The 57,272-nt window shown below is 74.8% G+C and carries 50 protein-coding genes and 2 tRNA genes (1 of these 52 running past the window's edge); 32 read left to right on the top strand and 20 right to left on the bottom strand.

Annotated features, from left to right (window positions below; genetic code table 11):
• The 5 genes from HL054_RS19775 to HL054_RS19755 all read left to right on the top strand — a co-directional run.
• Positions 1 to 432, top strand: the 3' portion of a protein-coding gene (locus HL054_RS19775) for a hypothetical protein (protein WP_369140800.1). It extends 225 nt beyond the left edge of the window; only the last 432 of its 657 coding nucleotides appear in the window; its start codon lies beyond the left edge, outside the window; its stop codon occupies positions 430 to 432.
• Between the two features lie 192 nt (positions 433 to 624).
• Positions 625 to 1,995, top strand: a complete 1,371-nt coding sequence (locus HL054_RS19770) for an O-antigen ligase family protein (protein ID WP_369140799.1) — start codon at positions 625 to 627, stop codon at positions 1,993 to 1,995.
• Positions 1,996 to 2,028: 33 nt separating this feature from the next.
• Entirely contained in the window at positions 2,029 to 4,179 is a 2,151-nt protein-coding gene (locus HL054_RS19765) for a glycosyltransferase (protein WP_369140798.1), read from the top strand.
• Positions 4,176 to 5,324, top strand: a complete 1,149-nt coding sequence (locus tag HL054_RS19760) for a glycosyltransferase (RefSeq protein ID WP_369140797.1) — start codon at positions 4,176 to 4,178, stop codon at positions 5,322 to 5,324. Before HL054_RS19765 ends, HL054_RS19760 begins: the two co-directional genes overlap by 4 nt.
• A gap of 34 nt (positions 5,325 to 5,358) precedes the next feature.
• Positions 5,359 to 6,549 carry a glycosyltransferase family 4 protein gene (locus HL054_RS19755; protein ID WP_369140796.1) on the top strand — a complete coding sequence of 397 codons (1,191 nt, stop codon included), beginning with the start codon at positions 5,359 to 5,361 and terminating at the stop codon, positions 6,547 to 6,549.
• A gap of 60 nt (positions 6,550 to 6,609) precedes the next feature.
• Here the strand turns inward: HL054_RS19755 and HL054_RS19750 are convergent, their stop codons facing one another.
• The 3 genes from HL054_RS19750 to HL054_RS19740 are packed head-to-tail and all read right to left on the bottom strand — an operon-like array spanning position 6,610 to position 10,765.
• Entirely contained in the window at positions 6,610 to 7,842 is a 1,233-nt protein-coding gene (locus HL054_RS19750; RefSeq protein ID WP_369140795.1) for a glycosyltransferase family 4 protein, read from the bottom strand.
• Positions 7,839 to 9,158 (bottom strand): hypothetical protein, encoded by a 1,320-nt coding sequence (locus HL054_RS19745; protein ID WP_369140794.1) that lies wholly within the window; start codon positions 9,156 to 9,158, stop codon positions 7,839 to 7,841. The genes HL054_RS19750 and HL054_RS19745 overlap by 4 nt, the downstream gene beginning before the upstream one ends.
• Positions 9,155 to 10,765, bottom strand: a complete 1,611-nt coding sequence (locus HL054_RS19740) for a GMC oxidoreductase (protein ID WP_369140793.1) — start codon at positions 10,763 to 10,765, stop codon at positions 9,155 to 9,157. The genes HL054_RS19745 and HL054_RS19740 overlap by 4 nt, the downstream gene beginning before the upstream one ends.
• Before the next feature lie 277 nt (positions 10,766 to 11,042).
• Here HL054_RS19740 and HL054_RS19735 point away from each other — a divergent pair, with 277 nt between their 5' ends.
• From HL054_RS19735 to HL054_RS19715, 5 genes are all read left to right on the top strand, one after another.
• Positions 11,043 to 11,975 carry a hypothetical protein gene (locus HL054_RS19735; protein WP_369140792.1) on the top strand — a complete coding sequence of 311 codons (933 nt, stop codon included), beginning with the start codon at positions 11,043 to 11,045 and terminating at the stop codon, positions 11,973 to 11,975.
• A gap of 110 nt (positions 11,976 to 12,085) precedes the next feature.
• Entirely contained in the window at positions 12,086 to 12,907 is an 822-nt protein-coding gene (locus HL054_RS19730) for a sugar phosphate nucleotidyltransferase (RefSeq protein ID WP_369140790.1), read from the top strand.
• A gap of 101 nt (positions 12,908 to 13,008) precedes the next feature.
• Positions 13,009 to 14,034 (top strand): NAD-dependent epimerase/dehydratase family protein, encoded by a 1,026-nt coding sequence (locus tag HL054_RS19725; RefSeq protein ID WP_369140789.1) that lies wholly within the window; start codon positions 13,009 to 13,011, stop codon positions 14,032 to 14,034.
• Positions 14,031 to 14,600: a dTDP-4-dehydrorhamnose 3,5-epimerase family protein gene (locus HL054_RS19720; protein ID WP_369140788.1), complete on the top strand. Its 570-nt coding sequence runs from the start codon at positions 14,031 to 14,033 to the stop codon at positions 14,598 to 14,600. Before HL054_RS19725 ends, HL054_RS19720 begins: the two co-directional genes overlap by 4 nt.
• Positions 14,597 to 15,898, top strand: a complete 1,302-nt coding sequence (locus HL054_RS19715) for an NAD(P)H-dependent oxidoreductase (protein WP_369140787.1) — start codon at positions 14,597 to 14,599, stop codon at positions 15,896 to 15,898. The genes HL054_RS19720 and HL054_RS19715 overlap by 4 nt, the downstream gene beginning before the upstream one ends.
• A 42-nt stretch (positions 15,899 to 15,940) precedes the next feature.
• Here the strand turns inward: HL054_RS19715 and HL054_RS19710 are convergent, their stop codons facing one another.
• Positions 15,941 to 16,372 (bottom strand): MerR family transcriptional regulator, encoded by a 432-nt coding sequence (locus HL054_RS19710; protein ID WP_369140786.1) that lies wholly within the window; start codon positions 16,370 to 16,372, stop codon positions 15,941 to 15,943.
• A 528-nt stretch (positions 16,373 to 16,900) separates the two neighbouring features.
• Here HL054_RS19710 and HL054_RS19705 point away from each other — a divergent pair.
• Complete coding sequence (locus HL054_RS19705) at positions 16,901 to 18,628, top strand: glycoside hydrolase family 26 protein (protein ID WP_369140785.1); 1,728 nt, start codon at positions 16,901 to 16,903, stop codon at positions 18,626 to 18,628.
• 242 nt (positions 18,629 to 18,870) lie between these two features.
• Here HL054_RS19705 and HL054_RS19700 read toward each other — a convergent pair whose 3' ends face one another.
• Together HL054_RS19700 and HL054_RS19695 are read right to left on the bottom strand one after the other, a co-directional pair.
• Positions 18,871 to 20,196 carry a hypothetical protein gene (locus tag HL054_RS19700; RefSeq protein ID WP_369140784.1) on the bottom strand — a complete coding sequence of 442 codons (1,326 nt, stop codon included), beginning with the start codon at positions 20,194 to 20,196 and terminating at the stop codon, positions 18,871 to 18,873.
• Positions 20,193 to 21,224 carry a glycosyltransferase gene (locus HL054_RS19695; protein WP_369140783.1) on the bottom strand — a complete coding sequence of 344 codons (1,032 nt, stop codon included), beginning with the start codon at positions 21,222 to 21,224 and terminating at the stop codon, positions 20,193 to 20,195. The genes HL054_RS19700 and HL054_RS19695 overlap by 4 nt, the downstream gene beginning before the upstream one ends.
• A gap of 274 nt (positions 21,225 to 21,498) precedes the next feature.
• On the opposite strand from HL054_RS19695, the gene HL054_RS19690 reads away from it, so the two are divergent.
• From HL054_RS19690 to HL054_RS19680, 3 genes are all read left to right on the top strand, one after another.
• Entirely contained in the window at positions 21,499 to 23,322 is a 1,824-nt protein-coding gene (locus HL054_RS19690; RefSeq protein ID WP_369140782.1) for a hypothetical protein, read from the top strand.
• A gap of 278 nt (positions 23,323 to 23,600) precedes the next feature.
• The gene (locus tag HL054_RS19685) at positions 23,601 to 24,566 is read left to right on the top strand and encodes a hypothetical protein (protein WP_369140780.1); all 966 of its coding nucleotides are present in this window, start codon (positions 23,601 to 23,603) and stop codon (positions 24,564 to 24,566) included.
• Positions 24,566 to 25,714 (top strand): DegT/DnrJ/EryC1/StrS family aminotransferase, encoded by a 1,149-nt coding sequence (locus HL054_RS19680; RefSeq protein WP_369140779.1) that lies wholly within the window; start codon positions 24,566 to 24,568, stop codon positions 25,712 to 25,714. Before HL054_RS19685 ends, HL054_RS19680 begins: the two co-directional genes overlap by 1 nt.
• Positions 25,715 to 25,755: 41 nt before the next feature.
• Here HL054_RS19680 and HL054_RS19675 read toward each other — a convergent pair whose 3' ends face one another.
• Positions 25,756 to 26,673, bottom strand: a complete 918-nt coding sequence (locus HL054_RS19675; protein WP_369140777.1) for a glycosyltransferase — start codon at positions 26,671 to 26,673, stop codon at positions 25,756 to 25,758.
• Between the two features lie 150 nt (positions 26,674 to 26,823).
• Here HL054_RS19675 and HL054_RS19670 point away from each other — a divergent pair, with 150 nt between their 5' ends.
• Positions 26,824 to 27,906: a glycosyl hydrolase gene (locus HL054_RS19670; RefSeq protein ID WP_369140776.1), complete on the top strand. Its 1,083-nt coding sequence runs from the start codon at positions 26,824 to 26,826 to the stop codon at positions 27,904 to 27,906.
• Positions 27,907 to 27,952: 46 nt separating this feature from the next.
• On the opposite strand, the gene HL054_RS19665 is transcribed toward HL054_RS19670, so the two are convergent.
• Positions 27,953 to 29,101, bottom strand: coding sequence for a glycosyltransferase (locus HL054_RS19665; protein ID WP_369140775.1), 1,149 nt, complete (start codon positions 29,099 to 29,101; stop codon positions 27,953 to 27,955).
• A gap of 216 nt (positions 29,102 to 29,317) precedes the next feature.
• Here HL054_RS19665 and HL054_RS19660 point away from each other — a divergent pair, with 216 nt between their 5' ends.
• The 3 genes from HL054_RS19660 (at position 29,318) to HL054_RS19650 (ending at position 34,201) form a co-directional block, all read left to right on the top strand.
• On the top strand, positions 29,318 to 30,970 hold the full coding sequence (locus HL054_RS19660; RefSeq protein ID WP_369140774.1) for a choline dehydrogenase: 1,653 nt from the start codon (positions 29,318 to 29,320) through the stop codon (positions 30,968 to 30,970).
• 28 nt (positions 30,971 to 30,998) lie between these two features.
• A complete protein-coding gene (locus HL054_RS19655) occupies positions 30,999 to 32,291 on the top strand; it encodes a hypothetical protein (protein ID WP_369140773.1) in 1,293 nt (430 codons plus the stop codon).
• A 470-nt stretch (positions 32,292 to 32,761) separates the two neighbouring features.
• The gene (locus HL054_RS19650) at positions 32,762 to 34,201 is read left to right on the top strand and encodes a sugar transferase (RefSeq protein ID WP_369140772.1); all 1,440 of its coding nucleotides are present in this window, start codon (positions 32,762 to 32,764) and stop codon (positions 34,199 to 34,201) included.
• 7 nt (positions 34,202 to 34,208) lie between these two features.
• Here the strand turns inward: HL054_RS19650 and cysC are convergent, their stop codons facing one another.
• The 4 genes from cysC to HL054_RS19630 form a co-directional block, all read right to left on the bottom strand.
• A complete protein-coding gene (cysC, locus tag HL054_RS19645) occupies positions 34,209 to 35,237 on the bottom strand; it encodes an adenylyl-sulfate kinase (protein WP_369140771.1) in 1,029 nt (342 codons plus the stop codon).
• A 58-nt stretch (positions 35,238 to 35,295) separates the two neighbouring features.
• The gene (locus tag HL054_RS19640; RefSeq protein WP_369140770.1) at positions 35,296 to 35,460 is read right to left on the bottom strand and encodes a hypothetical protein; all 165 of its coding nucleotides are present in this window, start codon (positions 35,458 to 35,460) and stop codon (positions 35,296 to 35,298) included.
• 62 nt (positions 35,461 to 35,522) lie between these two features.
• Positions 35,523 to 35,660, bottom strand: coding sequence for a hypothetical protein (locus tag HL054_RS19635; protein WP_369140769.1), 138 nt, complete (start codon positions 35,658 to 35,660; stop codon positions 35,523 to 35,525).
• A 48-nt stretch (positions 35,661 to 35,708) separates the two neighbouring features.
• Positions 35,709 to 36,812, bottom strand: coding sequence for a hypothetical protein (locus HL054_RS19630; protein ID WP_369140768.1), 1,104 nt, complete (start codon positions 36,810 to 36,812; stop codon positions 35,709 to 35,711).
• A 203-nt stretch (positions 36,813 to 37,015) separates the two neighbouring features.
• Between HL054_RS19630 and HL054_RS19625 the strand changes: the two genes are divergently transcribed.
• Complete coding sequence (locus HL054_RS19625) at positions 37,016 to 37,879, top strand: ATP-grasp fold amidoligase family protein (protein ID WP_369140767.1); 864 nt, start codon at positions 37,016 to 37,018, stop codon at positions 37,877 to 37,879.
• Here HL054_RS19625 and HL054_RS19620 read toward each other — a convergent pair.
• The 3 genes from HL054_RS19620 to HL054_RS19610 all read right to left on the bottom strand — a co-directional run bounded on the left by HL054_RS19620 (position 37,844) and on the right by HL054_RS19610 (position 39,768).
• The gene (locus HL054_RS19620) at positions 37,844 to 38,896 is read right to left on the bottom strand and encodes a PHP domain-containing protein (protein ID WP_369140766.1); all 1,053 of its coding nucleotides are present in this window, start codon (positions 38,894 to 38,896) and stop codon (positions 37,844 to 37,846) included. The two genes, HL054_RS19625 and HL054_RS19620, sit on opposite strands and share 36 nt — an antisense overlap.
• 10 nt (positions 38,897 to 38,906) lie before the next feature.
• Entirely contained in the window at positions 38,907 to 39,455 is a 549-nt protein-coding gene (locus tag HL054_RS19615; RefSeq protein ID WP_369140765.1) for a DoxX family protein, read from the bottom strand.
• Positions 39,456 to 39,591: 136 nt separating this feature from the next.
• Entirely contained in the window at positions 39,592 to 39,768 is a 177-nt protein-coding gene (locus HL054_RS19610; protein WP_369140764.1) for a hypothetical protein, read from the bottom strand.
• A 158-nt stretch (positions 39,769 to 39,926) separates the two neighbouring features.
• Here HL054_RS19610 and HL054_RS19605 point away from each other — a divergent pair, with 158 nt between their 5' ends.
• Positions 39,927 to 40,619, top strand: coding sequence for a hypothetical protein (locus HL054_RS19605; RefSeq protein WP_369140763.1), 693 nt, complete (start codon positions 39,927 to 39,929; stop codon positions 40,617 to 40,619).
• On the opposite strand, the gene HL054_RS19600 is transcribed toward HL054_RS19605, so the two are convergent.
• From HL054_RS19600 to HL054_RS19585, 4 genes are all read right to left on the bottom strand, one after another.
• A complete protein-coding gene (locus HL054_RS19600) occupies positions 40,610 to 41,035 on the bottom strand; it encodes a hypothetical protein (protein WP_369140762.1) in 426 nt (141 codons plus the stop codon). The genes HL054_RS19605 and HL054_RS19600 overlap by 10 nt on opposite strands.
• A gap of 515 nt (positions 41,036 to 41,550) precedes the next feature.
• Positions 41,551 to 42,126, bottom strand: a complete 576-nt coding sequence (locus HL054_RS19595; RefSeq protein WP_369140761.1) for a DUF6318 family protein — start codon at positions 42,124 to 42,126, stop codon at positions 41,551 to 41,553.
• Between the two features lie 130 nt (positions 42,127 to 42,256).
• Positions 42,257 to 43,687: a bifunctional phosphatase PAP2/diacylglycerol kinase family protein gene (locus tag HL054_RS19590; protein ID WP_369140760.1), complete on the bottom strand. Its 1,431-nt coding sequence runs from the start codon at positions 43,685 to 43,687 to the stop codon at positions 42,257 to 42,259.
• Positions 43,688 to 43,723: 36 nt separating this feature from the next.
• Positions 43,724 to 44,254 (bottom strand): CGNR zinc finger domain-containing protein, encoded by a 531-nt coding sequence (locus HL054_RS19585; protein WP_369140759.1) that lies wholly within the window; start codon positions 44,252 to 44,254, stop codon positions 43,724 to 43,726.
• A gap of 102 nt (positions 44,255 to 44,356) precedes the next feature.
• Between HL054_RS19585 and HL054_RS19580 the strand changes: the two genes are divergently transcribed.
• The 3 genes from HL054_RS19580 to HL054_RS19570 all read left to right on the top strand — a co-directional run bounded on the left by HL054_RS19580 (position 44,357) and on the right by HL054_RS19570 (position 45,847).
• Positions 44,357 to 45,565: an MFS transporter gene (locus HL054_RS19580; protein ID WP_369140758.1), complete on the top strand. Its 1,209-nt coding sequence runs from the start codon at positions 44,357 to 44,359 to the stop codon at positions 45,563 to 45,565.
• A 96-nt stretch (positions 45,566 to 45,661) separates the two neighbouring features.
• Positions 45,662 to 45,750, top strand: a tRNA-Ser gene (locus HL054_RS19575).
• 24 nt (positions 45,751 to 45,774) lie between these two features.
• Positions 45,775 to 45,847: transfer RNA gene (locus HL054_RS19570), tRNA-Arg, on the top strand.
• 303 nt (positions 45,848 to 46,150) lie between these two features.
• Here HL054_RS19570 and HL054_RS19565 read toward each other — a convergent pair.
• Complete coding sequence (locus HL054_RS19565; protein WP_369140757.1) at positions 46,151 to 47,458, bottom strand: alpha-hydroxy-acid oxidizing protein; 1,308 nt, start codon at positions 47,456 to 47,458, stop codon at positions 46,151 to 46,153.
• Between the two features lie 239 nt (positions 47,459 to 47,697).
• Here HL054_RS19565 and HL054_RS19560 point away from each other — a divergent pair, with 239 nt between their 5' ends.
• From HL054_RS19560 to HL054_RS19520, 9 genes are all read left to right on the top strand, one after another.
• Positions 47,698 to 48,702 (top strand): hypothetical protein, encoded by a 1,005-nt coding sequence (locus HL054_RS19560; RefSeq protein WP_369140756.1) that lies wholly within the window; start codon positions 47,698 to 47,700, stop codon positions 48,700 to 48,702.
• Positions 48,703 to 48,734: 32 nt separating this feature from the next.
• On the top strand, positions 48,735 to 49,262 hold the full coding sequence (locus HL054_RS19555; protein WP_369140755.1) for a MarR family winged helix-turn-helix transcriptional regulator: 528 nt from the start codon (positions 48,735 to 48,737) through the stop codon (positions 49,260 to 49,262).
• Positions 49,263 to 49,415: 153 nt separating this feature from the next.
• Positions 49,416 to 50,915 (top strand): HAD-IIIA family hydrolase, encoded by a 1,500-nt coding sequence (locus HL054_RS19550; RefSeq protein ID WP_369140754.1) that lies wholly within the window; start codon positions 49,416 to 49,418, stop codon positions 50,913 to 50,915.
• Positions 50,912 to 51,913, top strand: a complete 1,002-nt coding sequence (locus HL054_RS19545) for a glycosyltransferase family 9 protein (RefSeq protein ID WP_369140753.1) — start codon at positions 50,912 to 50,914, stop codon at positions 51,911 to 51,913. Before HL054_RS19550 ends, HL054_RS19545 begins: the two co-directional genes overlap by 4 nt.
• Positions 51,910 to 52,875 (top strand): glycosyltransferase, encoded by a 966-nt coding sequence (locus HL054_RS19540; protein WP_369140752.1) that lies wholly within the window; start codon positions 51,910 to 51,912, stop codon positions 52,873 to 52,875. Before HL054_RS19545 ends, HL054_RS19540 begins: the two co-directional genes overlap by 4 nt.
• Entirely contained in the window at positions 52,872 to 54,125 is a 1,254-nt protein-coding gene (locus HL054_RS19535; protein WP_369140751.1) for a glycosyltransferase, read from the top strand. Before HL054_RS19540 ends, HL054_RS19535 begins: the two co-directional genes overlap by 4 nt.
• A complete protein-coding gene (locus tag HL054_RS19530; RefSeq protein WP_369140750.1) occupies positions 54,122 to 54,832 on the top strand; it encodes a D-sedoheptulose-7-phosphate isomerase in 711 nt (236 codons plus the stop codon). Before HL054_RS19535 ends, HL054_RS19530 begins: the two co-directional genes overlap by 4 nt.
• On the top strand, positions 54,829 to 56,190 hold the full coding sequence (gene rfaE2, locus HL054_RS19525; RefSeq protein ID WP_369140749.1) for a D-glycero-beta-D-manno-heptose 1-phosphate adenylyltransferase: 1,362 nt from the start codon (positions 54,829 to 54,831) through the stop codon (positions 56,188 to 56,190). The genes HL054_RS19530 and rfaE2 overlap by 4 nt, the downstream gene beginning before the upstream one ends.
• A complete protein-coding gene (locus HL054_RS19520; RefSeq protein ID WP_369140748.1) occupies positions 56,190 to 57,146 on the top strand; it encodes a glycosyltransferase family 9 protein in 957 nt (318 codons plus the stop codon). The genes rfaE2 and HL054_RS19520 overlap by 1 nt, the downstream gene beginning before the upstream one ends.
• Positions 57,147 to 57,272: the final 126 nt, after the last annotated feature.

Below are 57,272 nucleotides of genomic sequence, written 5' to 3'. Positions count from 1 at the left end.
CTCGAGGGCGTGGACGTGCCGCTGGCGGAGCTGCGCGCGGGTGGGGTGACCGACCCGGTGGTCCAGGGCTCGCTGCGGGTCTCCGTCGGGCTGGGCGCGATGGTCGAGACCTGGGAGCGGGCGCCGGGGCAGGTGCTGGCCCGGCTGCACGTGCTGGCCGCCACCGACCTCGCCGACCCCGCCGACCTCGGCCGGCCCACCGGGCAGGCCGGACCCCGGCTGAGCGGGCTGTTCTCCGTCATCACCGGCGCCAGCAGCGCGAGGAGGAGCGCCAGGAGCAGGCGCGGCCGCAACCGGCGGAGGTGCTCGAGGACGTCCACCGCGACGGGGTGCCCCTCGACGGTGGACCGCGCGGCGACACTGTCTCGTACGGGTGCCGTCACGGACCCACCCCTCCTCCTGGCGGCAGCGACCGCGCGGACGGCAGTCTAGGCACCGGCGTGCCCGTGGGGCGGCAAGGTGCCGTCTCCCGCGCGGCCGTCACCGTCCGCAGCGGAGGAGGTGACACACCCCCCAAGGTGTACCCACGGCTAGGCGGAGCGGCTCCCATGGCCGATGCTGGTGCTTCCGCGACCGGTCTGTCGACGACCGGCGTGGGAGGTCGACCATCACGGGGGAGGCGCGGTGCGGTTCGCTGGTGCGGGTCCGTCGTCCTCCGGGTGGTCACGCCTCGGGGCCGTCGCCGCCGCCGTGACCGTGGTGCCGGCCGTGGTCCGCCGCCCGCAGAACGGACTCCTCGCCCTGGCGGCGCTCACGCCCTTCGACGGCCTGCTCCAGCTGGTACCGCGCGGTGGTCTGCTGGCCGGGTGGAAGGAGGCGCTCCTCCTGCTCACCCTCGCCGTCGCGGTCGTGCGCGGGCGTCGGGACGCCTCCTCGCTCCAGGGGCGCCACCTGCCCTGGTGGCCGGCCCTGGTGGCGCTGGTGGTGGCGGGCAGCGTCTCGGCCCTGGTGACCGCCGGCCTCCTGGGCGTCCTGGCCATCAAGATCACCTTCTTCTGGACGCTGGCCCTGGCCGTGCTCTGGTGCGCTCCCCTCACGGCCAGCGACCGCGACCGGCTGGTGTCGGTGCTCATGGGCGTCGGGGTGGTCACCGCCCTCGTCGGGCTGGCGCAGCAGGCGGTGGGGGCCCAGTTCCTCGTCGACCTCGGCTACCGCTACAACGAGGAGGTGCGCTTCGCGGGTGGCTACCTGCGCTCCTTCTCCACCTTCGTCCAGCCGTTCCCCTTCGCGCTGTACCTCGTGCTGTGCCTGCTGGTCGGGGGAGCGGTGGCGCTCGCCGAACCGCGCCGCACCCGCAACGCGCTGTTCCTGCTGGCGACGCCGCTGCTGGTCGTCGGCATGGCCACGTCGATCGTCCGTGCCGGGGCGCTCGCCCTCGTGGTGGGCGTGGTCTGGCTGGTCGTCCTGCGGGACTGGCGGTGGCTCTGGGCCGTGGCGGCCGCCGGGGTCTCCGGCGTGGTCGCGCTCGTGTTCCTGTCCTCCGAGGGTGCCGTCGGCGCGGCGCTGTCCCCGACCAGCCTGCTGCAGCGGACGAGCAGCTGGTCCCAGGCGCTGACCGACATCGCGGGTGCGCCGTTCGGCCACGGGCTGGGCACCTCGGGATCGGCGGCCCAGCGCATCGCCACGGCCGCCGGGGACATCGCGCCGACGGACCAGCCGGACAACTACTACGTGAAGGTGCTCCTGGAGCTGGGCCCGCTCGGGCTGTGGCTGTTCGTGCTCCTCCTGGTCAGCGCGCTCTGGTGGACCGCGCGCCTGTCCCGGTCCCTCACCGGCCGGGACGCCGCACTAGCCCTTGGGGTGAGTGCGTCGGTCGCATCCGTGGTGGCGTCGTCGGTCGTCGCCACATACTTCGAGATCTTCCCGTTGGACTACTACTTCTGGGTGCTGTTGGGAGGCGTGGCATGTGCGGCAGCTCAGGCAGACCGCGGCGGGACGAGCGGCGAGCCGTCCCCGGCCGCGTCCCTGGTCACGGCACCCTCGTCCCCGGCGTGACGGGGGACGACGACACATGACGGCAGCGGACTCGTGACGACCCGTGACCGCTCGCGCGGGCAGTTCGTCAACGGCAAGTGGCTGGCCCAGGCCGCGTCCGGCACCCAGCGCTACGCCACCCAGGTGATGCTCGCGGTGCGCCGTTCGGCGACCGCCGGCCGGCCGACCCTGGTCGTGCCCGCGGACGCCGTCCTGCCGGACTGGACCGACGACTTCCCGGTGCTGCGCTCGCGCCTGCGCGGGATGCTCTTCGAGCAGCTGGCGCTGCCGTGGCTCACCCGCGCCGGCCACCTGTACTCGCTGGCCGGCCCGGCTCCGCTGGTCAAGCGGGACCAGACGGTGGTGATGCACGACGCGACCCCGTTCCGCCACCCCGAGACGTTCCGCCGGGCGTTCGTGCTCTGGTACCAGCTCCTGTACCGGGTGCTGGCTCGGCGGGCGTCGCGGGTCCTCACCGTCTCGGAGTTCAGCCGGTCCGAGCTGTCCGCCGTCCTCGGCGTCCCCACGACCCGGTTCGGGCTCGCTCCCTGCGGCGCCGACCACGTCGCCGAGGACAGCGGGCCCCCGCCGGACTGGCTGCCGTTCGAGCCGGGCAGCTTCGCGCTCCTGGTCGGCAACCAGGCGCCGCACAAGAACGTCGCGCCGGCGCTGGCGGCGCTCACCGAGGCCGGCGTCCGCGTCGCGGTCGTGGGCGGGCAGCAGCGCCAGGTCTTCCGCAGCGCTGCGGTCGAGGCGGGGGAGGGCGTCGCGCTGCTGGGCCGGGTCGACGACGACGCCCTCGAACAGCTCTACGCCGCGGCGGGCGTCCTCGTCGCCCCGTCACGCTACGAGGGCTTCGGCATCCCCGTGGTCGAGGCCGGGCGACTCGGCTGCCCCAGCGTCGTCGCCACGGGCTCGGCGCTGACCGAGGTGGCCGGGGCGGGTGCGCGGTCCTTCGACCCCGACGACATGACCGGGTGCGCCGACCTGGTCTCGAAGCTGCTGCACGACCCGGTGGCCCGCGACGAGCTCGCCGGGTTCGCCCGGGAGAACGCGCGGCGCTTCACCTGGGCGGCCACGGCCGAGGCGCTGTTCGCCGAGCCAGGGCGGGGCGCGGTGCCGCTGCCGGAGGACGAGCGACGGATCCGCGTCCTGCACGTCACCGAGGCCTTCGCCGCGGGCACGGGGATGGCGATGGTCGGCTTCGCGCGGAGCACCCGGGAGTCGGTGGAGTCCCACCTCCTCGTGCAGGACCGGGGGTCCGGCCTCCTGGACGAGCTGGGGGCCGACTCGCCGTTCGTGACCGCGCAGCTGCTGCCGGCCGGGGCGAGGTCCCTGGTCCGGGGGCTCCGCCGGGCGCTGGCGGAGATCCGTCCCGACGTCGTCCACGTGCACTCGTCCATCGCCGGGGGTGTGGTGCGGCTCTGGCTCGCCCGGGCGTCCGTGCCGGTGGTCTACAGCCCGCACTGCTTCGCCTTCGAGCGGCGGGACATCCCGGTGGCCAAGCGATGGGCCTTCCACACCGCGGAGAAGCGCCTCGCCCGGCTCACCGACGGGTTCGCCTGCGTGAGCCCGTACGAGGCCGACCTCGCCCGGTCGCTGGGCGGCAGCGCCCGGGTGGAGCACCTGGTGAACGCCTTCGAGCCGGTCGCGAAGGTCCCGGGACCACCCGCGCCGTCCGCCGACGGACCGCTGCGGATCGTCTCGGTCGGCCGGGTCGTCCCGCAGAAGGCACCGGACGTCTTCGCCCGGGTCATCGAGGAACTGCGCGCCCGGGGGGTCGCGGTGGACGCGACCTGGGTGGGCGGCGGGGAGGACGAGGCGGGGTGGGCCGCGTTGCGCCGGGCCGGGGTCGAGGTCACGGGGTGGTTGCCGTCCCGGTCGGTCCTCCCGGTGCTGGCCTCCCAGTCGGTCTACCTGCACACCGCGTCCTGGGAGGCCGGGCCGATCGCCGTGTTCGAGGCGATGCGGGCCCAGCTGGTCGTCGTGGTCCGGCGCACGCCGGCCTACCGCGACATGCTCCCGGAGGAGTTCATGGTCGACGACGTCGACGGTGCCGTGGAGATGATCCTGCAACTCGGCCACCCGGAGGCGCGGGCAGCGCGGCTCCGCGACCAGCACGAGGCGCTCCGTGCGCTGGCCGACCGCGGTCCGCAGGCCGTGCTGCCACGCTTCTACCGCGACGTGCGGCAGCAGGAGCGGTGACGTCCCCGGACGGGTCGGGCACGGGCACCGTCCTGCAGATCTCCTCCATGGTGCCGCCGTCGGCCAACGGTGGTGCCGAACGCGTGGTCGCCTGGCTGCGGACCGCCCTCGAGGACGACGGCTGGCGGGTGCACGACGCGGGTCTCCGTCCCCGGGGACCGGCGGAGGTGCCGTCGGCCGTGCCGATCCGGAACCTCTACTGGCCCTGGGACGGCACCCGTCGCGACCCCGTCCGCCGACTGGCCTGGCACGCCGTCGACAGCCTGGTGCTGGCGGCCCGGCGCCAGGTCGAGGAGCTCGTCGACGCCACCTCCCCGGACGTGGTCGTCACCCACAACCTCCGCGGGTGGGGCTACGCCCCGTGGGTGGTGGCCGGCGAGCGCGGCATCCCCCTGGTCCACGTGGTCCACGACTACGGGCTGATCTGCAACTCCTCGGCCCTCTGGCGGGGTGGCAACTGCACCGGGCTGCACCGGGACTGCGCCGTGCGGCGGGACACGGTCGACCGGCGCTGGCCCGGCGGCACCGTGGTCGGCGTCTCGCACGCGGTCCTCGCCGAGCACGACGCGGCGGGGCTGGCCTTCTCCCGCGCCGCGGTGGTCGCCCCGCCCCTGGCCGACTGGGCCGGGCCGGCCGTCGCACGCGCACCGAGAGACCCGGGCGTGCCGGTGACGGTCGGGTACCTGGGCCGGTTGAGCGACATCAAGGGGGTCGAGCTGCTCCTCGCCGCCGCGCGGCCGCCCGGCTCCCGGCTGCTGCTGGCCGGCGAGGGCGAGGCGGCCTACGTCGACGGGCTGCGGGCCGCCGGGGGGCCGGACGTCGAGTGGCTGGGCTGGGTGGACACCGAGTCGTTCCTGGACCGGATCGACGTCCTCGCGGTCCCGTCGCTGTGGCGAGAACCCCTGGGTCTGGTCGTCGTCGAGGCGGCGCGGGCCGGCGTGCCGGTGCTGCTCGCCGACCGTCCCGGGCTGGTCGAGGCGGCCCGGTCGGCGGGCGCGCTGCACACGACCTTCCGCACCGGGGACGTCGGGTCGCTGAGCGCGGCCCTGCACCGCCCGATCGCGGAGTACGTCCGGGAGACCGGTGACGAGGCAGGGCCGGACCTGGTCGAGCTGATCCGGCAGGCCGCCGGACGACGGTCCTGACGGCTGCGGCCGGCCTACCGCTACGGTTCCGCGCGTGCGGCTCCTCTTCGTCCTCGCCCGGGTGAACCTGCCGGCCACCAGCGGGGACACGGTCCGGCACGTGGCGCTGCTGCGCGCCGCCCGCCGGGTGGCCGACCGGCTGGACGTCGTCACGCTGCCGCACGGCGACCTCGACCCCGCCGCGCCGGCCGGTGCCGCCGGCGACCTGGTCGACGACCTGGTGGTCGTCGGCGAGCCGATGGAGCGCTACCTGCGGGCACCCGCGGAGCGGGCGCGCAGCGTGCTGGGGCGGCCGTACCACGACGCGGTCGGCCGGTCCGGCCCGCTGCGCCGGGCGGTCGCCGCCCGGCTGGCCGCGCACGAGTACGACGCCGTGGTCGCCGGGCAGCTCTACGTCGTCAGCGCGGTGCCGGCGCAGTGGCGGTCGCGCACCGTCTTCGACACCCACAACGTCGAGACCGAGCGGACGGCGTCCTTCCTCGCCCTCCGCGGCGGGCCCTTCCGGCTGGCCGCGCCGTCGGTGGTCGCCGGGGTGCGGCGGCTCGAGCGGGGTGCGGTGCGCAGCAGCGCGGTCACGATCGCCTGCTCCGACCACGACGCCGCCCAGCTCCGCGCGATGGCGCCGGGCGCCGACGTCCGGGTGGTGCCCAACGGCGCCGACCTCCCCGCCACGCCGAAGGAGCAGCGCCCCGACGGCCGGACGGCGCTGCTGCTGGCGAGCCTGTCCTCCAGCGCCAACGTCGACAGCCTGGTGCACCTGGTCGACGACGTGCTGCCGAACCTGCCGCCGGACGTCGTCGTGCAGGTCGCCGGCAGCGGCGCCGGGCGGGACGCGGAGGCGGTGCTGGCCCGCGCCGGCGGGCGGGTGACCTTCCTCGGTGAGGTGCCCGACGCCCGGGAGGCGATGCGGCAGGCCGACGTCCTGCTGGTGCCGCTGCGGGTGGGCAGCGGCACCCGGGTCAAGGTGCTGGAGGCCTTCGCGCTCGGGCTGCCGGTGGTCGCCACGCCCAAGGCGGTGGAGGGCCTGCCGGTGCGGGCCGGCACGCACGCGGCGGTCGCCGCCGACCCGCGGGCCTTCGCCGGCCACGTGGTGCGGTTGCTCGACTCGGTGCAGGCCCGGCGGGAGATGGCCGACGCGGCCCGCGAGCTGGTCGGCCGGACCGCCAGCTGGGACGCCGTCACCCCGGCGTTCGTCGCGTCGCTCCAGGACGCCGCGGGCCGCTGACGCCGCCGGCCGCTGACGCCGCCGGCCGCTGACGCCGCCGATCGCTGACGCCGCCGATCGCTAGCGGCGTGCGGCGTCGGTGACCAGCTCGTCCAGGCACTGCAGCACGTGGTCCCGGCCGAAGTTGGCCGCCACGTGCCGCCGGGCGTTCTCCCCGTACCGCTGCCGGGCGGCCGGGTCGTCCTGCAACTCGCGGATCGCAGCAGCCAGCGCCTCCGGTGACTCCGGCTCGACCACCGGCCCCGCCTGCGCCTCGGTGACGAAGCGGGCGCCCTGGCTGCTCGGGTTCCCGGCCAGCACGATCGGCTTCCCGGCGGCGCCGTAGGTGAGCAGCTTGGACGGCACGACCATGTCGACGACCTGCTTCTTCTGGTGCAGGACGAAGACGTCGGCGGCGTCGGCCATCGGGGCGAGGTCCTCGACCGGCTGCACCGGCAGCAGCCGCAGGTTGGGCAGGTCGAGCTCGGCGGCCAGCGCGGCCACCGTCGCGTGGTCCGAGCCGCCGCCGACCAGCACCACGTGCGCGTCGGGCCGGTCCACCAGGAGGGCGGCCGCGCGCACGGCGGTGGACATGTCCTGCTTGAAGCCGAAGTTCCCGATGTACATGACCAGGAAGGCGTCGGCCGGGATGCCGTGCCGCGCCCGCCACTCCCGGCCGCCGTCGCCGCCGGGCGGGAAGCGGTCCAGGTCGGTCCAGTTGGGCAGGTAGGCGAGCTTGTCCTCCGTCACCCCGCGCCGCCGCAGCGCGTCGAGGATGCCGTGCCCGATCGCCGAGACGACGGTCGCCCGGCGGTAGACGGCGTCGGCGAGGCGCTGGGTCAGCGCCACGATCCGGCGGTCGGTCATCATCCCGATCTCGGTGGCGCTCTCCGGCAGCAGGTCCTGCAGGTGGAACAGGAAGGGACGGCGCCAGAGCGCGCCGAGCACCGCCGCGCTGGCGCCCAGCTGCAGCGGGGAGCAGGTGGCGACGATGACGTCGGGCCGCGGGGTGCGCAGCGCGGCGAGCACCGAGGTGACCGCGAAGGTGGAGTCGAACAGGACCCGGCGCAGCATCGTCGGCCGGGCGGGGACGTACTGCCACACCCGCAGCACCCGGACGCCGTCGTGGTCCTCCTCGGCGTAGAGCCGTCCGCGGTAGGGCTCCTGCACCGACCACTGCGGGTAGCTGGGGAACCCGACGACCGCGGTCACCTCGTGCCCCTGCGCCTGCAGGTACTGGCACATCTGGGTGTTGAACGGCGCGAGCGCCATGATCTCGGGCTCGTACTGCACGCCCAGGAAGAGGACCCTCATGCGCCGCCCCGTCGTCCGGCCGCGTGCCGGGGGCCCCGCGGCACGACCGGGGCTCCGGCGTCCGCGGCGACCAGCTGCCGGCCGGAGTGCGCGACGAGGGCCGGCCACCAGAGGAACAGCACCGAGGTGGCCGCCGCGGTGAGCCCCCACGCCGCACCCGGCGCGCCGCCCAGGTGGCTGCCGACGAGGGCGCCGGCCAGCAGCAGCGGCGCGAGCACGACCGAGATGCGCGCGGCGACGTCGGCCCGCCCCACGGCCTGGAGCACGCAGAGCGGACCGATGTAGAGCGCGGTGGCCGCCGCCCACGCCGACATGGGGAACACCATCTCCGACGTCCCGGCCCACGCGTCGCCGAGCAGCAGCTCGCCGGCGCCGGTGGGCAGGGCGGTCAGCGCGAGGCCGTAGGCGAGGTTCGCGACGGCGAGGGGGAGGGCCACGGCCAGGGCGGTGCCGATCCGCTGCCGGCGGGTCAGCCAGGGCCGGCGGACCACCTCCGGGATGACGAAGGCGCAGGCGGCCATCTGCAGCACGGCGAGCGGGCCGAGCAGGGTCTGCGCGCCCCGCAGCCCGCCGGTGGCGCCGACGCCGACGACCGCGCCGACCAGCAGCACCGAGCCCTGCGCGGCCCCCTGGGCGGCGGCCTGCTCGACCAGCACGTCGCGGGCGACCCGTCGGCTGTGCCACGACCACGACATCCCGTGCCGGGTGTCGGGCAGCCAGCCCTCCCGCAGCACGGCGACCACCGCTCCGGCGGCGGCGCCGCCCACCCACACCAGCAGGTAGGCGGTGGGGGACTCGATCCCCGCCGAGCGCATCACCGGCAGCGCGGTGGCGATGACCAGCAGCCAGGTGGCGTCGTTCAGCACCGCGCGCCACGGCCGGCCGTCGCGGAAGCAGACGTAGCGCAGGGTGTCCTGCAGGACCAGCACCGGCAGGCCGAACCCGGCGACCAGCAGGACCGCCCGGCCGGTGCCCGACACCGGCAGCAGCAGCCCCGCGAGGACGACGGCCGCCCCGACGGCGGCGCCCCAGCCCAGCGCTGCCCCGGCGGCGCGGCGGCCGGCCACGCGGCCGTCGGTGCCGGCCAGGTCCGCGCCGACCAGCAGCAGCAGGACCCCGGTCAGCGGGCGGGTCAGGTTGGAGGTGAGCAGCGCGACGGTCATGCCCACCGCGAACCAGCCGAAGTCGCCCGCGCTCAGCGCACCGGCGACGAGGAAGACCGCCGCCGCGTTCGAGAGGCTGGACAGCCCCTGGTCGAACGCGGTGCCCACGGCACGGCCGGCGATCTGCCGGCGGCCGGAGGTCGCAGCGCTCACGGGGTCGCCGCGGGGTCGGTGGCCGAGGAGCGCGCGGCGTCGGCCCCGGCCAGGTGGGTGGCCAGCCGCAGCGCCAGCGCCACGACGGTCAGCGTGGGGTTGGCGTAGCCCGACGACGGGAAGACCGACCCGCCGACGACGTGCAGGCCGGCCACGCCGTGGACGGCGAGGTCGGGGTCGACGACACCGTCCTCGGGACGCCGGGACATCCGGGTGGTGCCCGCGTGGTGGTAGTAGTCGGCCGCCGCTCCGGCGAAGGCGCGGCGGTCGTCCAGCCACGGCACCAGCCGCACCTGGGCCAGGCCGGCCCCGGTGAGCGCGCCGGTCAGCGCGTGCGCCGCGGTCACCGCGGCCCGGTGCTCCTCGGCGCCCACCTGCCAGTCGACCTCGAGCATCGGCAGGCCCAGCGCGTCCCGTCGCCCGGACAGACGCAGCCGGCTCGGCCCGGTCGGGGGCTGCTCGGTCTGCACCCGCAGCACCAGCCGGCTGTCGGCGTCCGGCGGGGCGGCCAGGCCGCGCCGGCGGTGCTGCGCCTCCCGGACGATCGCCCCCGCGCCGGTCGCCAGGCGGAGCAGCTCCGGGCCGAACGACTCGGGCACCCGGCCCTGGCGCAGGGCCTCGGCGATCCGCTTCGCCGCCCCGACGGGGGACCGTGGGCCGTGCACCACCTGCAGGTCGGCCACCGCGTCGAGCAGGCCGCCGCGCTGCTGGGCGTCGGCGGACAGCGTCAGCTTCGGCCGGACCAGGTGGTCGCCGTGCGTGCTGGCCTGGAAGAAGGAGGTGAGCCGCGGGTCGGGGCCGGTGACCTCGCCCAGCTCCCAGACCGGGTGGTCCTGCAGGCCGGCGCCGAGGTGCCCGGAGCCACCGCCCAGGCCCGCCGGACCGTCCGGGCCCGAGCCGCTGGCCAGCAGCAGCCGGGCGTTCTCCAGCGTCCCGCCGGCGAGCACGGTCGCGCCGGCCGGCACCGACCACTCGGCACCGGCGCCGTCCCGGGCCCGCACACCCGCGGCCCGGCCGGCGCGGACGAGCACCTCCACCGCGGTCGCCCCGACCACCACGTGCAGACCGGGGTCGGCGGCGACGTCCTTGCGCGCGACGTGGCCCAGCCGGGGGTGCGGGCTGTGGTGCAGCACGCGGACGTCGAGGTCGCCCCTGCCCAGGGCCTCACCGACGGTGACCGCGTCGTGCCCGGCCGCCCGGTCGAGGTCGGCGAGGCCGAAGGTGGCGTCGGCGACGCCCAGCACGTCGGCGGCCCGGGCCTGCCAGGTGCGCAGGTCGGCGAGCTCCAGCGGCCAGTCGCCGTCGGGCACCCAGCTGCGGCCGGTGACGTCGGCGTCCTCGAGGGGCAGGCACTGCCCGGACCAGCGCTCGCCGGTGCCACCGAAGCCGCGGGCCCGGCCGGTCATCGCGCCCAGGAAGGGCAGCCCGGTGGCGACGACCTCGTTCAGCGGTGACCGCGCGGCGCGGCGCCCGCCGCTCTCCAGCAGCACGACGGTGGCGCCCAGTCGGCGCAGCTCCAGGGCGCAGCTCAGGCCGGCCGGACCGCTGCCGACGACCAGCACGTCGGCTGGCGGGAGGGTGCGGAGGTGCTCGACGTCGGTGAACACCGTCCTCCTCCAGGGCCTGGTCGGCAGCGCACGGGACGCACCCGCGGGAGGGGATGCTACCGAGCGGGCCGCCTCCTGAGGCACCCTCCGACGGCGTGGTGGTCACGCGCAGGGGGTGCAGCGGGGGGAGGCTGCCACGCGTTCGTGAGCCGCGTCGACCCCCGGACGGGGGTGGTCCGCGGACATCACCCGATCGGGTTGTGCACCGGGTGAAATGAGTCGCTCCGGTGCAGCAACCCCTCGTCCAAGTCGGTTACTCACCGCTACGGTCGTCTGCATGCGCCTCCACGTCCTGTACCGCTCGTCCGGCGGTGAGAACGCGAAGCCCCGACCTCCGTTCCACGACAAGCGGGTCAGCCTGGCCTCGTTCCTCCGAGCCGTCAGCACCGTGCCCGACGTCGACCTCACGTTCGTCAACAACGGCCCGCAGCCCGCCGACCGGCTGGAGCTGATGCAGGCGACCGGTGCGCCGGTCCTGCAGATCGTGGCACCGGGTGGCCGGGCGAGCCTGCGCTGGGCCCTGCAGCACGCCATGGCCGCCGACTGGGCCGACGACGACATGGTCTACCTCGTCGAGGACGACTACCTGCACACCCCTGACGCGCTGGCACGGCTGGACGCGGCCATGCGGGCGCTGCCCGAGGTCGCCTACCTGATGACCTACGGGTCGACGCCCGGCCTCCCGGTCGGCACCGCCGAGCACTACGCCGAGATCACCCCCGACGACTGGCGCCCCGGCGTGCCGGCCACGGTCGACGGGCGGACCTGGCGCCCGGCGCTGGCCCCCACCAGCACCTTCGCCGTCCGGGTGGGCGCGCTGCGCGAGGACTACCGGCTGTTCCTGCAGGCCCACCTGCCCTACCGCAGCCACTACCTGGACCTCCAGCTCGGCCTGGTCTGGCAGGGCTACGAGCCCTACCGCTGGTCCGACGTGGCCCGGGAGGCGGTCGGCCTCCGCGGCGGCGGCCTGAAGGGGCGGCTGGTCGGGATCTCCGAGGCCCCCTTCAAGGCGGCCTTCAACCTGCGGTCGCACCGCCGGCCCAGCCGCCGGCGGCTGGTCTACGTGGCCGAGCCGAACCTGGCCACCCACGTGGAGGTGGACCTGCTGGCGCAGGGCGAGGACTGGGAGTTCATCGCCCGGGACGCGCAGAAGTGGCTCGACGAGGGGGCGCCCGGTCTCGACCGGGCCGCCGTCCGCGTGGCGCCGTGACATCGAACCCCGGGGACGCTCCCGCGCCCCGCACCCCGGACCTGCCCCCCAGGTCCGACTCCCGTGAAGACGAACCCGGCCAGGCCGGACCCGAGAAGGAGCTCCCTGACGTGGCAGAGCACAACGACGCCGTCGACGTGGCGGACATCCCCGTCGTCATCCTGTGCGGTGGCATGGGCACCCGCCTCCGCGAGGCCAGCGAACACCTCCCCAAGCCGCTGGTCGACATCGGCGGCCGGCCGGTGCTCTGGCACATCATGAAGACCTACAGCCACTACGGGTTCCGCCGCTTCGTGCTGTGCCTCGGCTACAAGGGCGACATGATCAAGGACTACTTCATCGACCACCGCGCCCGGATGAACGACTTCACCCTGCGGCTGCGCGGCGACCACGACCTCGACTTCCACACCGCCGTGGGGGAGGAGGACTGGGAGATCACCTTCGCCGAGACCGGGCTCACCACCGCCACCGGCGCCCGCATCGCCCGGGTCGCCCAGTACCTGGACGCCCCGCGCTTCGCGCTGACCTACGGCGACGGCATCGGCGCCGTCGACATCCCGGGGGTGCTCAAGTCGCACGTGGCCTCGGGCAAGCTCGGCACGCTCACCGGCGTGCACCCCAGCGGCCGCTACGGCGAGATGGTCATCGAGGGTGACGACGTCACCGCGTTCAACGAGAAGCAGCCCCAGACCGGGTACGTCAACGGCGGCTTCTTCTTCTTCGAGCGGCAGTTCGTCGACACCTACCTCGACGCCCAGGCCACCGAGGAGATGCTCGAGCACGCACCGCTGCAGCGGCTGGCCCGCGACGGCGAGCTCGGTGTCTTCCGGCACGAGGGCTTCTGGATGGGCATGGACACCTTCCGGGACTGGAAGGAGCTCAACGGGCTCTGGGACGACGGCCGCGCGGAGTGGAAGGTCTGGGAGGACTGACCGCCCGGACGGGGGCGACCGCCCCCGTCCCGCACGACACCGCCGGACCCCCGCGGGCCGGCGACCACCACTGAGACGACACGGGAACGAGGACAGGCGACGTGCGAGTACTGGTCACGGGCACCGAGGGGTACCTCGGGTGCCTCACCGCGCAGGAGCTGCTGCGCGCCGGACACGACGTGATCGGCGTCGACACCGGTTACTACAAGCACGGGTGGCTCTACCCGGGCCTGGAACTGGTGCCGCAGACGCTGGCGCTGGACATCCGCAACCTGGGCGCCGAGCACCTCGACGGCGTCGAGGCCATCGTGCACATGGCGGAGCTGTCGAACGACCCGATCGGGGACCTGATCGGCGACGTCACCTACGACATCAACCACAAGGGCTCGGTGCGCCTGGCCCAGGTGGCCCGGGACGCCGGGGTCTCCCGGTTCGTCTACATGTCCTCGTGCAGCGTCTACGGCGTGGCCGACGGCACCGTCGACGAGACCAGCCCGGTCGACCCGCAGACCTCCTACGCCCGGTGCAAGGCGCTGGTCGAGGGTGACGTGGGCGCGATGGCCACCGACGACTTCTCGCCGACCTTCCTGCGCAACGCGACCGCCTTCGGCGCCAGCCCGCGGATGCGGTTCGACATCGTGCTGAACAACCTGTCCGGCCTGGCCTGGACCACCAACAAGATCGCGATGACCAGCGACGGGTCCCCGTGGCGCCCGCTGGTGCACGCCCTCGACATCGCCAAGGCGATCCGGATGACGCTGGAGAGCCCCCGCGAGCGGGTGCACGGCGCGATCTTCAACGTGGGCAGCGAGAACAACAACTACCGGGTGCGGGACATCGCCGAGATCGTCGCGGCCGAGTTCCCGGGCTGCGAGCTCACCTTCGGCGACCCCAGCGCCGACAACCGCAGCTACCGGGTGGCCTTCGACAAGATCCGCGAGGTGCTGCCCGGGTACGACACCGACTGGGACGCCAAGGCCGGTGCCGCGCAGCTGCACCGCATCTTCCGGTCGATCGACCTCGACGACGCCACCTTCACCGGCCGCGGGCACACCCGGCTCAAGCAGATCGAGTACCTCATGCGCACCGAGCAGGTCGACCCGCAGCTGTTCTGGACGGCGTCGTGAAGTACACCGAGCTCGGGGTGAACGGCGTCCACCTCGTGGAGATGGAGCCGATGTCGGACGACCGGGGCTTCTTCGCCCGGTCCTTCGACACCACGGAGTTCGAGCAGCACGGCATGCGGCCCGAGGTCGCGCAGTGCAACGTCTCGTTCAACCACAAGGCCGGCACGGTGCGCGGGCTGCACCTGTCGCTGCCCGGTCACCCGGAGGCGAAGTACGTCCGGTGCACCCGCGGCGCCATCGTCGACGTCGCCGTCGACGTCCGGCCCGACTCGCCGACCTACCTGCAGCACGTGGTCGTCGAGCTCACCGCGGACAACCGCAACGCGCTCTACCTGCCGCCGCACCTGGCCCACGCCTACCAGACGCTGACCGACGACACCGAGGTGCTGTACATGGTCAGCGTGCCGTACGCGCCCGGCGCGGAGATCGGCTTCCGGCACGACGACCCCGCCTTCGGGGTCCAGTGGCCGCTGCCGGTCTCCACCATCTCGGACAAGGACGCCGGCTGGCCGGCGTTCGACGAGGCGACCAACGCCGAGCGGTTCGGCGCGGGGGTCCAGGCGTGATCGTGGTCGACACGCTCCTCGCGGATCGTCAGAAGGAGGGCCGGCCGGTCGGCGTCGGCCTGGTGGGCGCGGGCTTCATGGGCCGCGGCCTGATCAACCAGGTCGTCAACAGCACGCCCGGCATGCAGCTGGTCGCCGTCTACAACCGGACGGCGGAGAAGGCGCACACCGCCGTCTCCGAGGTCGGGGCCACCCCCAAGGCGGCCGAGAGCGCCGCGGACGTCGACCGGCTGGCCGCCGGCGGCGCCGTCGCCATCACCGACGACATCGACGTGCTGACCGGCAGCGACCGGGTGGACGTCGTCGTCGACGCCACCGGCTCGGTGACCTTCGGCGCCGAGCTGGCGCTGGCCTGCTTCGCCGCCGGCAAGCACCTGGTGCTGCTCAACGCCGAGGTCGACGCCACCCTCGGCCCGCTGCTGGTGACCAAGGCGGACGCCGCGGGCGTCGTCTACACCGGCGCCGACGGCGACCAGCCCGGCGTGCAGATGAACCTCATCCGGTTCGTCCGGCAGCTCGGGCTCACGGTGCGGGTGGCCGGCAACATCAAGGGCCTGCAGGACCCCTACCGCAACCCCACCACCCAGGAGGGGTTCGCCAAGCGCTGGGGCCAGGACCCGTGGATGGTCACCAGCTTCGCCGACGGCAGCAAGGTCAGCGTCGAGCAGGCCCTGGTGGCCAACGCCGCCGGGCTCACCGTGCCCAAGCGCGGGCTGTACCAGCTCGAGCACGCCGGGCACGTCGACGAGCTCACCGGCGTCTACGACGTCGAGGAGCTCCGCGCGCTCGGCGGTGTCGTCGACTACGTCGTCGGGTCCAAGCCCGGCCCGGGCGTCTACGTGATGGCCGAGCACGACGACCCCAAGCAGCGGCACTACCTCGAGCTGTACAAGCTCGGCACCGGCCCGCTGTACAGCTTCTACACGCCGTACCACCTGTGCCACTTCGAGGTGCCCAACACGGTGGCCCGCGCCGCGCTGCTGGGCGACGCCACGATCCGGCCCCAGGGCGCACCGCAGGTCGACGTGGTCACCCTGGCCAAGACCGACCTGGCGGCGGGTACCGAGCTGGACCGCCCGGGCGGGTACCACTACTACGGCGAGGCCGAGCGGGCCGACACCACGCACCGCGACCGGCTGCTGCCGCTGGGCCTGGCCGAGGGCGCCCGGCTGCTGCGGGACGTCCGCAAGGACGAGGTGATCGGCTACGCCGACGTCGAGCTGCCGGCCGGCCGGCTGGTCGACCGGCTGCGCGCCGAGCAGGACGAGATGTTCTTCGGGAGCCCCGCCGCCGGCTGAGCCGGAGGCAGTCCCGGGTCGAGCCGGCGTCCGACCGCGAGGTCAGGCGACCGGCTCGACCGCGTGGTGCGCTGCGAAGGGCTGGGGCGCGCCGGTCTCCTCGGTGCGCAGGATCTCGAGGAACTCGTCGGCGCGGTCGAGCTGGCGCTGCAGCCGCTCACGCCGCTCGGTCGCCTCGGCCGTGAAGGCGCGCAGCTCGACCAGCAGCCGGTCCCGCTCGGCCGCCGTCGTCGACGCGCGCAGGCCCTCGACGACGACCAGCAGCTGCCGCATCTCCTCGACCGAGAACCCGAGCGGCTTCATCCGCCGGATGACCATGAGCTTCTCGAAGTCGGCCTCGCTGTAGAGGCGGAACTTGCCGGCCGTGCGCGCGGAGGGGCTCAGCAGCCCCGTCTCGTCGTAGTGCCGCAGCGTCGGCAGCGAGAGCCCGGTGCGCTCTGCCAGCTCGCCGATGCGCATCAGCGGCTCGCTCATCGGGGACTCCGCTCCTCGCCGGTCGGCGCGGCTACCCGCTGCTGCGGGCCGCGCACTCATCCGTACGACTCTACCCAGCCGATCGAGCTGCTCCGTCCCCAGCGCCTGACCGGCGGGTCTCCGCGGTGGCGCGTGAGGGTCGCCGGAGGCCGTGCGCCGGCTGGGTGCGAGCTGTGGTGCGGCTGTCCGCGGAGCCGGGCGGGTGCTGTGTCCGAAATCACATGACGACCGTTGCGAACCACGTTTGAGGGCGTTTCCGCAGGTGGCGGAGCTGTGGTGGGTTGAGACGGACTGGTTCGTAGGGGTGCAGTCACCCTCCGTGGCGTTTGTAACGGTCTGTGACTTCACGTGCGCGGAGCGCCCGTGCACACTCCCCAAACGTCATCGATGTAATTCGTCGAGACATGCCACGTACCGGACTCCCGAAGGGCCAGCCTTGTTCCTCGCAGCCACCTCGCCATGCTGCCGACACAGATCGGGAGCCGCTGCGGCGGACCGACCGGCGAACGTCCAGGAGGTGTCCTCCTGATGGGGCGGCACACCGATCCGGGGAACCTCCCCGCGCAGCTCCCGGACGCCCGGACCACCCGGTGGCCGGCGGCCCCCGCGCGTGACGAGTCCACCGTCCGGCCCCGCATCACCGCGGAGCGCGCCGCCGTCGTCCCGACGCTCGGCGAGCTCGCCGCGGCGACGCCCCGGCAGGTCCGCGACGACGCCGTCGCCGTCTCCGCCCTCCCGCCGGTGCCGCTGACCGGCGGCCGCCCGGCCGGCACGACCCCGCGTCTCGTGGAGCAGCCCGTCGCCGAGCCGTACGTGGCCGCGCACCACGGCGCGTCCGGTCCGGCGCTGCAGCGCCCGGTAGCGGAGCGGCCGGCCATGGCGCGCCCGGCGGCCGAGCGCCCCGCCATGGAGCAGTACGTCGTGGAGCGGCGGCCGGTCGAGCGGGCCAGCCACGCCGCACCGCGCCGGGCCGGTGCCCGCGGCGCCCAGCCCCGCAAGGGCGGCCGGCTGCACGGTGTCCTGGTCTACGCGACCGGCGTCGTGATGGTGCTGTCCTCCGCCTACGGCGTGGCCGGCACCGTCGGCGGCGGCGACAACGTGCTCACCGACTCCGCGTCGTCCGTGCGCTCGTTCCTCGGCGGCAACGGGGAGAAGCAGTGCCGCTGGCACCACAAGGGCGAGGACGTCGCCCCGGCGCCGGCGCCGGCCCCCGCCCCCGAGGCGGCCGCACCGGTGACGGAGGAGCCCGTCGCGGCCCCGGCCGCGCCCCCGGCGGCGGCACCCACCAGCGCGGCCCCCACCACCACGGCTGCCCCTGCCCCGGCGCCGACCTCGACCAGCACCGCCGCTCCCGCGGCGACCTCGGCCTCCGCCGTCCCGGCCGGCACCTGGCTCTCCGGCGCCTCGGGTGACGGCGTGTCCAGCGGCGCGTTCGGTACGTGGCGCGGCACCCCGGTGGCCATCGGCGGCACCTGGGCGGACAACAACGAGGCCATGACCGAGCTGTGGCAGCTCGACCGCGGCGGCGAGTTCGGGTCGTGGAACCAGGCGCTGGACATCGCCATCGGTGCGATCGGCGAGGGCGAGTCCTGGGAGCAGGCGGCCCGCGGCGCCTACGACCAGCGCTGGCGCGAGTCGCTCACCAACCTCAAGGAGAAGTGGGGCGACCGCACGGCGCCGCTGTTCATCCGGTTCGCCCACGAGATGAACGGCGACTGGTACGACTGGTCGGTCAACAGCGGCAACAAGGACGCCTTCGTCACCTCCTGGAAGCACTTCCGCGCCCTGCAGCAGGAGATCTTCCCGGCGTCCCAGCTGGTGTTCTCGCTCAACCGCGAGTCGGTCAACAGCGGCTTCGACTGGCGGCAGTCGTTCCCCGGTGCGCAGTACGTCGACGTGATCGGCGTCGACTACTACAACCAGTACCCGACCGTGACCAGCGCGGCCCAGTGGGCCGACTCGCTGGACGACGTGGACAAGTACGGCGCACCCAAGGGGCTCCAGAAGCACCTGGACTTCGCCCGCAGCGTCGGTCTGCCGCTGTCGGTGCCGGAGTGGTCGGGGCACGCCGGCAACGGTGACTCCGCGCCGTGGATCCAGGGCATGCACGACTTCTTCGCGGCGAACGCCGGCGGGGGAGCCGGGCAGGTGGTCTACGACGTGCAGTTCAACATCGACATGCACGGCGACGCCTACCGTGTGTACCCGACGACGAACATGCCGGCCTCGGCCGAGGCCTACCGCCGGCTCTTCTGAGCCACCCGCACGACACCGGCCCAGGGCCGGCGTGACCTCCGGGTCGCGCCGGCCCTGCGTCGTCCTCCAGGGGCGGGCGGACCGGTGGCTGTCGGCGGGCGCCCGGCAGGGGGGCCCGGCAGGACCTCGACCACCCACCCGCCGTCGCTGGGCGCCGACCCTGGGGAGGCACGCCGGAACTGAGCCCAGCGGCCCCGACCTGGGACGACGCCGCCGCGGCCGGGCTGCGGTAGAGGGCCCGGCTAGGGGACCGGGTCGCCCGCGGTGATCGGCCGGGCGTCCTCGCGCGACCCCAGCGTGGTGAAGATCCAGGCCAGGAAGGCGGTCTGCGGTTGGAGCAGGGCACCGGACAGGAAGAAGACCATGAACAGCACCGAGCCGGGCACGACCTTCCACGGGCTGCCGCGCAGGGTGGCCGTCACCAGGAAGATCACGAACGCGCCGCCGGCGAGGACGCCGTACTCGTAGACCAGCTTGGGCAGGATCACGTAGAGCACCACCTGGCTGAAGCCGGTGGCGTTGGTGACCAGGAGGTCCTCGGAGGTGCCGGCCCCCGCGCCGTGCACGTACCGGCTGGGGTCGTCCTCGAGCCCCTGCAGCACCTGCTTGTACGGCGCGACGAACCGGCTGTAGCCGCTGCTCTCGGTCTCGGTGAACTCACCGCTGCGGTTGAGCAGCAGGTCGGCCACCGGGCTGGCGAGCACCAGGCCGAGCGCGATGACCGCGGCCAGGACGTACCCGACGCGCAGCAGCTTCGGGGCCCGGAACAGCACCAGCACCGCGCCGATGGCCAGCAGGAAGATGCCCGTGCCGGAGACCGAGGAGGCCATGCCGGCGACCAGCACGACGAGCATCCAGGCACGGACGCGGAGCACCAGCCCGATGATCACGGCGAGGGCGCAGAACTGGGAGAGGAAGGACGGCTCGAGCAGGACGAACGCAGTCGACTTGAACGTCGACGACCCGTACTCGAGTGAGTTGTTGAAGTTGTAGAAGGGGACGATGTAGTCGGCACCGACCAGGTCGATCAGCCGGTCCTCGTAGGTCCATGCCCCGGCCAGCTGAGCGCCGAACTGGGCGACGCCGACGACGGCGAGCACCATCATGGTGCGGACGAACGTGATCCCCGCCGAGGCGACGACGCGGAAGCCGTGCGGCGTGCGGGCCCGGAACAGCCAGGGCAGGTAGATCACCACGAGCAGCAGCAGCGACGGCACCGAGAAGTCGGTGTCGGCGAGGCTGACCGCCACCGTGGCGGCGAAGCAGGCGGCCAGCGCGACCAGCAGCAGCTCCACCCGGATCCGGCTCAGCCCCAGGCTGCCCCGCAGCAGCAGGACGGCGAGCACCAGGTAGCCGAGCGGGATGGCCATCGAGATCGACGTCCCGGCCATCGGGATGCCCAGGCGCTGGGTGAGCACCAGCAGCACCACGAACACGTTGACGATGACCTGGTCGCCGTGCCGCCAGCGGGACGGCTCACCGGTGGTCGCACCCGCTGGGGGACCCGGCTGCACCTCGTCGGGCCCGGCCGGCTGCCCGGCCCGCCCGAGGGGGACGACGACGCTCACGACCGCGACCTCCTTGCCCGGAGGACGTCGACGACGCCCTGCCAGAAGCCGATGCCCCAGCCGACCTGCATCGCGACGAGGGCGGCCGGCACCGCCTTCCGGTCAGCGGTGGCCGGGGCGGAACGGACGATGGCGGTGCTGGCGGCGCCCACGACGGCCGCGTACGGCGCGACCGCGAGCAGGCCGACGACCGGGCGGCGGGCGCTCACGCCGACCGCGGCGGCCAGCCACAGCACCAGCGCCGGGGGGCCGAGGTGGCGGAGCTTGGTGCTGCGGGGGTGCCGGGCGACGACCCCGGGCTTGCCCCGGCCGTAGCGGCGGTACTGGCGGAACAGCTGGCCCACCGTCTCGCGGGAGTTCCAGAGGATCTCCAGCTCGGGGTCGAACAGCAGCGGCGCGGTGGCCCGCAGCCGCTGGTCGAACTCGAAGTCCTCGTTGTTGAGCACGTCCTCGTCCCAGCCGCCGAGGCGGCGGACCGTCTCGGTGCGGTAGGCGCCGAACGGGATGTGGTCGACGACGCCCTCGACGGTGCCGTAGTGGTACATCGAGCCGCCGACGGCGAGCCGGGAGTTCAGCACGCTGGCGACCGCCTGCCCGGCGGCGGTCTGCGCGACGGCGGTCTTGCGCCCGCCGACGCCGGACCAGCGGCCCTCGGCGAGCCGGCTGACGGCGCGCTCGACGTAACCGGGCGGGATGACCGAGTGCGCGTCCACCCGGACCAGCCAGGTGCCCCGGGCCGCCGCGACGGCCATGTTGAGGCTGGCCGGGATCGACGGGCGGGGGTTGCTCAGCACCACCAGGCGGGGGTCGGCGGCCGCGCGGGCGTGCAACCGGTCGGTGGTGCCGTCGGTCGAGCCGTTGTCGACCACGACCACCTCGAGCCGAGGGCCGGTCTGGGACAGGATCGAGTCCAGGCAACGGTCGATCGAGGCGATCTCGTTGCGCGCCGGCACGATCACCGAGACGTCGGGCACCTGACCGTCCGCCAGGGGGGACTGCTCGTGCTGCCCCGGGGACTGGTCCGGCACTCGAACACCTCTCTCCTGCACACCCGTGGGCCGGCCCGCGGGGGGCGGCACGCCGCATCGTCACCGGTGCGGCGCCCGCCCACGATAGCGAGGCGACCGCCCCTGTCTGCCCTCGTCCGACGCCCTTACCCCTTCCGGGGGACAGGCGAGACGGAGAGGTCTGCAACCGCAGCCTGCATGGGAGACTCCGCGGGAGCCAGAGACGGGGCGACGACCGTCCCAGCCGCGCCCGGGCCCGGGTGCAGCGACCAGCAGGAAGCGTGAGGAGAGTGGTGTGGCCGGTTCCACCGTGAGCACGGAGGGCGACGCCCCCCGGTCCATGGCAGCGATGTCCCTGTGGCGGGCGAAGTGGGTCATCCTGGCGGTGATCGTGCTGGCCTTCCTCGGCGGCTACCAGTACAGCAAGGACCAGGCGGCGACGTACACGTCGACGAGCCGGGTCGTGCTGTCCGCGGCCCAGCCGTTCGACCCGCTGGGCACCTACACCGGCAACGACCCGAACCGCTACGTCGCCGACCAGGTCGCCCTGATCAAGACGCAGGCCGTCCTCGCCGACGCCGCGAACCTGCTGGCGGCCGGCCAGCCGGCGTACCCGATCGACCCGATCGACCTGGGCGGGCAGATCACCCCGGCGCCCTCCTCGACGACGTCGAACGAGATCGTCATCAACGCCCAGGCCGACGACCCCGACGAGGCCGTGGCGCGTGCCAACGCGGTGGCGAACGCCTATGCGGCCTACCAGGACCGGCAGGTGCAGGCGGTGGTCGACGCGGCCCTGGCGGCCGTGGTCACCGACGAGAACCTGAGCGCCGAGATCCGGGCCAAGGCGGCCACCTTCGACGACGGCATCGCCTACGTCGAGACGGCTGCGCCGGGTGAGGCGTCGTCGTCGGTCGCGCCGACCCGCAGCGCCGCGCTGATCACCGCGGTCGCCGCGCTGGTCGCCATCGGACTCGCCCTGCTGTGGCGCACCCCGCCACCGGACGGCAGCGCCGTGGTCGGCGCCGCCCACACCCGGGTCCTGGGCAGGGTGCCCGGGCGCCGGCTCCGCCGTGGCGCCGGCGCGCGGCCGCAGGAGCACGCGCTCCCGCTGGTCGCCCTCGACTACGCCCGCCGGGAGACGCCGGGCCCGGTGCTCGTCACCGGCAGCAGCAGGCGCAACAGCGCGCCGTCCGTGGCGCACGGCCTGGCCGTGAGCGCCGCGGCGCAGGGCCGCCGCGTCCTGCTCGTCGACGGCGACCCCACCCGTCGCGAGGTCGCCAAGGTGGCGCAGTCCGCGCCGGCCCAGCCCCTCGAGCGCCTCGGCCGGCCGGGGGTCGGGCTCGGCGACGTGGTCGCCCCGACCGGCACCCGCGGCCTGTCCGTGGCCGTGGTCGGGTCCGAGGGATCCGACCTGCTCGACGGTGCCGCCGTCGGTCGGGCGCTCGCCGAGGCCGGCGCCGACTTCGACCTCGTGCTGGTGCAGTCCGGCCCGGTGTCGACCAACCCGGTCGCGTTCGCGCTGGTCGGGCAGGTCGCCGCGGTGGTCCTGGTGGCCCGGCTGCGTGACTCGGCGAAGCCCGTCGTCGCGCTGCGGGAGCAGCTCGAGACGGCCGGTCGCCCGCTGGTGGGCGTCGTGCTCACCGGGCGCACCGGGTTCCCGTGGTCGAAGGGCGCCGGGTCCACGGGCGGCGGGTCCTCGGACGACCAGCAGTTCCCCGAGCGGGCGGCCCCGGTCGCTCTGGCCGCGGTCGCTCCGGCCCCGGTCGCTCCGGCAGCCGCCCCGGCCGCCGCGCCGCCGGTCCACGGCTCGACGGCGGCTCCCACGGGGAACGGCACGCCGCTCGCCGGCGCCCAGCCCGACCCGGCCGCCCCGGTCACCGCGCCGATCGTCGTCCCGGAGGCGAACGGCACGCCCGTCGTCGCGCTGGGCTCGAACGGCACCCCCGCGCCCAACGGGACGCCGACCTCGAACGGGACGCCGAGCGCGAACGGGACACCGACCTCCAACGGCACGCCGACCTCGAACGGCGTGCCGCGGCAGAACGGCGTCGTGCCGGGGCAGAACGGCAAGCCCGTCGTCGCCTCGGAGCAGGACGGCGAGCCGGCCGGTCACTGAGCCCGGGACGGGGTGGGCCTCCCGCCCACCCCGTCCACCCATCCGTTCCGGAGCCGGAACGCGAACACCGTGGCGGCCGTCCGGCCGCCGCGCCCAGACCCCTTCCCCGCACCGCCGTGGCCTGCGAAGGTCCAGCTCCGCACGGAGCGACGTCCACGGGGCTCGGGGTGAGAGAGCGGGCACGCCGTCGTCGGCGTGGCCCGACGTGTCCCACGACGAGGGGCGATGCGCTGTGACGACACCTGGTCACCGCGCTGGTGCCACCAGAGGAGAACGCAGTGTCCGCTGATCCCACTTCCCGCCTGCGGATCTTGTACCGCCACTACGGGGGTGACAACGACAAGCCGCGCCCGGAGTACTACAGCAAGATGCTGGCGCTCGCGTCGATGCTGCGTGCCGTCGAGGCGCTCGACGTCGAGCCGGAGATCGTCTACATCAACGACGCGGTCAGCCCCGGGCCGATCCTGTCGCTGATGGAGCAGACCGGTGAGGTCGTCCCGGTCCGCGGGGGCAGCGACGCCAAGTCGTACCGCGCGATGATCGACCGCGAGGTGGCCCGCCCGGCGTCGCCGGACCAGTTCCTCTGGTTCTCCGAGGACGACTACCTCTACCGCCGCGACGCCCTGCAGCTGCTGACGTCCGGCCTGGCGGCGCTGCCGGGCGCCGACTACGTGACGATGTACGGGTCCCGCTCCCTCGACGTCGCGTCCAGCGGGCCCCGCGCGGTCAGCTTCGCCCCCGGCGGCGCGGAGGGCGACCCCGGCGCGGCCATCACCGTCGACGGCGTCCAGTGGTACCGCGCCTTCGCCAGCACCAGCACCTACGGCACCCGGCTGGGCACCCTGCGGGAGGACCGCCGGCTGCTCGTCCTCTGCGCCAACAGCGGTGGCCCGTGGGACCGCACGACGTCCCAGGTGCTGGCCGGCTACCGCCCGTTCGGCCTGGCCGAGCTGCGCGAGGACGTGCTGCCGCGCGGGTCGGTGAGCGCGGCCGACCGCGGCAAGGGCCTGGCCCGTGCCGCGATGCGGGTGGCGGTCACCGCCCGGTCGCTGCGCCGGCAGTCGCGTCGCCGGACGCTGTTCGCCGCCGACCCGGAGCTCATCTCGCACATGGAGGTGCACGACTCCACGACCCGGACGGTGCCCAGCGCCCAGAGCGCGGCCACCGACTGGGCGGCCATCGCCGCCGAGACCGTCAACTGGGCCGAGGGCCGCGGCATCGCCGTCACCTCGCGGGTGTCGTGATGACCCCCGTCCCGGTCCCCTTCCTGCGGCCGCAGCTGCCGTCGCTGGAGCAGGTCGGCGCCTACTACCGGCTGGCGGAGGAGGCGCGGTTCTTCTCCAACGGCGGCCCGTGCGAGACCCTGCTGCGCACCCGGCTGTCGGACTACCTCGGCGGCGTGGGCTGCGTGCCGGTCACCAACGCGACCAGCGGGATCATGGTCGCCGTCCGCGCGGCCATCGACGCCGCCGGCACCGGTGACCGCCGGTACGTCGTCATGCCGTCGTACACCTTCGTCGCCACGGCGGGCTCGGTGCGGATGCTCGGCTTCGAGCCGCTGTTCGTCGACGTCGAGCCGGGTGCCTGGCAGCTGGACGCCGACGCGCTGGACGACGTCCTCGCCGCCCGGGCCGGCGAGATCGCCGCGGTGCTCGGCACGCACACCTTCGGGCTGCCCCCGGCGGCGGCGGTGCAGCGCCGGTGGACGGCGGCCTGCCGTGAGCACGGGGTGCCGCTGGTGGTCGACGCGGCCGCCGGCTTCGGCGCGCTCGACGACGAGGGCACGCGCACCGGCCGGGACGTGGTCGCCCACGTCTACTCCTTCCACGCCACGAAGGCGTTCGCGATCGGCGAGGGCGGCGTCGTCACCACCAACGACGAGGACCTGCTGGAGCGGATCGAGGCGCTGCACCACTTCGGCTTCTCCTCCGGCCGGGTCGCGGAGTACGCCGGCGTCAACGCCAAGCTGGACGAGCTGCACTCGGCGAGCGCCCTGGCGGTGCTGGACGGCTACGACGAGGTGCTGCGCCGCCGCCGCGCCATCGCGGCGTTCTACCGCGAGCACCTGGAGCCGCACGGCTTCACCTTCCAGGCCGGCAGCGACGGCGGCACGTGGCAGGCCGGGTACCTCTCCGCGCCGGACGCGGCCACCCGGTCGGCCGTGCTCGCCGGGGCGAAGGAGGGGAGGGTCGGCGTCACCGCCTACTACGACCGGCCCGTCCACCAGCACCCCGCGTACGCGGACGCTCCCGTGCACGGCGACCTGCCCGTGACGCTGGCCCTGGCCACCCGGGCGCTGGCCCTGCCGATGGCCAACGACCTGTCCGAGGCCGAGCAGCAGCGGGTGGTCGAGGTCGTCCTGCACTCGGCCCGGCTGGCGACCGTCTCCTGACCTGGCGCGCACCGGGGCACTCAGGCCCCGGTGCGCCCGGGTCAGCGGTCGGTGACCACCCGTCCGCCGACCGTCGCGCGTCCGGTGAAGGCGCCCATGGCGTACGCCCAGTGCTCGCGGGCCCGCTGGCGGTTGCGCAGCACCACGTGCTCGGCCGCCCGGACGGCGTAGCCGAGGCCGACCAGGCCGACGATCGCCGCCGTGACCGGCGTCGACCGGTGCTTGCCGACGTAGCGCCGCATCGACGCGCCCCGCAGCCGCATCATCTCCAGCGACGGCGCCCCGGAACCGCCGCTGGACCCGGCGACGGCGACGTCGGTGCGCAGCCGCTCGTACAGGCCGTGCTCGCGGACCGTCCGGCCGAAGGCCATGTCCTCGTTGTAGACGTAGAAGTCCTCGTCGAAGCAGCCCAGCTCCAGGAACGTCTGCCGCCGGACCGCCATGCAGGGACCGCTGATCCAGTCGAGCTCCACGGTCTCGCCCACCGCCGGCCGGGCGAAGATGCCGCGGGTCGGCAGGAGCTTGTGCAGGCCGGCGGCGTGCACCGCGGCGCGCAGCACGCTGGGCTCCCACCCGCCCACGCCCAGCTGGGTCCGGCCGTCGTCCTCGACCAGGACGCCGCCGCTGGCCGCGCAGCGCGGGTCGGTGGCGACGTCCTCGACGAGGGTCGCGATGTCCGCGGCCGTGGGGCGGGTGTCGGGGTTGAGGAAGACCAGGTACTCGGCCGAGCTGGACCGGGCGCCCGCGTTCGCCGCCCGGGCGAAACCGACGCCGCCGCCCTCGAGGTACCGGCCGGTCGGGCGGGCCCGCACCACGTCGGCCAGGCCGTCGCTGCCGTCGGAGTTGTCGACCACGACGAGCGGCAGGTCCGCCGGCAGTCCGGCGAGCAGCTCCTCGACCTGGGTCCGGCTGCGGTACGCCACCACGACCAGCTCGATCTCACCCTGTGGTGTCGTCATCCCCGTCTCTTGCCTTCCTGTCAACCCCCTACCTGTTTTCCACAGGTACAGTGCCCGGCACCGGGGAGCTCGCCGAAGCCTCAGACTAGCGCCTGAGCTGCGGTCTTCCCGATGACCCGATGGTGTGAACACGGCAACGGAGGAGGCACGGTGGCAGGACCGTCCGACGTCGACGGGGCAGGGACCCTGGTCGACGACGTCCCAGCGGCGCCTTCCGCCGGCCGTCCCCGCTCCGCCCGTCGCCGGCGCGCCCTGCTGATCGGGGTGCCGCTGCTGGTCCTCGCGATCGTCGCGGCGGCCGTCTTCGCCCTCACCCGGTCCGACCCGGCGCCGGTGGCCGACCCGCCGCCCGGCCCGGTGCTGCCGTGGACGTCCGGTGCCGCCGTGGACGGCGTCGTCGACGAGTTCGCCGCGTGGCGCGGGTCGCAGGTGGAGATCTCGGCGACCTGGGTGGACGCCGACCCGTCGCTGCAGACGTCGCTGCCCCAGCTCAAGGACGGCGAGGAGTTCGGCGACTGGGACCGTGACCTGGACATCGGGATCGGCGCGATCGGCGAGGGCGAGAGCTGGGCGGAGGCCGCCGAGGGCGCCTACGACAACCGCTGGCGCCGGTCGCTGACCAACCTGGAGCGCGACTGGGAGGGCCGCTCGGGCACCCTCTACATCCGCTTCGCGCACGAGATGAACGGCAACTGGTACCCGTGGAAGGTCACCGCGGAGGACCGGGACGACTTCGTCACCGCCTGGCAGCGCTTCCGCGCCCTGCAGCAGGAGGTCTTCCCCGAGTCGCAGCTGGTGTTCTGCCTCAGCCGTGAGTCGGTCGACAGCGGCATCGACTGGCGGGAGACCTTCCCGGGTGCGGAGTACGTCGACGTCCTGGGCGTCGACTACTACAACCAGTACCCCTACGTGGACACCGCCGAGGAGTTCGACGAGGCGGCCACCGAGACCGACGAGTGGGGCGGCCCGAAGGGCATCCTGGGCTACCAGGACTTCGCCCGCGAGCAGGGCCTGCCGCTGGCGGTCCCGGAGTGGAACGGCAACGCCGGCGAGGGGGACGCCCCGGCGTTCATCTGGTCGATGTACGCGTTCTTCGCCCGCGAGGGCGGCACCGGCCCCGGCGACCTGCTGTACGAGATCGTCTTCGCCATCCCCGGCTACGACGGCGACTTCGACCTCTACCCGGACACCCAGATGCCGGAGTCGGCGGAGCAGTACCAGCAGCTCTGGTAGTCCCGCCCCCGCCGGGGCGCCCGGGTGTGCCGGGCGCCCCCGGGGGTCAGGCCGGCGGCAGCCCGAGGGCGGCGAAGAGCGGCCGGACGGCGGCGGACCAGCTGTGGTCGGCGGCGACGGCGGCCACCCCGGCCCGACCCAGCTCGGCGGCCCGCTCCGGGTCGGCCAGCAGCTCGGCGAGCGCCTGCGCCATCTCGTCCGGGTCGTCGGCGACGACGACGCCGCGGCCGACCAGGTCCTCGAGCCCCTCGGCGCCGATCGTGGTGGCCACGACGGGCCGGCCGGCGGCCAGCGCCTCGAGGATCTTCAGCCGCGACCCGCCGCCGGCCAGCAGCGGTGCGACGCAGACCCGGGTGCGGGCGTACCAGGGCTCGAGGTCGGGCACCGTGCCGGTCACCTCGACGCTGGGCCCGGCGAGCTCCTGCACCGACCGGCTCGGGTTGCGGCCGACGAGCTGCAGCCGGGCGCCGGGCAGCCGCTCGACCACCCGCGGCCACACCGCGGTGCAGAACCAGACCGCGGCATCGACGTTCGGGCCCCAGGAGAGCAGCGCGACGAAGCTGGCGACCGGGTCCTCGGCCGGCGGGAGCGGCGCCGGCTCCTCCCAGGCGTTGGGCACGACGACGACCTGCGGGTGCGGGGCCACCTGCTGCAGCGCGAGCCGGTCGACGTCGCTGACGACCGCGACCACGTCGGCCGCCGCGGTGCGGCGCTCCAGGCCGCGCAGGGCGCGGGCCTCCAGGGCGTACACGGCCTTACGCGGGCCGGTGGCGGACTCCGCGATCCGCTGGGTCAGCAGCGACTCGACGTTGTGCATGTCCAGCACCAGCCGGTCGGCCCGGACGCCGGCGGCGTAGGGCATCAGCTGGACGTGCTCGACCACCAGGACGTCGAGGTCGTCGCCGGCGGCCTCGCGCACGACCTCGGCCAGCCGGGCGTCCCAGAACCGGGCGGCGGTGAGCGAGCGTCCGCGGCGGAGGCCGCCGAGCAGGTCGACCGGGCGGCGGCGCAGCGGCACGCTGCGCACCTCGATGCCCTCGGCCTCCAGCGGGGCGGCGTCCTCGTCCTCGCCGGCGAAGGCGCAGAGGGTCACCGGGCCGTGGGCCCGCAGGGCGCGGACCACGCCGAGGGTCCGCCGCTTGTCGCCGCTGTTGGGCGGCCAGGGGACGAACTTGGCGATGACGACACTGCGCACTGGAGAGCCTCCGCTCCGTGGGGGGACGGGAGGCAAGGTACGGCGTCACCCCCCGTGAGCGGCAGCGCGCTGTCCCCCGTACGGGTGGCCGCGCCGGAATCGTCCCTGTCGACGGAGAGTCACGGCTATCGTCGGTGACCACGCTCGTGTGCCGTCGCAGTGCCCTCCGCAGACGCACCGGCAGACATCGGTACACCTGGGAAGGACGGACGGCGCATGGCCTCACGACCTGTCGACTTCATCGTGGTCGGCGGCGGTTCGGCGGGCTCCGTGCTCGCCAACCGGCTCACCGCGGACCCCGAGGTGTCGGTGCTGGTGCTGGAGGCCGGCGGTCCGGACAGCTGGCGCGACCTGCTCGTCCGGATGCCCATGGCGATGCCCCGGCTCGCCGGCAACCCCGCCTACGACTGGTGCTTCGAGTCCGAGCCCGAGCCGAACCTGCACGGTCGCCGGCTGCCGCACCCGCGGGGCAAGCTGCTCGGTGGGTCCAGCGCCATCAACGGCATGCTCTACCAGCGCGGCCACCCCTCGGACTTCGACCGCTGGGCCGCCGACCCGGGCATGGCCGACTGGGACTACGCGCACTGCCTGCCGTACTTCACCCGGCTCGAGCGGGTGGAGTCCGGCGAGGCCGGGCCGACCCGCGGGCACGACGGTCCGCACACGCTCAACCGGGCGCACGCCGAGGGTCCGCTCTTCGACGCGCTGTTCGAGGCCGCCCGGCAGGCCGGCTACGGCACGACGTCGGACCCGAACGAGTGGCAGGAGGGCTTCTCCGCCTACGAGAAGGTCATCCGCCGCGGCCGGCGCGAGACGGCGGCCAACGCCTACCTCGACCCGATCCGGGACCGCGCCAACCTCAGCGTGCAGACGCATGCGCTGGTCACGAGCATCGTCCTCGAGGGCACCCGCGCCGTCGGCGTGCGCTACCGCGTCGCCGGTGGCCCCGAGCAGGAGGTCCGCGGCGGCGAGGTCGTCCTCGCGGGCGGCACCTTCAACACCCCGCAGCTGCTGATGCTCTCCGGCGTCGGGCCGCGGGCCGAGCTGGACGCGCACGGCATCCCCGTCGTCCACGAGCTGCCCGGCGTGGGCCAGGACCTGCAGGACCACCTCGGTGTCTTCCTGCAGCACCTGTCGTCCCAGCCGGTCTCGGAGGCCTGGATCAAGGACAAGAAGCGGTGGCCGGCCATCGCCGCGGAGTGGCTGCTCAAGGGCACCGGCCCGGGGGCCAGCACGCAGATCGAGGCCGGCGGCTTCGTCCGCACCCACGACTCCCAGCCGTCCCCGGACGCGCACTTCTTCTTCGCACCGATCGTCTGGCCGACGCCCGACGTCCCGGTGATGCAGGGGCACGGCTACCAGCTCTACATGTTCTCCGGCCGGGTGGAGTCCCGCGGCCGGGTGGGGCTGCGCTCGGCCGACCCGACCGACCACCCCTCGCTGCTGTTCAACTACCTGTCGACCGAGAACGAGCGCACCTCCTGGGTGCGCACCGTCCGGGCCGCGCGCACGCTCCTCGCCCAGCCGGCGTTCGCCCCCTACGACGCCGGGGAGATCACCCCGGGGCCGCGGGTGCGCACCGACGAGGACGTGCTCGAGTTCGTCCGCCGCACCGGCAAGACCGGCCTGCACCCCACGTCGTCGTGCCGGATGGGCGTCGACGACCTGGCGGTCGTGGACCCGGCGACGATGGGCGTGCACGGTCTCCAGGGACTCCGGGTCGTCGACGCCTCGGTCATCCCGTACCTCGGCAACGCCAACCCCTACGCCCAGGTCATGATGGTCGCGGAGAAGGCGGCGGACCTGGTCCTGGGTGCGACGCCGCTGCCGCCCGTGGCTCCCCCCACCGGGTCCCCTGCGTCGGTCTGAGGTCTCCTGCGTGACGACAGAACAACCCGTGTCCACGGCTGCCCCGACGCCCCCCGCGGGACGCCGGGGGAAGGTGGCCAAGCTCGCCAAGCGGGCCAGCTGGAACGTGGTCGACCAGGCGCTGTCCAGCCTGAGCAACCTGGCGCTGTCGGTGCTGGTCGCCCGCTCGGTGGACAGCGAGGCCTTCGGCGCGTTCACCGTCTCCTTCACCGTGTACTCGGTGGCGGTGCTGTGCTCCCGCGCGCTGGTCAGCCAGCCGCTGATGATCCGCTTCAGCGCCGCCGACGCCGGCTCCTTCCGGACGGCGGCCGGCGGTTCCACCGGGGCCGCGACGGCCGTGGGCGTGCTGCTCGGGCTGGTCGTGCTGGCCGCCGGAGCCGCGATCGGCGGCGGCGTCGGGACGGCGCTCCTGGTGATGGCGCTGCTGCTGCCCGGCCTGCTGCTGCAGGACGCCTGGCGGATGGCCTTCTTCGCCCAGCGCCGTCCGGAGCTGGCCACCCTGCTGGACGCCGTCTGGTTCGTGCTGCAGTTCGCCGGCGTCGCGGTGTTCCTGGCCATCGGCACCGACAGCATCGTGCCCTTCGTCCTCTCCTGGGGCCTGGCCGCCGCGGTCGCCGCGGCGATCGGCGCGCAGCGCGGGCGCACCGCCCCCCGGCTGCGGTCGGCGCTGTCGTTCGTCCGCGCCCACTGGGACCTCACCGCCTGGCTGCTGTTCGAGTCGATCCTGCTGCAGGGCGCCTACCAGGGGGCCCTGCTGCTGGCCGGCGCCTTCGGCACGCTGAGCGACGTCGGCTCGCTGCGCGGCGCGCAGGTGGTCCTCGGGCCGATGACGCTGCTGTCGACCAGCGCGGTGGCCTTCGGGGTGCCCGAGCTGTCCCGCCGCGGCTACCTGTCCGCCCGGCACCGCAACGTCGCGGCCATCGGCCTCGGCGGCGTGCTCGCGGTCATCGGGGTCGTCTGGGGCACGCTCATGCTGCTGCTGCCCGACGCCTGGGGCGAGGCGCTGCTGGGCGACTCGTGGGACGGCGTCCGTGCGGTGCTGTTCGCCTCGCTCATCGGCCAGGTGGCGAACCTGATCTCCGTGGGCCCGTCCTGCGTCGTGCACGCGATGGGGAAGTCGGTGTCGACCTTCCGGATCCACCTCGCCCTGTCGATCATGCTGGTCGGCTTCGGCCTGGGTGGCCTCTTCCTCGGCGGCGCCGTCGGGGCGGCCTGGGGCTTCACGATCGCGTACTGGGCCGTCGTGCCGTTCTGGTTCCTCACCCTGCACCGCCTCGGCCGAGAGGCCGAGCGTCTCGGGACCCAGCCGACCCTCAGCTGATCAGGTGCCGGCCGGCTCCCCGAGGGGGGCCGGTCGGCACCGTCCGGAGGCCCCGTGGTGACCTGTCCCACAGCCGCGCTGCCGTCGGACGTGGCCCGCGTCACTGCTTCCGGACGGTGAGCGTCGCCGGTCCGACACCGGCCGGACTCCGCTGTACCGGAGGCTCGGGCCGATGGCACTACGGACCACAGGGCCTCCGACACTCTGCGTGACGACGTACCGAAGTCGAGGACCACGAACGGGTGATCCACTGGCACGCGCTCCGGTCATCCACCCCCGAGGAGTCACCAACTCCCCTACAGTCAGCTACGCACAGGGCCCCACCAGGGCCGCAGACGATCGTCGGGGCGCACAGTCACGGGTCACGGACAGTGAGGAACGTCGTGGATTCACACTCGCGGGTGGCGACCCGGCACGAGCCTGCTGTGCGCGCCGAGGCGGCGCCGCAGGAGCGATCGGCGGAGCTCCCGGTGAGCGTGTCCGCCCCCGGGCAGACGCTGCCCCCCCAGCAGGACGACGCGGTCTCCGGCTGGGTCCGGGCCGCGCGCTTCGGCGTCCGCCCGCTGCTGTTCTCCCTGGACCTGCTCGCCATCGTCATCGGCGTGGTCGGTCTGGAGATCATCGGCGACGCGGCGGGGATCGACTCGCCCTCGCGCAAGAGCGTGGCCTTCGGGCTGGTGTTCCTGGTGCTGCTGGCGCTGGCCGGCATGTACCGCTCCCGGCTGTCCCTCTCGGTCCTCGACGACCTCCCCACCCTGGTCGGCCGCTGGCTGGCCGCCGCCGGGATCGCCCTCTTCGGCCAGGTCGTCTGGTCGAAGGCGCTGTGGGCCGACTACGTCATCAACTGGCAGTTCCTCTGGGGCGCCGTCGCGATCGGCGTGGCCCTGGTCGTCCTGCGGGCGGTCGGCTACGCCATCGTCCGCAGCCTCCGCTCGCACGGCCTGGTCGCGCACCGGACGCTGATCATCGGCGCCGGCAGCGTCGGCAACCAGGTCGCCGACATCCTCGAGGCGCACCCCGAGTACGGGCTGCACCCGGTCGGCTTCCTGGACGCCGACCCCTGGCCGCTCGAGAGCCGCAGCGGGCTGCCCGTGGTCGGCAGCCCGCAGGACGTGCTCCGCTTCATCGAGTCCGGCGACGTGCGCAACGTGGTCGTGGCCTTCAGCTCGATGCGCGAGAAGGACATGGTCCAGCTGATCCGGGCCTGCGACCGGTACAGCGTCGAGCTGTTCGTCGTCCCGCGCCTGTTCGAGCTGCACCAGGTGGACGACCAGATGGACAACGCCTGGGGCCTGCCCCTGGTGCGGCTCCGCCGGTCGACCTACCGCAGCCAGGCGTGGCGGGTGAAGCGCCTGGTCGACGTGGCCGTCTCCGGCCTCGCACTGCTGGCCCTCGCCCCGGCGCTGGCCCTGATCGCCCTGGCGGTCCGGTTCGACGGCGGCCCCGGCATCCTGTTCCGGCAGGAGCGCGTCGGCGTCGACGGCCGGCACTTCCAGGTGCTGAAGTTCCGCTCGCTGCGCCCGGCCACCGAGGACGAGTCGGCGACCACCTGGAACATCGCCCACGACGCCCGGCTGGGCAAGGTCGGCAAGTTCCTGCGGAAGACCTCGCTGGACGAACTGCCCCAGCTGTTCAACATCCTGCGCGGCGACATGAGCCTGGTCGGACCGCGGCCGGAGCGCCCGCACTTCGTCAGCCAGTTCCGCAGCGCCTACCCCAGCTACGAGGCGCGGCACCGGGTGCCCTCCGGGCTCACCGGCTGGGCCCAGGTGCACGGCCTGCGCGGGGACACCTCCATCGCCGACCGCGCCCGGTTCGACAACTACTACATCGAGAACTGGTCGCTCTGGCTCGACGTGAAGATCGTCCTGCGGACGATCGGGTCGGTCGTCCGGGGCGCCGGCGGCTGAGCCGGGGTCACTCGCCCGTCAGGTGTGCGAACACCTGGCGGGCGCTCTCGTCGATGCTCGTGCCCCGGGTGTCGATGGTCAGCTCGGCGTCCGTGGGCTCCTCGTAGGGGTCGCTGATCCCGGTGAACTCGGGGATCTCGCCCCGGCGGGCCCGGGCGTACAGGCCCTTGCGGTCGCGCGCCTCGCACTCCTCCAGCGGGGTGGCGACGTGCACCAGGACGAACGACCCCGGGCCGGCCTGCTCCTCCACCAGCCGGCGCGCGTCGGCGCGGGTGGCGGCGTAGGGGGCGATCGGGGCGCAGACGGCCAGCCCGCCGTGCTTGGCGATCTGGGCCGCCACCCAGCCGATCCGGCGCACGTTGGTGTCCCGGTCGGCCTTGGAGAAGCCCAGGCCGGCCGACAGGTGGGTGCGCACCTCGTCGCCGTCGAGCAGCGTGACGGTGTGCCCGGCGGCGAGCAGCAGCTCGACCAGCCGCCCGGCGATCGTCGACTTCCCGGCGCCGGACAGGCCGGTGAACATCACCGCGCGGCCACCGGTCGACGGCGGTGCCGGGTCGACGTGGCTGGCCACCGGTCCCGCGCCGTAGGCAGCGGCCAGGTCCAGCCACGGGACCTCCGGCTCCGCGGCGGTGACCGGCACGGGGACGACGACGAGCTCCCGGCCGGCGGCGCGGTCGGCCCACACCGCGGCGCCGAGGGAGATGACCGCGGAGTCCGGGGCGGTGCCGGCCACCGGCAGCAGCACCAGCAGCCGGTCCGGGAGGCCCGAGACGTCGTCCGGGGGCCGGCCGACCCAGCCGGCCGGGCGGTCCCACCCGCGGACGGCGAGCTCGGCGTGCACGCTGGCCGGGGAGCGCCAGCGCGGCACCTCCCGCACGGTCAGCGCGCCCCCGTCGGCGGTGGCCACCAGGACGCCCTCGGCGTCCTCGTAGCCGTCGGCCTCCGGAAGCTCGGGCGGCTCGGTGGTGAGGCCGAAGTCGTACCGGGCGAGGGCGGCGAGCTGGGCGTCGCTCAACCGGGCGCGGGTGTCCGCCATGGGAGGAGTCTCGCAAGCCGGTGCGGCGGACCGGGAACCGGACCGCGCCGAGGGGACGTCAGGGGCCCGGACGGACGACCCCGCACCGGCAGGCGTAGAGCACGGCGGAGCTGAACGGGTCGTCGCCCGACCGCCGGAAGCGGTGCAGGTGGAGCCGGCCGGGTCGCCGGAGCGGCACGGCGGCACGGGGGGAGCCCACCCGGGCGCGGGGCAGCGACGGCACGCGGCGAGTCTCGCAGCGCGGCCGCCGGCCCGTCCAGGCAGGACCGGTCGGGTGGAGCCGGGTCAGCGGGCGGCGGTCTCCGGCGTCCGGCGGGCCCGCTGGCAGCCGGAGCGCTGCGCGGCGAAGCCGGACTGGAGGGCGTCGGCGAGGGCGATGGCGGGGTCAGCGGAGTCCGGGGAGGGAGCACTGCGCGTCGTCATGGCGGAAAGCTAGTGCCTCCGTGGCATGCACGCACAGTCGCCACACGGTCACGCAGCATCGCGAGGTCGGCGCGGCGCCACTCCCGTCACAGGATCCGGACGGCCGGGCACCGTGGCGTCCAGCCAGGCGTCCGTCCGGCGCGCCCAGCTCCGCTCGGCCGCCCACGCCACCCGCTCCTTGCCCGCGGCGACCGGCTCGTCGGCGGCCGCGACCATCGCCGCGGCCATCTCGGTCGCACCGCTGACCACGTAGCTGTGCGGCGGGGCGTCGCTGGAGTGCTCCAGGTGCCCCGCCGTGACGACCAGCGGCACGCCGCGCGCGCAGTAGTCGTAGCTCTTCATCGACGACTGCCCCAGCGCGATGCTGGCGACGTCGGGCACCAGGCCGACCGCGGCGCCGTCGAGCACGTCGGCGATCCGGTCGCGGGGGAGCAGGCCCTCGTAGCGGAACCGGCCCCCGAACTCGGTCCGGAGCGCGAGGAAGCGGTCGCGGGCCGCCTGCGCCCGCAGCGGGAAGACCAGCTGGCCGTGGACGGTGAGCGTCCAGTCGGGGAGCGCGGTGAGCACGTCCCGCACCAGGTCGGTGTCGAAGCGCTCGGAGATGCTGCCGACGTACACCGCGTGCCGGGCCTGCCGCGGCACGGTCCGGGTCGCGCCGAGGAGCACCTCGTCGGTGCCGTTGGGGACGACGACGGGCGTCCGGCCGGGGAACAGCCCGGCGAGCACGTGGTTGACCACGACCACCTCGTCGGCCTCGTCGGCGATCCGGCGCAGCTGGTCGGGCAGGCCGTGCGCCTGGGGCAGCAGCCGCGTCCAGTCGTCGGTGCAGTCGAAGACGACCCGGCCGCCGAGCCCGCGGGTCGCCCGCCACTCCCAGGGCAGCATGGCGACGGTCAGGTCGGCGTCCCAGCCCGAGCGGCGGAGGAACGACCCGAGCAGCCCGGCGTCGACCCGCTCGGCGAGGCCGTGCCGCAGGCCGGGCTGCAGCGTCGACCGCTCGGTGACCCGCACGCCCGGTTCGACCGTCCGGAACCGGGCCCGGTCGAGGTGTCGCCACCAGTTGGCCGGGTCGGTCCGGACCCGGCGGACGTCCGCAGGGGCCTGCACGAAGTCGACGGCCGAGCCGCGTCGGACCAGCTCGCGGGCGATCATGTGCTCGCGGCGGATGGCGGGGGCCCACGGGTCCTTGGCGAGGAAGCCGACCCGGGCGGGATGGCGGTGCGTGTCCGTGTCCAGGGCCTGCTCTCCTCGTCGTGCGGGGCCGACCCCTCCGTCGTCCCTGACGAGGCTCCTCGGACCAGACTGTGCACGACCATGATGCGTGCTGCCGGTGTGCGCGGGCGGAGGAGGTGCGGATGTCGGGGTGGCGGGTCCCGCGGCGGGTGCTGTCCCGGCTGCCGCTGCGGCTGAAGCGGGCCGTGCTGTTCCGGGAGGCGCACGGCCGCTGGCCCGGGCGCACCACCTTCACCGACAAGATCGACTGGCGGGTCGTCCACGACCGGCGGCCGCTGATCGGCCGGTTGGGGGACAAGCTGGCCATGAAGGACTACGCCACTGCGGTCTGCCCCGGCCTGCCGGTGCCCGCCGTCCTCTGGACCGGTGACGACGTGGCCGACCTGGCCGAGGTGGACCTGCCCGACCGCTGGGTGCTCAAGCCCAACCACGGCACGATGCGGGTGCACGTCGGCACCGGGCGCCCCGACGTGGCCGAGCTGCGCCGGGTGACGGTGGGCTGGCTGGACGAGCCGCTGTACCGCACCCGCGGCGAGTGGGTCTACAGCCAGGCTCGGCGCACGTTGCTGGTCGAGGAGTTCCTCGGTGCGGCCGAGCCGCCGGCGGACTTCAAGTTCCTGGTGTTCGGCGGCCGGGTCGAGCTGGTGCAGGTCGACACCGGCCGGTTCGGCGACCACCGTCGCCGGCTGTACACCCCGGACTGGACGCCGGTCGACGTCGCCGAGGCGGTCGCGCCCGGACCGGTCACCGCGCCGCCGGCCGGCCTGCCGCGGATGCTCGAGGTCGCCGCCACGCTCGGGGCCGCCTTCGACTTCATCCGGGTCGACCTGTACGACGTCGACGGCGAGGTCTGGTTCGGCGAGCTCACCCCGTACCCCGGCGGGGGCCTGGACGCCTTCGACCCGGCGCTGGACGCCCGGCTGGGGGCGCTGTGGCAGCTGCCGCCGCGGTCAGCCGTGCGTGCGGGCGAGCAGGGCGTCGGCTGACAGCGTGTTGACCACCCGGTCGGCCGGGACGCCGCACTCCACCGCCCGCACGCACCCGGCGTCCTGCCAGTCCAGCTGACCGGGGGCGTGGGCGTCGGTGTCGATGGAGAAGTCGCAGCCCAGCTCGACCGCTCGGGTCAGCAGCCGGCGGGGCGGGTCGAGCCGTTCCGGTCGCGAGTTGATCTCCACCGCCGTCCCGTGCTCGACGCAGGACCGGAACACCGCCTCGGCGTCGAACTGGCTCTCCGGCCGGGGCTTCTGCGTGCCGTTGCGCTGCTGCCGGCCGATCACCAGCCGGCCGGTGCAGTGCCCCAGGACGTCGGTGTGCGGGTTCTCGACGGCGGCGAGCATCCGTTCGGTCATCTGCGCCCGGGGCGCCCGCAGCTCGGAGTGCACGCTGGCCACGACGACGTCCAGCCGGCCGAGCAGCTCGTCGGTCTGGTCCAGCGAGCCGTCGACGTTGATGTCGCACTCGATGCCGGTGAGGATGCGGAAGGGCGCGAGCTCCTCGTTCAGCGCGGCGACGACGTCCAGCTGCTGCTCGAGCCGCTGCGGGCTCAGCCCGTTGGCGACCGTCAGCCGGGGGGAGTGGTCGGTGAGCGCCAGGTACTCATGGCCGATGGAGATCGCCGCCTCGGCCATCTCGCGGATCGGGCTGCCGCCGTCGGACCAGTCGGAGTGGGCGTGCAGGTCGCCCTTCAGCGCGGCCCGCAGGGCGGCGGCGTCGTCGGCCAGCGGCGCCAGCTCGGCGTACTGCTCCTCGAGCGCCTGCAGGTAGGCGGGCACCTCACCGCGGTGCGCCTGGACGACGACGGTGGCGGTCTTGTCGCCGACGCCCTTGAGGTCCTTGAGCGTGCTGGTGCGCACCCGGCGGTCGAGCTCGGCGTCGTCCAGGCCACCGACGACGGTGGCCGCGGTGCGGAACGCCTTGACCCGGTACGACGGCTCGCGGGCGCGCTCCAGGAGGAAGGCGATCCTCCGGAGCGCGCCCGCGGGGGTCTGCCGTGCCGGGCTCATGCTGCCCAGGTCAGGACCTGATCTTCTTGGCCTGCTTGGCGGCCCTCTTCTGGGCCTTCGCCGCGCGCTTGGAGGCCTTCTCGTAGCTCGCCTCGGCTGCGGCGGCCGCGGCACCGGCGGTCTTCTTCGCCCGCCAGCCGACCGACGGCTTGCCCTCGGTGTCGACGGCGGCCAGCAGCAGCCCGCCGAGCATCGAGGTGTTCTTCAGGAAGTTGCTCGTCTGCCCGAACTTCTCCTTCGGGTCGTCGTGCTCCCAGAAGCGGTGCCCGGCGAAGGTGGTCGGCACCAGCGAGGTGGCGAGCGCGAGCGCGGAGAAGCGGGGGAACTTGCCCAGCGCCAGCAGAGCGCCGGCGCCGACGTGCACGCCGGCGTTGATCTTCACCCACTGCTCGACGTCCCGGGGGACCTCGATCGGCAGCTGCTTGTCGGCGAGCTCGGTGAGCTGCTCGACGATCGGCGCGGCGCCGGGGACGCGGCTCTGCGGGTTGCGGAGGGTCTGGATGCCCCCGTAGACGAAGGTGCCGGCGAGCATGGGCCGGGCGATCCGGCGGACCAACATGGAGGACCTCTTCCCATTCGGTGGCGTCAGCAGGGGCGTGCCCGGGTCAGTGCCCGACCAACCCTGCTCTGCGACCGTAGTGAGAAGTGACGACCACCGCCGGACGAGCCGGCGTGGGATCTGGTGGTCGCGGAGGTCAGCCCTGCGGGGCGGTGGTCTGCGCGCGCAGGATGTCGGCCACGTAGAGCGGCCGGTCCGAGTCGAGCGCCGCGCCGCTGTCGTGGCGGTCCGTGGTCGAGACGCAGCGGCCCAGCAGGCTGCCGAGCACAAGAGCCGACAAGAGCCAGGCCAGGCCCACCACGACGAAGATCATGCAGTCGTTTGTAGTGCCTCACTCTGGCCATGGATCGTGTCGAATGCAGGCAGATTGTGACGAGGTCGCCTGCCCGTCGTCGTCGGCGGATCGCACGATGTGGTGGATGTGACAGCCGAGGGCGGGTGGGGCGCGAGATGCGCGGGCATGATGGTCGGATGAGTTCCGGGACCCTGCTGCCTGCTGACCAGGGCAGTCGCCCGGCAGCCACCGACCGCGGCGGTCCCGTCGTCCTCACGACCGCGGTGCTCGCGGGGCTGGCCTTCCTGCTCTTCGCGCTGTCGTCGGTGGTCCAGTACCGCTGCGGCAAGTGGGGGTGCGACTCCGGCCTCAAGGGCCGGCTGGACGTCGAGGCGGTCGGCGGGCTGCCGCGGCTGTTCACCACGGCCGTGTTCCTGCTGGTCGCCGTCGTGGCTGTGGTCGCGGCCCGCCGCGCGGTGGCCGGCCGGCAGGCCTGGTGGGCCGCGGTCGGGCTGGCCGGGGTGCTGCTCGCGGTGGCGAAGATCGTCAGCGCGCACTCGGCGTTCGAGTCCTCGGACGGGCGGTGGGTGACGCTGGCGGTGAGCCTGCTGCTGAGTGCGGTGGGGATCGGGCTGCTCGCTGCGGGTGCCCGGCGCTGGGACGTGCCGGGAGCGCGGCCGGTGGTGCTCGCGCTGGTGGCGTACACGGTGGTGGCGCTCGGGCTGGACGCGCTGACGGCGATCGCCGTCGCGGCGCAGTCGTACTCCGGGCTGCGGAGCTGGACCGTGCTGGCGTTCCTCGAGGAGTTCGGTGAGGCGCTGACCGCGATCGGGCTGCTGGCGGCCGTGCGGTGGACGCGGCTGCAGGGGACGGCTGCGGCTCAGTCGTAGGGGTTGGTCAGGACGGTGCGCGCCTGCAGCACAGTGAAGGAGACCGGTGCGCCCTGAGTGGTCGTGGTGCCCGGGACGTCGGCGGTGAGGCCGCCGTCGACGGAGTAGGTCGCACCCCACGTGGTGGTGAGCGAGGCCGTGTAGGTGCCGGACGAGTAGTCGTGGGTGACGGTCTCGTCGGGGTACGGCGCACCCGGGTGGCTGGTGGTGAGGACCGTGCCGTCGCCGGTGTCCCAGGCGTAGCTCGTCGCGCGTGCGGTGATGACGACGGTGAAGCCGCGGATGTCGACGGTGAAGGTCTGGGCGGTCGGGCTGTCGGTGAAGAAGATGACCGGCAGGCCGACGAGGGCTGCGCCCGGTGGTTGTTGGCGGGTGGTCAGCTGGGGGAGCGGCAGGGTCTGGAAGTAGCGGAACACCTCGTCCGGGGACGGCGGAGGATTGAGGTCCGTGACGTCAACGCAACTCCGCGAGTCGGCGACCCAGTTCCCGTAAGGGGTCCCCGGAGCCAGCGGGGTGGCAGGTGCCACTCCGTCGACTGCGGTGACGGTGCCAGTCGCGTCGGGGGCTTGAGCAAGGCGCTGTCGCTCGACCACGTAGAAGCTGATCAGCCGCCCAGGAAGCTGGGGGCATATGGGATTGCCGGTCGCACAGCCCCCTGTAGCTGGATCACTAACCTGGCAAGGCGTCCTTAGTCGCCACCGGTACAAGGGGATGGGAGGGGTGCTATTGCTTGCCCGCCGCAAGCCGGGAAAATTAGACGGGCTTACGTCCGAAGCTTCCAGTTGTACGGCCTCATCCTGAACGGATGTGTCGAGACAAGACAGCTGCGGGCAAGGACCGCCAGTCGGGGCGGCCGTCGCCCATTGGCCGGCAAGTATCCCTGCCGATAGGACGATGCACGCCGCCGTGAAGCCAATTCTGCGCATGGTGCTCACGCGATCGTCAGCGTCGTCATAAGCCACGTTTCCCTGGCCGAGTCCCACGTGACAATCGCGCCGGAAGCAGGGTAGTTGGCTGCCTCTGAGACTAGATCCGCGATCGGCGAACCGTCCGGACCGATGACGCTGAGGCGATCCTGCACAAGTGCGAGCGCGAACTCCGCGTTCCCACCGGTGATGGATGGAGCGGAGACGCTGCCCAAGACGATCTCGCCACCGTCGTAGCGGTATTGCAACTTAGCGTAGTTGTCGACTCCATCTGCGAAAGTGTCACAGGTGGCGCATTGGAGGCTGAGAGAGCGGACATATTCGGAGGTAGCTTGCTCCTGAGCTGCATTCATCAATTGGATGAAGTACTGCAAGAACGCCTCTGCGCCGGCGGGGGTCTGTTGTCGGGCCTCGTCGGGCATGGGGAGGTCCGGCGGCCCGAGCGGGGGCAGGCTCTCGGTCGTCTCCGCTGCGGTGCTGCTGGTGGACGGGAGGGTCTCGTTCGCCGTCCCGCCATCGGAGCAGCCGGCAAGCAGCACCACCGCCGTGGCCGTCGCAGCAGCCACCCGCACCAGCCGCATCCGTCGTCCTCCCGAGGCCCCCGCGCAGAAAGTCGTCAGGAGACTACGCAGGTCAGCGGCTCGGGGCGTCCCTCAGGAGAGGGGTTGTGGACAGTCGAGCCCTGCCCACGGGTGTGGGCAGGGCTCTAGCTCAGCGGGAGCAGTACACGGTCAGCCGCTCCCGCTTGCCGAACACGAAGTCCGTCGCCGTCTCACCGGTCTCGCCGTCGTACGCCACCTGCTGCGGCCCCGACAGCGACCGCACCCGCAACGCCGGCGCCTGGAAGCCGACGTAGGACCGGCTGTGCTCGCTGACCCCCATCAGCGTCGCGAGCACCGCCCGCGTCCGCCCGAACCGCAGGTCGGCGCGGAGGTACTGCACGTCCAGCAGCCCGTCCTCCAGGCGCGGCCGCCACGCAGGCGACAGCCCCCGCGGAACGTACCGGCCGTTCCCGATGAACAGGATCCAGGCCGAGATACGCCGTCCGTTGACCTCCAGCTCCACCGGCGACCCGTGGCGCAGCACCTGCGCCGCCGCCACCGTCAGCGCTGCCCACTTGCCCATGCGCCCGCTCAGCCGGTCGCGGCGCTCCACCATCTCCGGGTAGGAGCCGATCGACGCGGTGTTGAGGAACGGCACCCCGTTCACCTCGGCCACGTCGACCTGCACGGCCTCCCCGCGGACGACGGCGCCGGCGGCCTCCGGTGGTGTGGCCACCCCCAGGTCCCGCGCGAAGTGGTTCAGGGTCCCGGCCGGCACGACCGCCAGCGGCAGGCCGAACTCGAGCGCCACCGCCGCGGCCGCGGCCACGCTCCCGTCGCCCCCGGCCACCCCCAGCGCGCGGGCCCGCCCCGACCGCGCCGCCTCCGTCAGCAGCTCGCTCACCCCGGCGTCCGCGGTCAGCTCGAGCACCTCCGCCTTCGGCAGCAGCTCGGCGATGTCGGCGGCCGGGTCGTAGTCCTCCCGGCCGGAGCGCGGGTTCACCGCGACCACCAGCCCCTCGCCGTCCGGCAGTGCCGGTGCGTCCCAGGCGCTCCACACCCGGGCGGGCTCGGTCGGCCGTACCCGCCACCAGTGCTGGGTGGCCAGGGCCACCGCCCCGCCCACCGCCATCCCGGCGACGACGTCCCCCGGGTAGTGCACGCCGACGTGCACCCGGGAGTAGCCGACGCCCAGCGCGACCGGCGCCAGCAGTGCGCCGGCCGCCGGGCTCTCCAGCGCCACCCCGGTGGCGAACGCGGCCGCCGACGCCGAGTGGCCGCTGGGGAAGGACAACGTGTGCGGTGACCGCCGCAGCGCTCGCGAGCTGTGGACCCCGGCGAGGTCCGGACGGACCCGGCGGAACACCCGCTTGAGGACGACGTTGACCAGCGCGCTGGACACCGCCATCGACCCGATCCCGCGGACGGCGGCCCGGCGCAGCGCACCGCGCTGGAGCCCGAGGGCCAGGGCGACCAGCACCCACAGCTTGCCGTGGTCGGCGGTGGTGGACAGCCGGCGCAACCACCGGTCCACCCGCGTCGTGGGCAGCCGGCCGACCCGGGCGAGCAGCATGGCGTCCCAGCGGCGGGGAGAGGGCACGTCCGCGGACGCTAGTGCCGGGGACCGGGTGCCGGCTCAGGCGCGCTGGCGGGCCCGGTAGGCGGCGACCGTGGAACGGCTGGCGCAGGTGTTCGAGCAGTACCGGCGGCTCGCGTTGCGTGAGGTGTCGACGTAGACGTTCCCGCACCCCTCGGCCGAGCACACGCCCAGCCGCTGCCAGCCGTGCTGGACGACGACCTGGGACAGCCCCATGGCCACCGTGGTCGTCAGCTGCTCGACCGCGTCGGCGTCCGGGCGGGCGTAGTGCAGGTGCAGCTCGCCGTCGTGGTCGGTGGCGTAGGGCCGGGGTGAGGCGAGCGCGAGCAGGGCGTTGAGCCGGCTCATGACGTCGGGCTCGGTCCCGGCCAGCGCGACGTCCCGCACCAGCGTGGACGTCTCGGCCACCCGGTCGGCGTCCGGAGGGGTCAGCGACAGGTCGGTGCCGTCGGTGAACCACTCGAGGTGCGAGTCGAGGAAGGACCGCACCCACGCCGGGTCGTCGCGGTCGGCGTTGGCCAGGTCGATCGCCAACTCGACAGCGGTCGACCCGTAGGTGTCGTAGTTCATTTGACTCCCTACCCGTCGGTCCGTAACCTCCGGAATCTGTAGGGACTCAACCCGCGTTGACCGCCTACAGATTCCCCTCGCACAACCGAAGTGAGCTCAGTCATGCGTTCGTACCTCACCGTGTGGCGGTTGCCGTCCGCCCCGGTGCTCCTGTTCTCCGGCTTCGCCGGCCGTCTGCCGTCGTCCATGGTGCCGCTCGCGCTGCTCCTCATGGTGCAGGACCAGACCGGTTCGTACGCGGTGGCCGGTGGCGTCTCGGCCACCTACGGCATCGCGACGGCGATCCTGGCGCCGGTCCTCGGCCGGCTCGCCGACCGGCGCAGCCCCCGGGTCGTCCTGCTGTCCCAGTCCGCGGTCTACCCGCTGCTGCTGGCCCTCGCGACGTTCGTCGTCCTCGCCGACGCCCCCGTCCCGGTCATGCTCGCCGCCGCCGGGGCCGTGGGCGCCAGCACCCCGCTGGTCGCCGGCACCGTCCGCGCGCTGTGGTCGCGGGTCGACGCCCGGGTGCGCCCCACCGCCTACGCGCTGGACGCGACCGCCACCGAGCTCGTGTTCGTCGCCGGCCCGATGCTGGTCGCCCTGCTCGCCTTCGTCGCCAGCCCGTCGATCGCGCTGGGCATCGCCGGCGTGCTCGGCGTCGCCGGGGCGCTCGGGGTCGCCACCAGTGCGCCGATGCGCGCGTGGGTCCCCGCCTCGGCGGAGCGACGCCCGGTCTTCGCCACGGTGACCACGCCCGGGATGCCGCGCATCCTGCTCAGCGGCACGGCCCTGATGCTCGGCATCGGCGCGCTGGAGGTCGCCGTGCCGGCCTTCGCCGACGCGGCCGGCTCCCCGGGCATGTCCGGGCTGCTGCTGGCCGTCTGGGCGCTGGGCTCGGCCGGTGGTGGGCTCTGGTTCGGCGCCCGCATGATCAGCACCACGTTGCCGCGCCAGTACCGCTGGGGCCTGCTCGGCGTCACCCTCGGCCTGGCCCCGCTGGCCGCGGTGTCCAGCCCGTGGCTGCTCGGCGTGCTGCTGTTCCTGGGCGGGACGGCGATCGCCCCGACGCTGACCGTGCAGAGCTCGCTGGTCGGTTCCATCGCCCCGGCGTCGGCGACGACCGAGGCGTTCACCTGGCTGTCGACGGTCTCCTTCGGTGCCTCGGCGATCGGCGCCGCGGTCGGCGGTGCGCTCATCGAGACGACGTTCGGTGTGGCAGGCGCACTGGTCCTCGCCACGGTCGCGGGGGCGCTGGCCGTGGTGGTCACGCTGCTGCCCGGTCGTCGTCCCACCCAGGCGGCAGCGGCCCGGCGCGACGTCGTCCACGTCTGAGCCGGCGGCTCCCGACCGGGCCCCACCCCCGTTGGGAGCCGCCGCAAGGCGCTGGTAGCCTCATCTCTCGGTGGTTCCGGGGCAACCCGGTCCCCGGGAGGCTTCGCCTAGTCCGGTCTATGGCGCCGCACTGCTAATGCGGTTTGGGTTAATCCCCATCCCGGGTTCAAATCCCGGAGCCTCCGCGCACCACAACTGAACAGTTCCAGGCACCCGTAGCTCAACGGATAGAGCATCTGACTACGGATCAGAAGGTTAGGGGTTCGAATCCCTTCGGGTGCACGTCTGGTTGAGACAGCGCGCGGCCCCGTTCCTCCTCGTGAGGAGCGGGGCCGTCCGTGTTCCCGGGCTCGTCTCGCTGGGTCGAGGACCCGACGGCGCGTCGATCTCCACCTCGAGCACGGGTCAGTGTGCGCGAGGTGGAGACGCGTCGGAGCAGCTGGCGGGCGGGGGGCCGGTCCTGACGGTCTGGCCGCGTTGGTCGGTCTCTCCAGCGGTGGAGAGCCACTCGTACCGGCTTCCCCCGCCCGCGCTCACTGTGACCCGGCTCACAACGTCGCGTCAAGAGCCCACCGGCGTGGCGGCTCAGCGGCGGCGCAGCACGTCGCGGGTCAGCTGGTCGACCGCGGTGTGGCCGGTCAGCCCCAGCGTGAGGTCGAACTCGCCGAGCACGTCCTCGACGACCTGGCGCACGCCGGCCTCACCGGCCAGGCCGAGCCCCCAGACGTGGGGCCGCCCCAGCAGCACCGCCCGGGCGCCGAGCGCAACGGCGACGAGCACGTCGGCGCCGCTGCGCACCCCGCTGTCGAGCAGCACCGGCACCCGGTCAGCGACCGCGTCGACGACGTCGGGCAGCGCGTCGAGGGCGGCGACGGAGCGGTCCACCTGGCGTCCGCCGTGGGTGCTCACCACCAGGCCGTCGACGCCCTCGTCCACCGCGCGCCGTGCGTCGTCGGGGTGCAGGACGCCCTTGAGCACGACCGGCAGCCGGGTCCGCGCCCGCAGCCAGGCCAGGTCGGCCCAGGTGATCGACGGCCGGGAGTAGATCGACAGGAAGGTCTCGACGGCCGCGCGGGGCAGCGGTGAGCGCAGGTTCTCCCGCAGCGGCCCGGGCCACGCCCGCGCCATCCCGACGAGCGCGCGGACGGCGGCGACCGTCGGCCGCGGCTGCCGGTCGACCGGACCGGCCGCGGCGCCGGTCGCCGGGGCCGCGGTCGCCGCGACCCGCTCCTCGACCAGCCGGCGGAACACCGGGTCGGAGGTGTACTGCGCGATCCCCTTGCCGAGGGCGAACGGCAGGTGCCCGAGGTCGAGGTCCCGGGGGCGCCAGCCCAGCATCGTGGTGTCCAGGGTGACCACGACCGCCTCGCACCCGCTGGCCTCCGCCCGGCCCAGCAGGCTCTCGACCAGCTCGTCGGACGTCGACCAGTACAGCTGCATCCACCGCGGGGCGGAGCCCATGGCCGCCGCGGTGGTCTCCATCGGCACCGACGCCTGGTTGGAGAAGACCATCGGGACGCCGACCGCCGCAGCGGCCCGGGCGACGGCCAGGTCCGCCTCGGGGTGCACCAGCTCCAGGGCGCCGACCGGACCCAGCAGCACCGGGGCGGGCAGCCGCCGCCCGAACAGCTCGACGGAGGTGTCCCGCCGGCTGACGTCGCGCAGCACGCGGGGCACCACGGCCCAGCGGTCGAAGGCGGCCCGGTCGGCGCGCTGGGTGTCCTCGTCGCCGGCGCCGCCGGCCACGTAGCCGTACGCCCGTGCGCCCAGCCGGCGCTCGGCCGCGCGGGCCAGCGCCCGGTAGACCGTCGGCACCCGCGGGTGACGGCCGTACACCCCGGCCCGGTAGATCGAGTCCTGCCGCCGCCGCCCGGTTCCCGCCGCTGAGCTCACCCCGGTCACCGTAGTGAGCCGGGTCGCACCCGGCGCGGGCCCGACGTCGGCGCCCGGTGCCCCGGCGCGAGCCCGCCGACACGCCGACCGGGCGCGACACGCCCACGACACGGGAGTGACAGGAGTGACGCAGCAGCATCCTGTCGGTAGGGCCGCACATGATTGGCGCAGTTCCTGGGCACGGCACCTGCACGCCGCAGGACCGCCGTCCGCCCGGCGGTCCGGAACGGGGGGACGACGTGCCGACGACCTCATCGTCAGCTCGTACGTCGCTGCCCCCTGTCCTGTTCGTGCTCGCCGCGGCCTGCGCCCTGCTGGCGGGCGCCGTGGTGCTGGCCGCCCCCGCCGCGGCCATCGAGGACCCCCGCCGGCCCACCGCCGAGGTCACCCACGGCCCCAGCTGCGGCCCCGGCGTCGTCCGGCTCACGGTCACCAACGGCAGCCGGCCGCACCGCGTCGCGCTGGTCTTCGACGGCGTCCGGGAGCAGGCGGTCGCCGACCTCGCCGACGGCGAGGAGGCCCAGCTGACCAGCACGGACGTCGACTGGGGCAGCACCGTCGACGTCTCGCTCAGCGTGACCGCCGCCGACGGGACCGTCGAGGACGCCCTGCAGTTCGGCACCTACACCCGGCCCAGCGCCGAGGACTGCGCCGACGCGACGCCCTCGCCGACGGGTGCCCCGACCGCGGCGGCTGCGTCGTCCGGCGCGCCGGTGACGTCGGCGCCCCCGGTCGCCGGCGCCACCCCGGCGCCGGCCACCCCCGGGTCGGCTCCGCCCGTGACGACCGGGAGCGGGGCGGGGAGCGGTGCCGGGAGCGGTGCCGGGGGCGAGGCGGCCGTGGAGCCGGTGGCGCAGGTCGGCACCGCCTCGGCGGCCTCGGTGTCCCCGGGCGGGGTCGTGACGGTGCGGGCCACCGGGTTCACCCCCGGCGAGCCGGTCACCGTCTCGCTGCTCGGCGTCGAGCTGCCGCTGACGACCGTGACCGCGGCCGAGGACGGCAGCGTGCAGGCGGTCGTCCAGATCCCGCGCCGGGCCACGCTCGGGACGGCGACGGTGCAGCTGGTCGGCGGGCAGTCGACCGCCACGGCGGGCCTGGACCTGCAGGTGGCCGCCCGCACCCGACCGCTGGCCGACCGGACCACGACGCTCCCGGTGCTCGCGGCCGGGAGCGCCCTGATCGGCGCCGCGGCGCTGCTGGGCCGCACGACGGTCCGGCGCTCGCGCGGCGCGGCGCACCGCTGACGCGAGGAGCGGACGACATCGGCGACGAGGACGTGGACATCCCCATGGACCAGCACCTGGACCGCGTGCACGACGGCGCCCCGCCCCGCGGGGTGCCCCGCGACGTGCGCGGGCTGGCCGCCGCCGGCCCCAGCGCGCCCGAGACCTGGCTGCGGATCGTGCAGGTGCACGACCGGATCACCCGGCGGGTCGACTCCGCCCTGCACCGTCAGCACGGCCTGTCGCTGACCGGGTTCGAGGTGCTGCGGCGCATCGCCGAGTCTCCGGGGGAGCGGGCGTCGATGGGCGACCTCGCCGAGGCGGTCGGGCTGAGCCGGCCGGGCATCACCAGCACGGTGGGCCGGCTCGTCGACGAGGGGCTGGTCACCCGCGAGCGGCACAGCGGCGACCGCCGGCTGCTGCACGCCGACCTGACCGACGCCGGCCGCGAGCGGGTCCGGGCGGCGCGCGCCACGCACGACGACCTGGTCGCCCACCTGCTGACCATGCTCGGTGACGACGCGCCGGTCGTGACCGACGCCCTGGCCCGGGTCTCCGCGGCCGCGCGCCGCCCGCACTGACCGCGGATCCTCCGCGGCCCGGTCGTGCACGACCTTCCCGCACGGTGGGATGCGTGCGTGACGCTCACCCGAACGGGTATTCGCTCCGGTCGCTCGCAGAGAACTTCAAGCCCGTAGTGTTTCCGGCCGGAGCGGCACGGGAAACTGTCGGCCATGACGGACGTCCTGCGCGACTGCACGGTCGTCGTCCCGACGATCGGCCGCCCGTCGCTGGACGTCCTCCTCGACGCGCTGGCCACCAGCGCCGGGCCGCGGCCCGCCGAGCTGGTGCTGGTCGACGACCGGCCGACCGGGGCGCCCCTCGCCCCCGAGCGGCCGGGGCTCCCGCCGGTCCGCGTGGTGCGCACCGGCGGCGGCGGGCCGGCGGTCGCCCGGAACCTGGGCTGGCGCACCGCCCGCACCGGCTGGATCGCGTTCCTCGACGACGACGTCGTCCCCGACCCCGACTGGTACGCCAGGCTCGCCGAGGACCTCGCGGCGCTGCCCGCCGACGTGGCCGGCACCCAGGGCCGGGTGCGGGTGCCGCTGCCGGAGGACCGCCGGCCCACCGACTGGGAGCGCGGCACCGCCGGGCTGGCCACCAGCAGCTGGATCACCGCCGACCTCGCCTACCGCCGGTCCGCGCTCGCCGCGGTGGGCGGGTTCGACGAGCGCTTCCCCCGGGCCTTCCGCGAGGACTCCGACCTGGCCCTGCGGGTGATGGACACCGGCTCGACGCTCACCCGCGGCGAGCGGTGGATCACCCACCCGGTCCGCCCCGTCGACCGCTGGGTCTCCGCCCGGGTCCAGGCCGGCAACGCCGACGACGTGCTGATGCGCCGGCTGCACGGCCCGACCTGGCGCGACCGGGCCGACGCCGCCGTCGGCCGCCGCCCGGAGCACCTCGCCGTCACCGCCGCCGCCCTCGGGGCGGTCGGCCTGCTCGCCGCCGGCCGGCCGCGAGCCGCCGCGCTCGCCGCCCTGGGCTGGGCGGCCGGCACCGCCGAGTTCGCCTGGGCCCGGATCGCCCCCGGCCCGCGCGACCGCACCGAGGTCGGCACCATGCTCGCCACCAGCGCGGTCATCCCCCCGCTGGCCACCTGGCACTTCCTGCGCGGCGCCGTCCAGCACCGCCGGGTCACGCCGTGGCGCGGGCTGCCCGACCTGGTGCTCTTCGACCGGGACGGCACGCTCGTGCACGACGTCCCCTATAACGGCGACCCCGACCTGGTCCGCCCGGTGGACGGCGCCCGCGAGGCCCTCGCCGAGCTGCGCACCCGCGGGGTGCGGATCGGGCTGGTGAGCAACCAGTCCGGCGTCGGCCGCGGGCTCCTCACCACCGAGCAGGTCGAGGCGGTCAACGCCCGGCTGGCCGAGCTGCTGGGCCCCTTCGACACCGTCCAGGTCTGCCCGCACACGCCCGAGGACGGCTGCGACTGCCGCAAGCCGGCCCCCGGCATGGTCAAGGCCGCCTGCGCCGAGCTCGACGTCGACCCGGCACGCTGCCTGGTCATCGGCGACATCGGTGCCGACGTGGGCGCGGCCACCGCCGCCGGCGCCGCCTCGATCATCGTGCCGACGCCGGTCACCCGCCCCCAGGAGATCGCGGCCGCCCCGCACCGGGCGCCCACCCTCACCGCGGCGGTGGCCGAGGTCCTGGCGGGCAGCTGGTGACGCGCACGGTCCTGGTGGCCCGGCTGGACAACGCCGGCGACGTGCTGCTGCAGGGGCCGCTGGTCCGGGCGGTCGCGGCCGGTGCCGAGCGCGTCGTGTTCCTGGCCAGCCCGCAGGGCACCGCCGCCGCCGAGCTGCTGCCCGGCGTCGACGCCGTGATCACCTGGCACTGCCCGTGGATCGACGGCTCGCCCCGGCCGGTGGACGCCGCCGACCTCGCGGCGCTGACCGAGCGGGTGCGGGCCGAGGGCGTGGCCGAGGCGGTCATCAGCACCTCGTTCCACCAGTCCCCGCTGCCGCTGGCCCTGGTGCTCCGGCTCGCCGGCGTCCGGCGGCTGAGCGCGACCAGCGTCGACTACCCGGGGTCGCTGCTCGACGTCCGGCACCGGATCGGCGACGACCTGCCCGAGCCGGAGCGCGCCCTCTCGCTGGCCCGCGCCGCCGGGTTCGCGCTGCCCCCGGGCGACGACGGCCGGCTGGCCGTCCGCCGTCCGTTGCCGGCCACCGGCCGGGCGCCCGGGTACGTGGTGCTGCACCCGGGCGCCTCGGTGCCGGCCCGGGCCTGGCCCGCGGAGCGCTGCGCCGAGGCCGTGGTGGCGCTGGCGGACGCCGGCCGGCAGGTGCTGGTGACCGGCGGCCCGGGCGAGCGGGCGCTGACCGAGGCCGTCGCGGGCACCCGCGGGGTCGACCTCGGCGGGGAGACCACGCTGGCCGAGATGGCCGCGCTGCTCGACGGCGCCGCCGCGGTCGTCGTCGGCAACACCGGCCCGGCCCACCTCGCCGCTGCGGTCGGCACCCCGGTCGTCTCGCTGTTCTCCCCGGTCGTGCCGGCGGTGCGGTGGGCGCCCTACGGTGTCCCGACCGTGCTGCTCGGCGACCAGTCCGCCCCCTGCCGGGACACCCGGGCGCGCGAGTGCCCCGTGCCCGGGCACCCGTGCCTGTCCTCCGTCACCGCGGCCGACGTCGTCGCCGCCGTCGAGAAGCTGGTGACCGCATGAAGGTCCTCCTCTGGCACGTGCACGGCTCCTGGACGACGTCGTTCGTCCAGGGACCGCACGAGTACCTGTTGCCGGTGACGCCCGATCGGGGCCCGGACGGCCTCGGCCGCGCGCGCACCTGGGACTGGCCGGCCCCGGTCCGGGAGGTGACGCCCGAGCAGCTGCGCGACGAGGACGTCGACGTCGTGGTGCTGCAGCGCACCCGCGACCTGGAGCTCGTCCGCGAGTGGCTGGGCCGCGAGCCCGGGCGCGACCTGCCGGCGGTCTTCCTCGAGCACAACGCCCCGGACGGCGCGGTACCGGACACCCGGCACCCGCTGGCCGACCAGGCCGAGATCCCCATCGCCCACGTGACGTTCTTCAACGAGCTCTTCTACGACAACGGCAGCGCGCCGACCGTCGTCATCGAGCACGGGATCGTCGACCCCGGGGAGCGCTACACCGGCGAGCTGGCCCGGGCCGCCGTGGTCGTGAACGAGCCGGTGCGGCGCGGCCGGTACACCGGTGGTGACCTGCTGCCGCTGTTCGCCGACGCCGCGCCGCTGGACGTGTTCGGCATGGGCCTGAGCGGACTGCACGAGCGCTACGACCTCGACCCGGCGCGGGTGGCGCTGCACGACGACCCGCCGCAGGCTGCCATGCACGCCGAGCTGGCCCGCCGCCGCGTGTACGTGCACCCGGTGCGCTGGACGTCGCTGGGCCTGTCGCTGCTGGAGGCCATGCACCTGGGCATGCCGGTGGTCGCGCTGGCCACGACCGAGGCGGTGGAGGCCGTGCCCCCCGAGGCGGGCGTGCTCTCCACCCGCCCGGCGCGGCTGGCCGAGGCGGTCCGCGGGTTCGTGCACGACCCGGACGCCGCCCGGCTGGCCGGCAAGGCCGCCCGCGCCGCGGCCCTGGAGCGCTACGGCCTGGCGAGGTTCCTCGCCGACTGGGACCGGTTGCTGGACGAGGTGACCCGATGACGAACGACGAGCTGGGCGCGTACCGCCTGCGCATCGACCTGGTGAGCGAGCACGCCTCGCCGCTGGCCGCGATCGGCGGGGTCGACGCCGGGGGCCAGAACGTGCACGTCGCCGCGCTGGCCGCCGGGCTCGCCACCCGGGGGCACGAGGTCACCGTGCACACCCGCCGCGACCACCCCGACCTGCCCGACCGGGTCCGGACGGCGGACGGCTACGACGTCGCGCACGTGGCCGCCGGTCCGCCGGACGTGGTGCCCAAGGACTCGCTGCTGCAGCACATGGGCACCTTCGCCGACGTGCTGCGTACGCAGTGGGCCGCCGCACCCCCCGACGTGGTGCACGCGCACTTCTGGATGAGCGGGCTGGCCTCGGTGCAGGCCGCCGCCGGCCTCGGCATCCCGGTGCTGCAGACCTTCCACGCCCTCGGCTCGGTCAAGCGCCGCCACCAGGGCGAGGCCGACACCTCGCCCGAGCAGCGCATCGACCTCGAGCGCGGGCTGTGCGGGTCCGTCGACCACGTGGTCGCCACCTGCAGCGACGAGGTGTTCGAGCTGCGCCGGCTGGGGCTGTCCAGCGACCGGGTGTCGATCGTCCCGTGCGGCGTGGACACCGCCGTGTTCACCCCGCGCGGACCGGTCGCGGCCCGCTCCGGCCGCCCCCGGCTGCTCGTGCTCGGCCGGCTGGTCGAGCGCAAGGGCCAGGAGGACGCCGTCCGCGCCCTGGCCGCGGTCCCCGACGCGGAGCTGGTCGTGGTGGGCGGCCCGCCCACCGACGCCCTGGACGACGACCCGGAGGTGCAGCGGCTGCGCGCCATCGCCGCCGAGCTCGGGGTGGCCGACCGGCTCGTCTTCGCCGGTGCGGTCGCCCGCGCCGACGTGCCGGGCTGGATCCGCTCGGCCGACGTCGTGCTGGCCGTGCCCTGGTACGAGCCGTTCGGGATCACCCCGCTGGAGGCGATGGCGTGCGGTCGCCCCGTGGTGGCGACCGCCGTGGGCGGGCTGGTCGACTCCGTCGCCGACGGCGTCACCGGCGTGCTGGTGCCGCCGCGGGACCCCGCCGCGCTGGGTGCCGCGCTCGCCGCGCTGCTCGCCGACGACGACCGGCGGGCCGCGTACGGCGCCGCCGGGGTCAAGCGCGCCCGGTCCCGCTACCGCTGGTCGCGTGTCGTCGCCGACACCGACGCCGTCTACCGCCAGGTGCTCGCCGCCCGAGCCCGCGAGAACGCCGCCCTGCTGGAGGAGTCCCGATGACCACCGCCCCGCTCCGCTCCGCCCCGACGTCCGGGCGCGAGGTCGTCTCCCCGGACACCTGCACGCACCTGACCGGCCTGGACCACGTCGCCTCGCTGACCGCGGCGCTGCAGGACCTCACCGGCCAGGTCGACACCCTCGACCGCTGGGGCCGGCTGCTGGCCGGCGTGCTGACCGGCGAGTCCCGCGGCCGGCTGCTGGCGGCCGGCAACGGCGGCAGCGCCGCGCAGGCGCAGCACCTCACCGCCGAGCTGGTCGGCCGCTACCGCGCCGACCGGCCGCCGTTCTCCGCGATCTGCCTGACCGCCGAGACCTCGTCGCTGACCGCGATCGCCAACGACTACCCGGCGGACGAGCTGTTCGCCCGGCAGGTCGAGGCGCACGGCCGCCCCGGCGACGTGCTGGTGCTGCTGTCGACCAGCGGCCGCAGCCCCAACGCGGTGGCCGCCGCCCGGCGGGCCCGCGACTGCGGCATCACCGTGCTCGCGATGACCGGACCGGCGCCCAACCCGCTGGCCGCGGTCGCCGACGACACGGTGGCCATCGACTCGCCGTGGACGGCGACCGTGCAGGAGTGCCACCTGGTGGCGCTGCACCTGCTCTGTGCCGCCTTCGACGCCGCAGTCCTCGCCGAGCCGGCCCGGGTGCAGACGACCAACCACGTGCAGGTCGTACCGACCTCGGACCACGTGCAGGTCGTGCAGTGAGCGCGCCGGTCGTCGTCGTCGGCGACGCGCTCCTGGACGTCGACCTGGTCGGCTCGGCGTCCCGGCTGACCCCGGACGCGCCCGTGCCGGTGGTCGAGGACGTCGAGCGGCGCGAGCGCCCCGGTGGTGCCGCGCTGGCCGCCGTCCTCGCCGCGCAGTTCGCCGGCGGCCGCGAGGTCGTGCTGGTCACCCCGCTCGGCGACGACGAGGGCGCCGACCGGCTGCGGGCGCTGCTGGCCGGCCGGGTCCGGCTGATCGAGATCCCGGCGACCGGCGGCACGGCGGTCAAGCAGCGCATCCGGGTCGGCGACCACTCGGTGGCCCGGCTCGACAGCGGGGGAGCGGTGTCGACGTTCGGGGCGCTGCCGGCCGAGGCCGCGGCGGTCATCGAGTCCGCGGCCGCGGTGCTGGTCGCCGACTACGGCCGGGGGACGACGTCGGCCGCCGACGTGCGGGCCGCGCTGTCGGCCGCCCGCGGGCCGGTGGTCTGGGACCCGCACCCGCGCGGCGCCGACCCGGTGCCCTGGACCCGGCTGGTCACCCCCAACGCCGCCGAGGCCGCGCGGGTGGCCGGCGACGTACCGGGCAGCGGCCTGGCCGCGGTGGGCGCCCGGGCCGAGGCGCTGATCCGGCACTGGGGCGTCGGCGCGGTGGCGGTGACCCTCGGCGCCCGCGGCGCGCTGCTGTCCTACGGCGAGGGCGCCCCGATGGTCATCCCGGCCACCCCGGTCACCGGCGGCGACCCGTGCGGCGCCGGGGACTCGTTCGCCGCCGCGGTCACCGTCGCCCTGGCCGGCGGCGCCGTCACCGGCGAGGCCGTCACCTCCGCCGTCGCCGCCGCCGGTGCCTTCGTGGCCCGGGGCGGCGCGACCGCCTGGGACGCCGTCCCCGAGGCGTCGGCCGCCCCCGCGGCCGGGGTGGACGCGCTGCTGGCGCGGGTGCGCGCGGCCGGCGGGACCGTGGTGGCCACCGGCGGCTGCTTCGACCTGCTGCACGCCGGCCACGTCGCCACCTTGCGCGCCGCCCGCGGGCTGGGCGACTGCCTGGTCGTCTGCATCAACTCCGACGACTCGGTGCGCCGGCTCAAGGGGCCCTCACGGCCGCTGGTCACCGCGCCGGACCGGGCGCGGGTGCTCGAGGCGCTGGAGTTCGTCGACGCCGTCGTCGTGTTCGAGGAGGACACCCCGTCGGCGGTGCTGGCGCAGCTGCGCCCGGACGTGTGGGCCAAGGGCGGTGACTACGCCGGCGCGCACCTCCCCGAGACCGCCGTGCTGCAGACGTGGGGTGGCCAGGCCGTCGTGCTGCCCTACCTCGACGGCCACTCGACGTCCGCCCTGGTCGAACGCTCCCGCACCTAGTGGGCTCCTCGCGCGCCCGGGCCCGCGACGACCGGCCGACGGCGGTCGTGCTGCGGCCGCTGGGGCTCGGCGACCTGCTCACCGGGGTGCCCGCGATCCGCGGGGTCCGGGCCGCCGTCCCGGACCACCGGCTGGTGCTGGCCACCACCCGGGCGCTGGAGCCGCTGGCGGCGCTGGTCGACGCCGTCGACGAGGTGCTGCCCGCGGTCGAGCTCGCACCGCTGGACTGGGCAGGCCCGCCGCCCGAGCTGGCCGTCGACCTGCACGGCAAGGGACCGCTGTCGCACGTCGTCGTCGCCGACCTGCACCCGGACCGGCTGCTCACCTTCGCCAGCCCGGGCTGGCCCGGCCCGACCTGGTACCCGGACGAGCACGAGGTGCGGCGGTGGTGCCGGCTGGTGTCCGAGGGGCTGTCGGTCGGCTGCGACCCGGACGCGCTGGACCTGGCGGTGCCCGACCTGCCCCTGCCGGTGTCCGGGGTCGCCGTCGTCCACCCCGGGGCCGCGTTCCCCGGCCGGCGGTGGCCGCCCGAGCGGTTCGCCGCGGTGGCCCGGCACCTGGCCGGCCGGGGTGAGCGGGTCGTCGTCACCGGCGGTCCGGCCGAGCGGGACCTCGCCCGCGCCGTCGCCGACGGGGCCGGGCTGGGGGAGGACGCGGTGCTGGCCGGCCGGACGACGTCGCTGGAGCTGGCCGCCGTCGTCGCGGCCGCCCGGGTCGTCGTCTGCGGCGACACCGGCGTGGCCCACCTCGCCAGCGCCTACCGCCGGCCCTCGGTGGTCCTGTTCGGCCCGGTGTCCCCGGCGCTCTGGGGACCGCCGCCCCGGCCGCTGCACGTCGTCCTCTGGCACGGCGACGGCACCGGCGACCCGTGGGGGACCACGCTGGACCCGGCGCTGGCGCAGGTGACCGTCGACGAGGTCACCACCGCCCTCGACGATCTCCTCGCCCGCACCTGACACCCCGATCATCCGTGCGAAGACGCGCGAAACCGCGCGTGGGAAGGCGCGCGGGACCGCGCGTGGGAAGGCGCGCGAAACCGCGCGTGGGAAGGCGCGCGAAACCGCGCGTGGGAAGGCGCGCGA

It is taken from the genome of Modestobacter versicolor (assembly GCF_041028285.1).
GTDB lineage: Bacteria > Actinomycetota > Actinomycetes > Mycobacteriales > Geodermatophilaceae > Modestobacter > Modestobacter versicolor_A.
This window is presented reverse-complemented; position numbering and strand designations above follow the sequence as displayed.

Excerpts from the sequence above, each read along its gene's own strand:
- HL054_RS19585 (WP_369140759.1), bottom strand. The coding sequence starts at position 44,254 with ATGAACTACGACACCTACGGGTCGACCGCTGTCGAGTTGGCGATCGAC.
- HL054_RS19625 (WP_369140767.1), top strand. The coding sequence starts at position 37,016 with ATGTCGGGGTGGCGGGTCCCGCGGCGGGTGCTGTCCCGGCTGCCGCTG.
- HL054_RS19610 (WP_369140764.1), bottom strand. The coding sequence starts at position 39,768 with ATGATCTTCGTCGTGGTGGGCCTGGCCTGGCTCTTGTCGGCTCTTGTG.
- HL054_RS19595 (WP_369140761.1), bottom strand. The coding sequence starts at position 42,126 with ATGCGGCTGGTGCGGGTGGCTGCTGCGACGGCCACGGCGGTGGTGCTG.
- HL054_RS19615 (WP_369140765.1), bottom strand. The coding sequence starts at position 39,455 with ATGTTGGTCCGCCGGATCGCCCGGCCCATGCTCGCCGGCACCTTCGTC.
- HL054_RS19635 (WP_369140769.1), bottom strand. The coding sequence starts at position 35,660 with ATGACGACGCGCAGTGCTCCCTCCCCGGACTCCGCTGACCCCGCCATC.
- HL054_RS19535 (WP_369140751.1), top strand. The coding sequence starts at position 52,872 with ATGACGAACGACGAGCTGGGCGCGTACCGCCTGCGCATCGACCTGGTG.
- HL054_RS19735 (WP_369140792.1), top strand. The coding sequence starts at position 11,043 with ATGCGCCTCCACGTCCTGTACCGCTCGTCCGGCGGTGAGAACGCGAAG.
- HL054_RS19675 (WP_369140777.1), bottom strand. The coding sequence starts at position 26,673 with ATGACGACACCACAGGGTGAGATCGAGCTGGTCGTGGTGGCGTACCGC.
- HL054_RS19540 (WP_369140752.1), top strand. The coding sequence starts at position 51,910 with ATGAAGGTCCTCCTCTGGCACGTGCACGGCTCCTGGACGACGTCGTTC.
- HL054_RS19660 (WP_369140774.1), top strand. The coding sequence starts at position 29,318 with ATGGCCTCACGACCTGTCGACTTCATCGTGGTCGGCGGCGGTTCGGCG.
- HL054_RS19750 (WP_369140795.1), bottom strand. The coding sequence starts at position 7,842 with ATGAGGGTCCTCTTCCTGGGCGTGCAGTACGAGCCCGAGATCATGGCG.
- cysC (WP_369140771.1), bottom strand. The coding sequence starts at position 35,237 with ATGGCGGACACCCGCGCCCGGTTGAGCGACGCCCAGCTCGCCGCCCTC.
- HL054_RS19710 (WP_369140786.1), bottom strand. The coding sequence starts at position 16,372 with ATGAGCGAGCCGCTGATGCGCATCGGCGAGCTGGCAGAGCGCACCGGG.
- HL054_RS19605 (WP_369140763.1), top strand. The coding sequence starts at position 39,927 with ATGAGTTCCGGGACCCTGCTGCCTGCTGACCAGGGCAGTCGCCCGGCA.
- HL054_RS19680 (WP_369140779.1), top strand. The coding sequence starts at position 24,566 with ATGACCCCCGTCCCGGTCCCCTTCCTGCGGCCGCAGCTGCCGTCGCTG.
- HL054_RS19550 (WP_369140754.1), top strand. The coding sequence starts at position 49,416 with ATGACGGACGTCCTGCGCGACTGCACGGTCGTCGTCCCGACGATCGGC.
- HL054_RS19580 (WP_369140758.1), top strand. The coding sequence starts at position 44,357 with ATGCGTTCGTACCTCACCGTGTGGCGGTTGCCGTCCGCCCCGGTGCTC.
- HL054_RS19530 (WP_369140750.1), top strand. The coding sequence starts at position 54,122 with ATGACCACCGCCCCGCTCCGCTCCGCCCCGACGTCCGGGCGCGAGGTC.
- HL054_RS19705 (WP_369140785.1), top strand. The coding sequence starts at position 16,901 with ATGGGGCGGCACACCGATCCGGGGAACCTCCCCGCGCAGCTCCCGGAC.
- HL054_RS19630 (WP_369140768.1), bottom strand. The coding sequence starts at position 36,812 with ATGATCGCCCGCGAGCTGGTCCGACGCGGCTCGGCCGTCGACTTCGTG.
- HL054_RS19620 (WP_369140766.1), bottom strand. The coding sequence starts at position 38,896 with ATGAGCCCGGCACGGCAGACCCCCGCGGGCGCGCTCCGGAGGATCGCC.